Annotated in this window: 58 protein-coding genes (2 of these 58 running past the window's edge); 37 read left to right on the top strand and 21 right to left on the bottom strand. The window is 65.4% G+C overall.

What is annotated here, in order from left to right; translation table 11 throughout:
- Positions 1–176, top strand: the 3' end of a protein-coding gene (gene metX / locus H7J73_RS14800) for a homoserine O-acetyltransferase MetX (protein WP_264068207.1). Its footprint begins 946 nt before the window's first position; the window shows 176 of its 1,122 coding nt (coding positions 947–1,122); the start codon falls outside the window, past its left edge; the stop codon is at positions 174–176.
- Positions 173–907, top strand: coding sequence for a class I SAM-dependent methyltransferase (locus tag H7J73_RS14805; protein ID WP_264068208.1), 735 nt, complete (start codon positions 173–175; stop codon positions 905–907). Before metX ends, H7J73_RS14805 begins: the two co-directional genes overlap by 4 nt.
- Positions 908–926: 19 nt before the next feature.
- Here the strand turns inward: H7J73_RS14805 and H7J73_RS14810 are convergent, their stop codons facing one another.
- The 4 genes from H7J73_RS14810 to H7J73_RS14825 form a co-directional block, all read right to left on the bottom strand.
- The gene (locus H7J73_RS14810) at positions 927–1,955 is read right to left on the bottom strand and encodes a PE-PPE domain-containing protein (RefSeq protein WP_264068209.1); all 1,029 of its coding nucleotides are present in this window, start codon (positions 1,953–1,955) and stop codon (positions 927–929) included.
- A 9-nt stretch (positions 1,956–1,964) separates the two neighbouring features.
- The gene (locus tag H7J73_RS14815) at positions 1,965–2,240 is read right to left on the bottom strand and encodes a hypothetical protein (protein WP_264068210.1); all 276 of its coding nucleotides are present in this window, start codon (positions 2,238–2,240) and stop codon (positions 1,965–1,967) included.
- Positions 2,241–2,364: 124 nt separating this feature from the next.
- Positions 2,365–2,646: a DUF3017 domain-containing protein gene (locus H7J73_RS14820; protein ID WP_264068211.1), complete on the bottom strand. Its 282-nt coding sequence runs from the start codon at positions 2,644–2,646 to the stop codon at positions 2,365–2,367.
- Positions 2,643–3,491, bottom strand: a complete 849-nt coding sequence (locus H7J73_RS14825) for a bifunctional methylenetetrahydrofolate dehydrogenase/methenyltetrahydrofolate cyclohydrolase (protein WP_264068212.1) — start codon at positions 3,489–3,491, stop codon at positions 2,643–2,645. The genes H7J73_RS14820 and H7J73_RS14825 overlap by 4 nt, the downstream gene beginning before the upstream one ends.
- A 94-nt stretch (positions 3,492–3,585) precedes the next feature.
- Between H7J73_RS14825 and H7J73_RS14830 the strand changes: the two genes are divergently transcribed.
- Together H7J73_RS14830 and H7J73_RS14835 are read left to right on the top strand one after the other, a co-directional pair.
- Positions 3,586–4,743, top strand: coding sequence for an NADH:flavin oxidoreductase (locus H7J73_RS14830; RefSeq protein WP_264068213.1), 1,158 nt, complete (start codon positions 3,586–3,588; stop codon positions 4,741–4,743).
- 68 nt (positions 4,744–4,811) lie between these two features.
- Positions 4,812–7,484, top strand: a complete 2,673-nt coding sequence (locus H7J73_RS14835) for an FHA domain-containing protein (RefSeq protein WP_264068214.1) — start codon at positions 4,812–4,814, stop codon at positions 7,482–7,484.
- Between the two features lie 52 nt (positions 7,485–7,536).
- On the opposite strand, the gene H7J73_RS14840 is transcribed toward H7J73_RS14835, so the two are convergent.
- Genes H7J73_RS14840 through H7J73_RS14860 form a run of 5 tightly spaced genes read right to left on the bottom strand, consistent with a single transcriptional unit; the run spans position 7,537 to position 12,408 of the window.
- Positions 7,537–8,088, bottom strand: coding sequence for a pentapeptide repeat-containing protein (locus H7J73_RS14840; protein ID WP_264068215.1), 552 nt, complete (start codon positions 8,086–8,088; stop codon positions 7,537–7,539).
- A gap of 6 nt (positions 8,089–8,094) precedes the next feature.
- Positions 8,095–8,673: a GTP-binding protein gene (locus H7J73_RS14845; RefSeq protein ID WP_264068216.1), complete on the bottom strand. Its 579-nt coding sequence runs from the start codon at positions 8,671–8,673 to the stop codon at positions 8,095–8,097.
- The gene (locus H7J73_RS14850) at positions 8,654–9,028 is read right to left on the bottom strand and encodes a DUF742 domain-containing protein (protein WP_264068217.1); all 375 of its coding nucleotides are present in this window, start codon (positions 9,026–9,028) and stop codon (positions 8,654–8,656) included. Before H7J73_RS14850 ends, H7J73_RS14845 begins: the two co-directional genes overlap by 20 nt.
- 6 nt (positions 9,029–9,034) lie before the next feature.
- Positions 9,035–9,451, bottom strand: a complete 417-nt coding sequence (locus H7J73_RS14855; RefSeq protein ID WP_264068218.1) for a roadblock/LC7 domain-containing protein — start codon at positions 9,449–9,451, stop codon at positions 9,035–9,037.
- Positions 9,448–12,408, bottom strand: a complete 2,961-nt coding sequence (locus H7J73_RS14860; RefSeq protein WP_264068219.1) for a sensor histidine kinase — start codon at positions 12,406–12,408, stop codon at positions 9,448–9,450. The genes H7J73_RS14855 and H7J73_RS14860 overlap by 4 nt, the downstream gene beginning before the upstream one ends.
- 262 nt (positions 12,409–12,670) lie before the next feature.
- On the opposite strand from H7J73_RS14860, the gene H7J73_RS14865 reads away from it, so the two are divergent.
- Positions 12,671–13,135, top strand: coding sequence for a tRNA (cytidine(34)-2'-O)-methyltransferase (locus H7J73_RS14865; protein ID WP_264068220.1), 465 nt, complete (start codon positions 12,671–12,673; stop codon positions 13,133–13,135).
- A 9-nt stretch (positions 13,136–13,144) separates the two neighbouring features.
- Here H7J73_RS14865 and H7J73_RS14870 read toward each other — a convergent pair whose 3' ends face one another.
- A complete protein-coding gene (locus H7J73_RS14870; RefSeq protein WP_264068221.1) occupies positions 13,145–13,789 on the bottom strand; it encodes a nitroreductase family protein in 645 nt (214 codons plus the stop codon).
- A gap of 23 nt (positions 13,790–13,812) precedes the next feature.
- On the opposite strand from H7J73_RS14870, the gene H7J73_RS14875 reads away from it, so the two are divergent.
- Positions 13,813–14,220, top strand: coding sequence for a TIGR03667 family PPOX class F420-dependent oxidoreductase (locus H7J73_RS14875; RefSeq protein ID WP_264068222.1), 408 nt, complete (start codon positions 13,813–13,815; stop codon positions 14,218–14,220).
- A gap of 12 nt (positions 14,221–14,232) precedes the next feature.
- Here the strand turns inward: H7J73_RS14875 and H7J73_RS14880 are convergent, their stop codons facing one another.
- On the bottom strand, positions 14,233–17,532 hold the full coding sequence (locus H7J73_RS14880; protein WP_264068223.1) for an error-prone DNA polymerase: 3,300 nt from the start codon (positions 17,530–17,532) through the stop codon (positions 14,233–14,235).
- A gap of 64 nt (positions 17,533–17,596) precedes the next feature.
- Between H7J73_RS14880 and H7J73_RS14885 the strand changes: the two genes are divergently transcribed.
- Positions 17,597–18,361 carry an SDR family NAD(P)-dependent oxidoreductase gene (locus H7J73_RS14885; RefSeq protein WP_264068224.1) on the top strand — a complete coding sequence of 255 codons (765 nt, stop codon included), beginning with the start codon at positions 17,597–17,599 and terminating at the stop codon, positions 18,359–18,361.
- Between the two features lie 36 nt (positions 18,362–18,397).
- Here the strand turns inward: H7J73_RS14885 and H7J73_RS33700 are convergent, their stop codons facing one another.
- Entirely contained in the window at positions 18,398–19,363 is a 966-nt protein-coding gene (locus H7J73_RS33700; protein ID WP_264068225.1) for a GlxA family transcriptional regulator, read from the bottom strand.
- Positions 19,364–19,461: 98 nt separating this feature from the next.
- Between H7J73_RS33700 and H7J73_RS14895 the strand changes: the two genes are divergently transcribed.
- From H7J73_RS14895 to H7J73_RS14910, 4 genes are all read left to right on the top strand, one after another.
- Complete coding sequence (locus H7J73_RS14895; protein ID WP_264068226.1) at positions 19,462–20,193, top strand: HD domain-containing protein; 732 nt, start codon at positions 19,462–19,464, stop codon at positions 20,191–20,193.
- Complete coding sequence (locus H7J73_RS14900; protein WP_264068227.1) at positions 20,190–20,921, top strand: MBL fold metallo-hydrolase; 732 nt, start codon at positions 20,190–20,192, stop codon at positions 20,919–20,921. The genes H7J73_RS14895 and H7J73_RS14900 overlap by 4 nt, the downstream gene beginning before the upstream one ends.
- 205 nt (positions 20,922–21,126) lie before the next feature.
- Positions 21,127–22,056 (top strand): serine hydrolase, encoded by a 930-nt coding sequence (locus H7J73_RS14905; protein ID WP_264068228.1) that lies wholly within the window; start codon positions 21,127–21,129, stop codon positions 22,054–22,056.
- A gap of 120 nt (positions 22,057–22,176) precedes the next feature.
- On the top strand, positions 22,177–22,986 hold the full coding sequence (locus H7J73_RS14910) for a DUF1906 domain-containing protein (RefSeq protein ID WP_264068229.1): 810 nt from the start codon (positions 22,177–22,179) through the stop codon (positions 22,984–22,986).
- An 840-nt stretch (positions 22,987–23,826) separates the two neighbouring features.
- Here the strand turns inward: H7J73_RS14910 and H7J73_RS14915 are convergent.
- Both H7J73_RS14915 and H7J73_RS14920 read right to left on the bottom strand, forming a co-directional pair.
- Positions 23,827–24,234, bottom strand: a complete 408-nt coding sequence (locus H7J73_RS14915) for a hypothetical protein (RefSeq protein WP_264068230.1) — start codon at positions 24,232–24,234, stop codon at positions 23,827–23,829.
- A gap of 190 nt (positions 24,235–24,424) precedes the next feature.
- Positions 24,425–24,580, bottom strand: a complete 156-nt coding sequence (locus H7J73_RS14920) for a DUF6131 family protein (RefSeq protein WP_264068231.1) — start codon at positions 24,578–24,580, stop codon at positions 24,425–24,427.
- Positions 24,581–24,782: 202 nt separating this feature from the next.
- On the opposite strand from H7J73_RS14920, the gene H7J73_RS14925 reads away from it, so the two are divergent.
- On the top strand, positions 24,783–25,517 hold the full coding sequence (locus tag H7J73_RS14925) for a TetR/AcrR family transcriptional regulator (protein ID WP_264068232.1): 735 nt from the start codon (positions 24,783–24,785) through the stop codon (positions 25,515–25,517).
- Between the two features lie 85 nt (positions 25,518–25,602).
- Complete coding sequence (locus H7J73_RS14930; RefSeq protein WP_435405498.1) at positions 25,603–25,845, top strand: hypothetical protein; 243 nt, start codon at positions 25,603–25,605, stop codon at positions 25,843–25,845.
- A 384-nt stretch (positions 25,846–26,229) separates the two neighbouring features.
- Here the strand turns inward: H7J73_RS14930 and H7J73_RS14935 are convergent, their stop codons facing one another.
- A complete protein-coding gene (locus H7J73_RS14935) occupies positions 26,230–26,907 on the bottom strand; it encodes a nitroreductase (protein WP_264068234.1) in 678 nt (225 codons plus the stop codon).
- A gap of 151 nt (positions 26,908–27,058) precedes the next feature.
- On the opposite strand from H7J73_RS14935, the gene H7J73_RS14940 reads away from it, so the two are divergent.
- From H7J73_RS14940 to H7J73_RS14955, 4 genes are all read left to right on the top strand, one after another.
- Complete coding sequence (locus H7J73_RS14940) at positions 27,059–27,940, top strand: helix-turn-helix domain-containing protein (RefSeq protein ID WP_264068235.1); 882 nt, start codon at positions 27,059–27,061, stop codon at positions 27,938–27,940.
- A 288-nt stretch (positions 27,941–28,228) separates the two neighbouring features.
- A complete protein-coding gene (locus H7J73_RS14945) occupies positions 28,229–28,486 on the top strand; it encodes a hypothetical protein (protein ID WP_264068236.1) in 258 nt (85 codons plus the stop codon).
- Between the two features lie 156 nt (positions 28,487–28,642).
- Positions 28,643–28,972, top strand: coding sequence for a DUF732 domain-containing protein (locus H7J73_RS14950; protein WP_264068237.1), 330 nt, complete (start codon positions 28,643–28,645; stop codon positions 28,970–28,972).
- Between the two features lie 503 nt (positions 28,973–29,475).
- Positions 29,476–30,612, top strand: a complete 1,137-nt coding sequence (locus tag H7J73_RS14955) for a glycoside hydrolase 5 family protein (RefSeq protein ID WP_264068530.1) — start codon at positions 29,476–29,478, stop codon at positions 30,610–30,612.
- Between the two features lie 68 nt (positions 30,613–30,680).
- Here H7J73_RS14955 and H7J73_RS14960 read toward each other — a convergent pair whose 3' ends face one another.
- Entirely contained in the window at positions 30,681–31,694 is a 1,014-nt protein-coding gene (locus H7J73_RS14960) for a VWA domain-containing protein (protein ID WP_264068238.1), read from the bottom strand.
- Positions 31,695–32,103: 409 nt separating this feature from the next.
- Here H7J73_RS14960 and H7J73_RS14965 point away from each other — a divergent pair, with 409 nt between their 5' ends.
- Complete coding sequence (locus tag H7J73_RS14965) at positions 32,104–32,250, top strand: hypothetical protein (protein ID WP_264068239.1); 147 nt, start codon at positions 32,104–32,106, stop codon at positions 32,248–32,250.
- Positions 32,251–32,399: 149 nt separating this feature from the next.
- On the opposite strand, the gene H7J73_RS14970 is transcribed toward H7J73_RS14965, so the two are convergent.
- On the bottom strand, positions 32,400–33,848 hold the full coding sequence (locus H7J73_RS14970) for an LCP family protein (protein ID WP_264068240.1): 1,449 nt from the start codon (positions 33,846–33,848) through the stop codon (positions 32,400–32,402).
- A gap of 231 nt (positions 33,849–34,079) precedes the next feature.
- Here H7J73_RS14970 and H7J73_RS14975 point away from each other — a divergent pair, with 231 nt between their 5' ends.
- Positions 34,080–34,436: an ArsR/SmtB family transcription factor gene (locus tag H7J73_RS14975; protein ID WP_264068242.1), complete on the top strand. Its 357-nt coding sequence runs from the start codon at positions 34,080–34,082 to the stop codon at positions 34,434–34,436.
- A gap of 261 nt (positions 34,437–34,697) precedes the next feature.
- Positions 34,698–35,681 carry an Acg family FMN-binding oxidoreductase gene (locus H7J73_RS14980; protein ID WP_264068244.1) on the top strand — a complete coding sequence of 328 codons (984 nt, stop codon included), beginning with the start codon at positions 34,698–34,700 and terminating at the stop codon, positions 35,679–35,681.
- Between the two features lie 16 nt (positions 35,682–35,697).
- On the opposite strand, the gene H7J73_RS14985 is transcribed toward H7J73_RS14980, so the two are convergent.
- Positions 35,698–36,585, bottom strand: a complete 888-nt coding sequence (locus H7J73_RS14985) for a universal stress protein (protein ID WP_264068245.1) — start codon at positions 36,583–36,585, stop codon at positions 35,698–35,700.
- 129 nt (positions 36,586–36,714) lie between these two features.
- Complete coding sequence (locus H7J73_RS14990) at positions 36,715–37,584, bottom strand: MaoC/PaaZ C-terminal domain-containing protein (RefSeq protein ID WP_264068246.1); 870 nt, start codon at positions 37,582–37,584, stop codon at positions 36,715–36,717.
- 52 nt (positions 37,585–37,636) lie between these two features.
- Here H7J73_RS14990 and H7J73_RS14995 point away from each other — a divergent pair, with 52 nt between their 5' ends.
- From H7J73_RS14995 to H7J73_RS15010, 4 genes are read left to right on the top strand one after another with little or no spacing between them, the layout of a single operon-like run.
- The gene (locus H7J73_RS14995; protein WP_264068248.1) at positions 37,637–38,521 is read left to right on the top strand and encodes an acyl-CoA thioesterase; all 885 of its coding nucleotides are present in this window, start codon (positions 37,637–37,639) and stop codon (positions 38,519–38,521) included.
- On the top strand, positions 38,522–39,235 hold the full coding sequence (locus tag H7J73_RS15000) for a histidine phosphatase family protein (RefSeq protein WP_264068249.1): 714 nt from the start codon (positions 38,522–38,524) through the stop codon (positions 39,233–39,235).
- 53 nt (positions 39,236–39,288) lie between these two features.
- Positions 39,289–41,319, top strand: a complete 2,031-nt coding sequence (locus H7J73_RS15005) for an SDR family oxidoreductase (RefSeq protein WP_264068250.1) — start codon at positions 39,289–39,291, stop codon at positions 41,317–41,319.
- A gap of 39 nt (positions 41,320–41,358) precedes the next feature.
- Complete coding sequence (locus H7J73_RS15010; RefSeq protein ID WP_264068251.1) at positions 41,359–42,447, top strand: nucleoside hydrolase; 1,089 nt, start codon at positions 41,359–41,361, stop codon at positions 42,445–42,447.
- 13 nt (positions 42,448–42,460) lie between these two features.
- On the opposite strand, the gene H7J73_RS15015 is transcribed toward H7J73_RS15010, so the two are convergent.
- Complete coding sequence (locus tag H7J73_RS15015) at positions 42,461–44,074, bottom strand: DNA polymerase Y family protein (protein ID WP_264068531.1); 1,614 nt, start codon at positions 44,072–44,074, stop codon at positions 42,461–42,463.
- A gap of 31 nt (positions 44,075–44,105) precedes the next feature.
- Positions 44,106–44,798 (bottom strand): DnaE2-dependent mutagenesis accessory factor ImuA', encoded by a 693-nt coding sequence (gene imuA', locus H7J73_RS15020; RefSeq protein WP_264068532.1) that lies wholly within the window; start codon positions 44,796–44,798, stop codon positions 44,106–44,108.
- A gap of 259 nt (positions 44,799–45,057) precedes the next feature.
- On the opposite strand from imuA', the gene H7J73_RS15025 reads away from it, so the two are divergent.
- The 13 genes from H7J73_RS15025 to H7J73_RS15085 all read left to right on the top strand — a co-directional run.
- Entirely contained in the window at positions 45,058–46,086 is a 1,029-nt protein-coding gene (locus H7J73_RS15025; RefSeq protein ID WP_264068252.1) for an alpha/beta hydrolase, read from the top strand.
- Complete coding sequence (locus tag H7J73_RS15030) at positions 46,074–46,919, top strand: SDR family NAD(P)-dependent oxidoreductase (protein WP_264068253.1); 846 nt, start codon at positions 46,074–46,076, stop codon at positions 46,917–46,919. Before H7J73_RS15025 ends, H7J73_RS15030 begins: the two co-directional genes overlap by 13 nt.
- A gap of 20 nt (positions 46,920–46,939) precedes the next feature.
- On the top strand, positions 46,940–47,860 hold the full coding sequence (locus H7J73_RS15035) for a ferritin-like domain-containing protein (RefSeq protein WP_264068254.1): 921 nt from the start codon (positions 46,940–46,942) through the stop codon (positions 47,858–47,860).
- A gap of 1 nt (position 47,861) precedes the next feature.
- Positions 47,862–49,367 carry a flavin-containing monooxygenase gene (locus H7J73_RS15040; RefSeq protein ID WP_264068255.1) on the top strand — a complete coding sequence of 502 codons (1,506 nt, stop codon included), beginning with the start codon at positions 47,862–47,864 and terminating at the stop codon, positions 49,365–49,367.
- Between the two features lie 24 nt (positions 49,368–49,391).
- A complete protein-coding gene (locus H7J73_RS15045; protein ID WP_264068256.1) occupies positions 49,392–50,321 on the top strand; it encodes a MerR family transcriptional regulator in 930 nt (309 codons plus the stop codon).
- Between the two features lie 300 nt (positions 50,322–50,621).
- Complete coding sequence (locus H7J73_RS15050; RefSeq protein ID WP_264068257.1) at positions 50,622–51,503, top strand: ABC transporter permease; 882 nt, start codon at positions 50,622–50,624, stop codon at positions 51,501–51,503.
- Entirely contained in the window at positions 51,500–52,282 is a 783-nt protein-coding gene (locus H7J73_RS15055; RefSeq protein ID WP_264068258.1) for an ABC transporter permease, read from the top strand. Before H7J73_RS15050 ends, H7J73_RS15055 begins: the two co-directional genes overlap by 4 nt.
- Positions 52,283–52,324: 42 nt before the next feature.
- On the top strand, positions 52,325–53,374 hold the full coding sequence (locus H7J73_RS15060; RefSeq protein ID WP_264068259.1) for an ABC transporter substrate-binding protein: 1,050 nt from the start codon (positions 52,325–52,327) through the stop codon (positions 53,372–53,374).
- Complete coding sequence (locus H7J73_RS15065; RefSeq protein WP_264068260.1) at positions 53,374–54,444, top strand: ABC transporter ATP-binding protein; 1,071 nt, start codon at positions 53,374–53,376, stop codon at positions 54,442–54,444. The genes H7J73_RS15060 and H7J73_RS15065 overlap by 1 nt, the downstream gene beginning before the upstream one ends.
- A 47-nt stretch (positions 54,445–54,491) precedes the next feature.
- Positions 54,492–55,292, top strand: coding sequence for a carbon-nitrogen hydrolase family protein (locus H7J73_RS15070; protein WP_264068261.1), 801 nt, complete (start codon positions 54,492–54,494; stop codon positions 55,290–55,292).
- Position 55,293: 1 nt separating this feature from the next.
- Positions 55,294–55,965 carry an RraA family protein gene (locus H7J73_RS15075; protein WP_264068262.1) on the top strand — a complete coding sequence of 224 codons (672 nt, stop codon included), beginning with the start codon at positions 55,294–55,296 and terminating at the stop codon, positions 55,963–55,965.
- A 28-nt stretch (positions 55,966–55,993) separates the two neighbouring features.
- On the top strand, positions 55,994–56,728 hold the full coding sequence (locus tag H7J73_RS15080) for a 3-keto-5-aminohexanoate cleavage protein (protein ID WP_264068263.1): 735 nt from the start codon (positions 55,994–55,996) through the stop codon (positions 56,726–56,728).
- A gap of 43 nt (positions 56,729–56,771) precedes the next feature.
- A protein-coding gene (locus H7J73_RS15085) for an Lrp/AsnC family transcriptional regulator (protein WP_264068264.1) crosses the window boundary here: on the top strand, positions 56,772–57,202 show its 5' portion. 49 nt of this gene lie beyond the right edge of the window; only the first 431 of its 480 coding nucleotides appear in the window; its start codon is at positions 56,772–56,774; its stop codon lies beyond the right edge, outside the window.

Consider the following 57,202-nt stretch of genomic DNA (forward strand, 5'->3'; position numbering starts at 1 on the left):
GCATCACCTCCGACCGGCTGTATCCCCTGCGACTGCAGCAGGAACTGGCCGATCTGCTGCCGGGCTGTCCGGGCCTCAATGTGGTGGAGTCGATCTACGGGCACGACGGATTCCTCGTCGAGTCAGATGCGGTCGGCGTGCTGATCCGACAGACGCTTGAGCTGGCGGCGCGGTGACCCGGTCCCGGCAAGAGCAGTCACTGTCGTTCGGCTCGGAGGCCTCGGCCTATGAGCGCGGCAGGCCGTCCTACCCGCCGGAGGCCATCGACTGGCTGCTGCCACCGGATGCCCGCACCGTGCTCGATCTGGGCGCCGGTACCGGCAAACTGACGGCACGCCTGGTCGAGCGCGGGCTCGACGTCATCGCCGTCGATCCGATCGCGGAGATGCTCGAAGTGCTCAGCACTTCATTGCCAGACACGCCCGCGCTACTGGGTACCGCAGAAGAGATCCCCCTGGCGGACAACAGTGTCGACGCGGTCCTGGTGGGTCAGGCCTGGCACTGGGTGGATCCCGAACGCGCGATACCCGAGGTGACCAGGGTGCTGCGCCCGGGCGGGCGGCTCGGCCTGGTGTGGAACAACCGCGACGAACGGTCGGGCTGGGTCAGGGACCTCGGCCGCATCATCGGCCGCGAGGTCGATCCGTTCACCTACGAGGTGACGCTGCCCGACTCGTTCACCGGAGCTGGACGACATCTGGTCGAATGGACCAATTACCTTACGCCGCAAGCACTTATCGACTTGGTGGCATCGCGCAGCTACTGCATCACCTCGCCGGCTGAAGTACGGGACAGAACCCTGGAACGCGTGCGGGAACTGCTGAACACCCATCCCGCCCTGGCTTCCTCGACCGGCCTGGCACTGCCGTATGTGACGGTCTGCGTCCGCGCCGACGTCGCGAGGTAGTCGCGGTCGATCGCCGACCTCAGCTGGCCTGACGGTGCCCGGCGTGGCTGCCCGAAGTCGAGCGGGTCCCGCTCGGTGCCGCTGCCGTGGCAGCGCCCGTCTCGGCGGCCGGCTTCACGACTTTACGTTTGACCCTGGCCTGCGCAATCTGATCGATCGGCTGCGCCGGCGCCGCAACAGCGACCGAAGTGGTTGCAGCGGTTGGAATATCCGAGGTGGTGGTCGACTGACCCGGTCCACGGTACGGCGCCAACGGGACGGGTGTGGTGTTGCCGAGATTCGATACTGCGTTGTGCAGCCCCAGGTCGACGGCGGCCACCAGGTCCGTGGCCAGCGTGATGGGATTGATGGGGGGAATCAGTGCGGCCGGGCTGGGGTCGCCGTAATTGGTTCGGTCGTAACCGGTTTCGATGAGAACCTGCAACGCCGGCTGGGTCAGGTCGACCAATGGGGTGACCAGCAGGCTGGTGCCGGTAGCCGCACCGAGAGCCTCGAGCGGACGCAGTAGGGGCAGACCGGTCGCCGGAATGGTGATGTAGGTGGTGTCACCGAACTGCTGTTGGTTGGCCGGATCGGCCTCCGCCGCCAGCAGCGAGGCCGTCGTGTAGCCGTACGGGAGAGGATTGGGCTGCTTACCGTTGGGCGCCATTTCCAGTTGGTGCACGTAGATGACGCCGGCGAGTGCGTTCAGATCGGCGAGCAGGTTAACCGGATACTTGGGGAAGTCGGCGACACCGTCGTACTGGTAGGCGAGGTCGGTGGTGGCGATCCCGGTGTCGGTCGGTGTCGGCAGGCCAAACGTGATGTTCAGAAACGGCACGGTGCCGACCGCCGACAAGCGCTCGATCACACCTCCGTTGGGGCGTTGCGGGTTGCCGACGAGGACGAAGTAGTACTGGCTCTTGTCGGCAACGTTGGCCAGGAGACTCTTCTCCTGACTGGATACCGACGAGCCCTGGGAGAAGCCGAAGACGACGAGTTGCCCCGACGGGTTGGCGGTCACCTCGTTCACCACGGTGCTGGTCAGATCCGAAACGCCCTTGGCCACCGACACGTTTCACTGGTCGGTGCCGATCAACGGCCACAACGATGCGGGGTAGGTGATCGGCTCCGGTGTGCAGACGGCTTGGCACGAGGGGGCATTCGGTGTGGCGTAGTAGTTGACCGCGTTGGCCATGAAATCAGCCACCGCCGCAGGGTCGGGCGTACCCGTGCCCGGCACCACGAGGACCGTCGCCGCGAGTGTGCGAGGTGCCACCACCGTCGACGTCACGCCGAGCAGAATGGCAGCAATCACCGCAAACAGCGTTAGCGCACGGTCTCTGCAGGTCATGGTCGCCCTTCCTCGAAGGTGGCTGCCGGCAGCAACGTACCCAAGGCAAGTGCCGATGACCCGAACATTCCGAAAAATATCGTCGCCGACAATTTGGCGACCTGCCACCGGAATGGGCGTCTTGCTAGCTAGTTCCCAGCGGATCGATGGTCCAGGCGGTGTAGATGACCACCGCGCCCACCGTGGCGGTCGTCATGAAATCGACGCCGCGACTCCGAACCGCGAGTAGGCCTGCCCTGTCGTCGGACAGCACCAGCCGCAGCACCGCTGCGACCCCGACACCGATCCCGATGAGCAGCGAACCCCGCCGCCAGAAACTGGCCGCCACCAACACGAATGCGATCACGAAGACCAGTCCCACCACCAGGATGGGCCACTGCGCGCGCACCGCGGACGGCACGTTCACAGGCCGCTTTCCACCCGTTCGACCACATTCGTGAGCAGAAACGCCCGGGTCAGCGGCCCGACGCCACCCGGGTTCGGCGAGACGTGCCCGGCGACGTCCCACACTCCCGGGTGCACGTCACCGGTCAGCTTGCCGTCGACCCGGCTGACACCGACGTCGACGACCGCGGCACCGGGCCGGACCATGTCGGCGGTCACCATGTGCGGCACCCCGACGGCCGCGACGATGATGTCGGCCTCTCTGGTCAGCGCGGGCAGATCACGAGTCCCGGTGTGGCACAACGTGACCGTGGCATTCTCCGAGCGCCGGGTGAGCAGCAGTCCCAGTGGGCGTCCGACGGTGACGCCGCGTCCGATCACCACGACGTGCGCGCCGGCGATCTCGACCTCGTAGCGCCGGAGCAGGTGCACGATGCCCCGCGGCGTACACGGCAGCGGAGCCGTCTTGCCGAGCACCAGCCTGCCGAGGTTGGTGGGGTGCAGGCCGTCGGCGTCCTTGTCAGGGTCGACGCGTTCCAGGGCGGCGTTCTCGTCGAGGTGGCGCGGCAGCGGCAGCTGCACGATGTAGCCGGTGCACTCGGGGTTGGCGTTGAGCTCGTCGATGGTCTCATCGAGGGCGGCCGCACTGATATCGGCGGGCAGATCGCGGCGGATCGAGTTGATCCCGACCTTGGCGCAGTCGGCGTGCTTACCGCGCACGTAGGCCTGCGAGCCGGGGTCGTCGCCGACGAGGATCGTGCCCAGTCCCGGCGTGCGCCCCTGTGCGGTCAGCGCAGCGACCCGCTCCTTGAGATCGACGAAAATCTCGTCGCGCGTGGCCTTGCCGTCCAGCGTGATTGCACCCACGTCGGACATTCTGTCATCGCCCGTCCGCTCTGCGCGCAAGCGCTCGTCGCCACCGCCATTGACACCCGTCGGGGCGGCGTGTTGGGCTGCGCGAATGAACAGCCCTCCAGATGTGTTCAGTCCGGCCCGTCTCGGGCCGCTGACCCTGCGCAATCGGATCATCAAAGCCGCCACCTTCGAGGCGGCCACGCCCGAGTCGCTGGTCACCGACGACCTGATCAACTATCACCGTCGACCCGCCGCCGGCGGGCTCGGGATGACCACCGTCGCCTACCTCGCCGTCTCCCCGGGCGGCCGCACACAACGCAAGGTGATCTGGATGCGACCGGAGGCGGTCCCCGGGTTGCGGCGCCTGACTGACGCGATCCACGCCGAAGGGGCAGCCATCAGCGCCCAGATCGCGCACGCCGGCCCGGTCGCCGACGCCCGCTCCAACGGCACCGAGGCACTCGCTCCGATGACGCACAAGAACTTTCGGGCGGCCACAGCGGACGATATCGCCGACGTGATCGAAGCCCACGCCACCGCGGCGCGGTACGCCATCGACTCCGGGTTCGACGCGGTGGAGATCCACCTGGGGCACAACTATTTCTGCAGCGCGTTCCTCAGCCCGCTGCTCAATCGCCGCGATGACGAGTTCGGCGGCTCGCTGACCAACCGCGCCAGGGTGGCGCGCAGCGTCGTGCAGGCCGTGCGCCGGGTGGTCGACGATCATGGCGGCGGCCGCGTCGCCGTGACCGCCAAACTCAACATGGCAGACGGCATCGACGGCGGCATCACCGTCGAGGAGTCGCTGCAGACCGCCACCTGGCTGCAGGAGGACGGCGGGCTCGACGCGATCGAGCTCACCGCGGGCAGCTCGCTGGTCAACCCGATGTACATGTTCCGCGGCGGCGCGCCGGGCAAGGACGTCCCGGCCCTACTGCCAAAAGCGATGGCCGGCATCATGCGCGAATACCCGTACCACGACACGTACCTGCTCGACGATGCCCGGTTGTTCCGCGCCGAGCTGACGATGCCGCTGATCCTGCTGGGCGGTATCACCAAGCGCGAATCGATGGATCTGGCGATGGCCGAAGGATTCGACTTCGTCGCCATGGGACGCGCATTACTGGCCGAACCGGACCTGCTCAACCGGATCCGGGCGGACGGCGACGCACACACCGTGACGTCGGTATGTACCCACACCAATGACTGCATGATGACGATCTACAGCCACACCCATTGCGTGCTGACCGGCGCACCTGACTAATTAATCGCAGCCAAAACGCGCGACGGCTGGGCGCACCCGGCGGCCCACTACCGTTAGAGTTGCATTCGATGAGCCGACCAGCCGCACCCGCGTTGACCGTTCGGTACGAGGGGTCTCAGCGCACTTTCGCAGCAGGCCACGATGTCGTCGTCGGACGCGATCTGCGCGCCGACGTCCGTATCGCCCACCCCCTGATTTCCCGCGCCCACCTGGTGTTGCGCTTCGATCAGGGCCGTTGGATGGCGATCGACAACGGCTCGCTGAACGGGATGTTCGTCAACAACCGACGGGTGTCCGCCGTCGATATCACCGACGGCACGGTCATCAACATCGGTAACCCCGACGGCCCGCAGATCGACTTCGACCTGGGCCATCACAGCGGCAACATCGGCCGGCCCCCGCCAACCGCGTCGGTGCCCGTCGCGGGGCGCACCGGGTATCCGTCGACGCAGCAGCCCGTCTACCCCACGGCCGGCGGTTCATGGAATCCGGCGTCGATTCAAGGTCAGCACACGACTCCGCCGCCGACGCCTCGACCGCAGAACACCTACCCGCCGACCGCCCATCCACCGACCTACCCGACGTCGACGCGGCCGTCGCCCGGCTATCCGCCCAGCACGTCGCAGCCGATCCCGCCGCCTCCGAAACAGCCCCCGGCCACGGGCAACATGCCCACCCAGATGGGTCCGATGGCCATCCCGGCCGCCCAGAAATCCGGCGGCGACGGCAACCTGGCGACCAGCATGCTCAAGATCCTGCGGCCGGGCCGGGCACCCGACGCGCCGGTGGGATCGACCAAGATCGGTCGCGCCACCGACAATGACATCGTCATCCCCGACGTGCTGGCGTCGCGCCATCACGCCACGTTGATCCCGTCGCCGGGTGGCACGGAGATCCTCGACAACCGCAGCATCAACGGCACCTTCGTCAACGGTTCCCGCGTCGACTCGGCGATCCTCAAAGACGGCGACGTCGTCACGATCGGCAACATCGACCTCATCTTCACCGGCGGGACGCTGGCCCGCCGCAATGAGTCCGATGTCGCCACCCGCACCGGTGGCCTCGAGGTCCGCAGCTTGACCTGGACCATCGAGGGCAACAAGACGCTGCTGGACAACATCTCGATCGACGCGCGGCCCGGCACCTTGACCGCCGTCATCGGGCCGTCCGGTGCGGGCAAGTCGACATTTGCCCGCCAGGTCGCCGGTCTGACCCATCCCACCAGCGGCACCATCACGTTCGAAGGCCACGACGTACACGCCGAGTACGCCTCGCTGCGGTCCAGGATCGGCATGGTGCCGCAGGACGATGTGGTGCACGGCCAGCTCACCGTCCGGCAGGCGTTGATGTACGCCGCCGAACTGCGCCTGCCGCCGGATACCACCAAGGCCGACCGCGAACAGGTCGTCATGCAGGTTCTCGAAGAACTCGAGATGACCAAGCATCTCGACACCCGGGTGGACAAGCTCTCCGGCGGCCAGCGCAAACGCGCATCAGTGGCCCTGGAACTGCTGACCGGTCCTTCGCTGCTGATCCTCGACGAGCCCACCTCGGGTCTCGACCCCGCGCTGGATCGCCAGGTCATGACGATGCTGCGGCAGCTGGCTGACGCCGGACGCGTCGTGCTGGTGGTGACCCACTCCCTGACCTACCTCGACGTGTGCGATCAGGTGTTGCTGCTCGCGCCGGGCGGCAAGACCGCGTTCTACGGACCGCCCAGTCAGATCGGGCCGCGGCTGGGCACCACCAACTGGGCCGACATCTTCAGCACGGTGGCCGGCGACCCCGACGAGGCCAGTCGCCGCTACCTGGCCACCGCCCCACCGATCCCACCCGAGCCGCCGTCCAAACAGGCCGTAGACCTGGGTAAACCCGCCAAGACCAGCCTCAAGCGGCAGCTCTTCACGATCGCCCGCCGCCAGGTCAGGCTTATCGTGTCCGACCGGGGCTATTCGGCGTTCCTGCTGTTCCTGCCGTTCATCATGGGCGTGCTGTCGTTGTCGGTCCCCGGCGGCGGCAAGGACGGCGCCAGCGTCGGATTCGGTCTGCCGATTCCGGCGATCCAAGGCGGTGCCGCACCCAACGAACCGGGTCAGATCCTGGTGATGCTCAACGTCGGCGCCATTTTCATGGGCACGGCGCTGACCATCCGAGCGTTGATCGGCGAAAAGACGATCTTCCTGCGGGAACAGGCCGTCGGACTCTCGACTACGGCCTACCTGCTCGCCAAGATCGCGGTGTTCACTGCCTTCGCCATCGTCCAATCGCTGATCGTCACCACCATCACCGTCGTAGGCAAGGGCTGGGGTGATGGCGCCGTCGACCACGGAGCTTTCCTGAGCAGCCGAACCCTCGAGTTGTTCATCGACATCGCCGCAACGTGTGTGGCAGCGGCCATGACCGGACTCGCGCTCTCGGCGCTGGCCAAGTCCGCCGAGCAGATCATGCCGCTACTCGTCGTCGCGATCATGTCGCAGCTGGTGTTCTCCGGCGGCCTGATCCCGGTGACGGGCCGGGTGGTGCTCGACCAGTTGTCGTGGGTGACACCGGCGCGCTGGGGCTTCGCCAGCTCCGCGTCAACGGTCGACCTGACTCGACTGGTACCGCCGCCGCTGCTGCCCGATGATCCGCACTGGAAGCACACGTCGTCTGCCTGGCTGATCGACATGGGCATATTGGTAGCGCTCTGCATCTTCTACACCGGTTTCGTGCGCTGGAAGATCCGACTCCCCCGCGGTTAGGGATTTCGGCGTGCTCGCTTGCGGTCAGCGCGAGCGAACACGCCCAAACCACTCACTCCCCGTGGACGTCGAGCCCGTGTGCGGCCGCGAACGCCAACCCCTGCGAGATGTCGATCCGCGCGCCGCGCAGCTTCGCGCTCACCCACAGCGACGGGTCCACCCGCGCCCCGCGTAGGTCTGCTTCCTCGAGCCGGGTCCCGACCGTGCGCGCGCCCGCGAGGTCGGCGCCGCGCAGTATTGCCTTGCGCAGGTCGGCCTCGACCAGCGACGCCTCTCGCAACCGGCAACCGGACAGGTCCAGCGCGCGCAGATCGGCGCCGCCGAGGACCGCCAGGGTGAAGTCCACCTCGTCGAACTTCGCCGGCCGCATCCGGCTGTTGGTGAAGACCGAGCCCATCATGCTGCAGTTGCGGAAAGTGCTGTGCCACAGCGTGGCCCGCTCGAAATTGCAGTTCCGGAACGCGCTGCCGAGGTGCACCGACTCGGAGAAGTTGACCCCGCTGAAATCGCAGCCGTCGAACACGACGCGCTCGGTATGCAGGCCGCTGAAATCTTCGTCGTGGAATTCGCGCGCGACGAACTCCTGGTCAACCCAGTTGTCCACCGGCGATCAGCCTGCAGCAGACAGGGTCTCCAGCGCATACTCGCTCACCGCGATCAGCGCCTGCTTCGCCGAGTTGCGATCGCGCGCGTCGACGGCGATCACCGGCACATGATCGGCCAGGGTGAGTGCCTTGCGCACCTCGTCGGCGGGGAACCGCTGCGCGTCGTCGAACTCGTTGACCGCGACGACGAACGGGATCTTGCGGTCCTCGAAGAAGTCGACCGCCGCGAAGCTGTCCTGTAGGCGGCGGGTGTCGACCAGAACGATCGCACCGATGGCGCCGTGCACAAGGTCATCCCACATGAACCAGAACCGACGTTGCCCCGGGGTACCGAACAGGTACAGCACCAGGTCTTCGTCAAGAGTGATGCGCCCGAAATCCATCGCGACCGTGGTGGTCGACTTCGCCGGGGTGGCGTCGAGTCCGTCGACGCCTGCGGACGCATTGGTGACCATCGCTTCGGTACGCAGCGGCATGATCTCCGACACCGCGCCGACGAAGGTGGTCTTTCCGGCACCGAACCCGCCCGCGATGACAATCTTGGTCGACGCGGCATCACGTCTCTCAGAGTGCGCGTAGGCCACGGAGTGTCCTTCCTATGAGTTCGCGTCGTTCGTCGTGGGTGGAGTTCTCGGTCAATGTTGCCTGCACTTGAAGGTAACCCGACGTGACCAGATCGCCGACGAGGACACGGGCCACTCCGAGGGGAACATCCAGCCGGGCCGAGATCTCCGCCACAGACGGACTCTTGATGCACAGCTGGATGATCTTGCCTCGCAGGTCGTTGGGCGGCCACTGGTGAAACAGACCGGACTGCAGTGTCTGTATCGGGGCCTCAAGCGGTAGGTCGACGCTGGTGCCGGTCCGCCCGGCGGTCAATGTATACGGTCGGACCAGGTTCGCCTCATGGCCGGGTGCCGGACGTTCTGGTCTGTCCATGGCGGGTTACGACGTGGAGGCGGCGCGGCGCCTGGTCGACTGCACGACGCCACTGACCCGTTCGACCAGCAGGGCCATCTCGTAGCCAACCTGCCCGATATCGCACGACTTCGACGCCAGTGTCGCCAGCTGCGAGCCATCGCCGACCTGCATGATCAGGACATAGCCGTGATCCATTTCCACGACCGATTGCAACACGCGGCCCCCGTCGAAAAGCTGTGCGGCACCTGCGGAGAGGCTGGCAAGTCCGGACGTCACGGCAGCGAGTTGGTCCGCCCGCTCGGGCGGCAGGTGTTCACTGGCCGCTATCAGCAGGCCGTCCACCGATACGAGTACGGCGTGCGCAACACCGGGGATGTCGCGCGCGAACTTCGACACCAGCCAAGCATGCGGATTCTCCTGCGACGAACCTGGCGCGCTCATTCGTGATCGAGTCCTTGAGTTGTGTTCCGTGCGTGCGACCGTCCCGCGCGCACACCCCCGAAGTGGTTGCTGATCGAGGCGCGGATCGCGTCGGGGTCGCGTTCGGGAGCCTCAGGTTCCGCCGTCTCCGACAGGTCTGAGCCGGGGTGGACACCGCCGTTCGATGCTACTCCGCTCTCCTTGTCGGGCCGTTCCGAGCGGGTGTCGCCAGCTGCGACGTTAGCTGTTCCACCGGGGATGAGCCGAGCCCCTGGATCCCGCACCGGCAGCCCCTGCTCGGTGTGCGATACGACGGCTTTGTTCTGCGCGTCTTCGGCGGCCGCCCAACCGTTGTCCCACACCGATTTCCATTCCTGCGGCTGGGCGTCGATCTCATCGGGGTCGACCAGCCACTCGTTGACCATGTTCTGGTAGATCCAGTCCGGCCCGGAACTGGTCGAGTGGGGTGCCGACATTTCTGCGGCCAGGCGGTTCATATCGCTGATATCGATCGAGATTGTGTCGACGAGCTCGTCGGGCTCGTAGACCGGCTGCGGTTGCGGCTCAGGCTCAGGCTCTGAGTGCTGCGGCTGCGTCGGTGCGGAGACGGCCTGCGCGCCGGCGGCCTTCTCCTCGGCGGCCTCCCGACGTGCGCGTCGGCGCGACGCGAAGAATCCGGAGGTGTTGACCGGTGCCGGCGCTTCGGGTGCCGCCGGGGTCTCGTCGGCTGGCGACTCCTCGGCGGCCTCGTCTGCGTCCATCCACCACGGCACGGGCAGCGGTCGCTTGGCCGGTCGGTCCGGCTCCTGGAACGGGCTCTCGGCCGGCAGGCCGGTGATACCGCTGGAGCCGGGACTGCGGCGCGGCAGCATCGTCACCGACGCCTCCGGGACTGCGGCAGGTGCGTCTTCCTCCCGCGCCGCAACCTCGGGCCGCACCTCCTCGAACAGCGAGATGGGTGCCTCGGCGACAGGTTCGGTTTCGACAGGTTCGGCCTCGGTGGACTCGACAAACTCGGGTGCTGGGGCAGACGTCGTCGCACCCTCCCACAGCACCGGCGGCACATAGAGCTGCGCAGTGGTGCCCGAGCCGCTGGCCGGAGCGAGCAACCGGACATACATGTTGTGCTGACGTGCCAGCCTCCCGACCACGAACAGACCCATGTGCCTGGTGTTGTCGGGGCTGACCTCTCCGCCGGCATTGAGCCGCATATTGGCGATCCGCAGATCGGCCTCGGTCATCCCGAGTCCGGCGTCGTCGATATCGATGAGCATGCCGCCGTCGCTGGTGTGCACCGCCGTCACCCTGACCTGCTCGGTGGGCGGCGAATATCGCAGCGCGTTGTCGATCAGTTCGGCCAGCAGATGGACGGCGTCCCCGGCGGCGGATCCGATCAGGGCCGCGTCGGGCACCGCACCCATCTCGACCCGCTGGTAATCCTCGACCTCGGAGGACGCGGCGTTGATCAGTGACGCCAGGGGCACCGCGTCGGCCTGTTCGCGGGAAACCCGCGCCCCCGCCAGCACCAGCAGGTTCGCCCCGTTTCGCCGCATCCGGGTGGCGAGGTGGTCGAGGCGGAAGAGGCTGTCGAGACGGTCCGGGTCCTCCTCGTTTTTCTCCAGCCGGTCGATGAGCGAGAGTTGTTGGTCCACAAGGGATTTGTTGCGCCGCGACATCGTCTCGAACATGTCGTTGACCATTACCCGCAGCCGCGCCTCGTCGCCGGCGAGTAGCAACGCCTGGGTATGCAGTTCGTCGACCGCATGGGCCACCTGACCGATTTCTTCGGTGGTGTGGATGGGCAGCGGGTCCGGTTCACGTTCGTCGCCGGCCTTGACGCGCTCGATCTCCGAAGCCAGGTCCTGGTGCGCGATCTTCAATGCGCCGTCGCGCAGCCTGCGCAACGGCCGGACCAGTGACCGGGAGATCACGAAGACGATGACCAACACGATCAGGAAGGCGGCGAGGATGGCGATGGCGTCGCGGATGGCGTTGTTGCGCTGATGAGCCGCCTCGGCATCGACCGTGCTGGTGATCGACGAGGTGGTACTGCCGATCAGGTCCTGGGCGATCTGATCAGTGGTCTGGATCGACGCCAGCAGCTGCGGGTTGCCCACCAGTTGTGCGGTGGGATCGGACAGGACCGCCTGCCGCTGCACCAACTCCGAGCGCAACGTGGCGGCTTTTTCCGACGCCCCGCCGAGCAGCTGGCTCATTCCGGTCACCGTCGACGGCTCGGTCCCGGCCAGGCCGATCATCCGCAACCGCAGAGCGGCCTCGGGCAGGTCACCACCGCGTTCGACGAGCATGCGTTGCATGGCCATCTGGCCGCGGGCCCCGACCGCCCGGGACAGGCCTTCAGCCTGCAGCCGCAGCGTCTCGTCGTCGACACGCACGGAGCCGGTGATCGCGGTCTCTGCGGTCAGCAACAACGGCGCGAAAATGGTCACCTGTTGCAGTAGGTCGACCTGTTTCTGGTCGACCTTGTCCATCAGATCGGTGCCGTAGTTGAGCAGCGTCGTCACGGCCAGTCGCACATCTGACTGCGGGTCGGTGTTGTCCAGGCGCTGCTGCAGCTCGCTCTTGCGGGCGGTGTAATCGGCGACAGCTTTCGCGCTGTCGCCGCCGGAAGCATCGGTGACCAGCGCATTCTCCAGCGCCGCAAGGTAGTCGTTGATATCGGGGATCAGTTTGGCGCGGTCCGCGGCGACACTGAGTGTGCGGGCATAGCCAATGCTGCTGTAGATGCGAACGCCGCCGAAAGTCGCGGCCAGCAGCAGCGGCACCAGGGCGATCGCGATGACTTTCCAGCGGACCGGCCAGTTGGCCACCGACAACCGCCGCGGGCGCTTCACCGGCGCGGACGCCGGATAGTTCTGAACCGCCGGCGCAGCCGTACCCGTGGGCTGGTCAAAACCCGCGGGTGGATCGAACGCCGGCGAGTTGTCGGACGCCGGCTGCTTATCGAACAAAGTCACAGGGCCAGGCCTGGTGTGGCTGCCCTGGACCAGAATGCTGCGCTGCTAGTTTGTGTTGTCGTCTCGTTCATAAGACTTCCTGCTCATGTGACCCGTCGACGATACGGCCGGGCGCAATTCGCCTGGCAATCCGAGCAGTATGACAGTCCCTGACGAGGGGTTCCACAGTTGTTACTGAACAGATAGATCTCCTGATCCTGCGGACAGGCCCGTCAGCCGACCGTTAGCAAAGTCTGACCGCCGGTGCTGACATCATCGGTGCATGTTCCGCCTGATGTTCTACTCACCACGAATCGCACCCAACACGGGCAATGCCATCCGGATGGTCGCCGCCACCGGCGCAGAGTTGCATCTGGTCGAACCGCTCGGCTTTGACCTGTCTGAGCCCAAATTGCGACGGGCCGGACTGGACTACCACGATCTGGCGTCGGTGACGGTCCATTCGTCGCTGGCCGCCGCGTGGGAGGCCTTGGCGCCGCAGCGGGTGTTCGCATTCACCGCGCACGCCAGTACCCCGTTCACCGATATCGGCTACCAATCCGGCGATGTGTTGATGTTCGGTCCTGAGCCGACCGGACTGGACGCCGAAACCCTGGCTGATCCCCATATCACCGAGCGGTTGCGCATCCCGATGCTCGCCGGCCGGCGCTCGCTGAACCTGTCGAACGCCGCGGCGGTCGTCGTTTATGAGGCGTGGCGCCAAAACGGATTCGCCGGCGGAGTGTGAGGGCCGGCGCTACCAGGTGTCCCAGTGGGTGACCTGGTCGGCGGGCAGTCGCTTGGCGAGCTTGAAATCGGTGCCCTTGGTGTAGGCGATCGGGAAGAGCCCGGCCTGGCGGTAGTTGTCGTACGGGATGCCGAGGAGCTCGGCGACCTTCTGCTCGCCGCCGTTGCCGAGGTGCAGCGTGGTCCAGCAGGACCCGAGGCCACGTGACCGTAGCGCCAAGTTGAAACTCCAGACGGCAGGTAACAGCGATCCCCAGAATCCCGCGCTCATCGCATTGGCCAGCTTGACGCTGCCTTCCAGGCACGGCACCAGGAGCACGGGAGCCTCGTGCATGTGCTCGGCGAGGTATTTCGCGGAGTCGGTGACGGCTCCCATTCGCTCGCCGCGGGTGTCGCCTTCGGCGTATTCGGGCTTGGGCATGTCGAGGTATTCGGTAGCGTTCGCGAGATAGATATCGCGGATGGCTTTCTTCTTCTCCGCGTCCTCGATGAACACCCACTGCCAGCCCTGCGCGTTGGATCCGGTTGGCGCCTGCAGTGCCAGTTCGAGGCATTCCGTGATCAGCTCGCGGGGTACCGGCTTCTCGAAGTCGAGACGCTTGCGCACGGAACGGGTGGTGGTCAGGACTTCGTCGACGCTGAGGTTGAGGGCCATCTTTGGAGACTACATTCGGGCACATGACTGCCGAACTGACACAAGAAGTTTCCAGCCGACTGACCGACGCCCAGTACGGCTGGCTGACCACGGTGGCGAAATCCGGCCAGCCCGTGCCGAAGTTGATCTGGTTCTACTTCGACGGCTCGGAGGTGTTCATCTATTCGATGCCCGGCGCCGCGAAGGTCGTCCACATCGGCCGGCACCCGCAGGTGAGTCTGAACCTGGATTCCGACGGCAGCGGGGGCGGTGTCATCGTGATCGGCGGGACCGCCACGGTGGACGCCACCGGAGTCGATTGCCGTGATGACGAGCCCTACTGGGCGAAGTTCGGCGCGCTGTCGGACAAGTTCGGCCTGACCGAGACGATGGGCAGCTACAGCACACGGCTCAAGATCACCATCGACAAGGTGTGGACCACGCCGGTGTAGGCCGGCTCGACGTCATCGGAAATCGCGGGAGCGCGACCTCACCTTCATATTGATCGGGCTCATCCGGTCGGCGATCACGGTGACCGCGCCGGTGGCGTTCTGCACGATGCCACGGATCACCAGCGCCGACGCGGTCTGCGCCAACTTGCGGTGCCGACCCCAGACCCCGGGTGAGCACAAGATGTTCACCAAACCGGTCTCGTCTTCGAGGCCAAGGAAAGTCACCCCCTGCGCGGTCGCCGGACGCTGTCGATGGGTCACTGCGCCGGCCACCAGGATTCGCGTGCCGTCGGGCACGGACAGCAGCTTCTCGGCGGGCACCACCCCCAACGCATCGAGGTCTGCCCGCAGGAACTGTGTCGGAAAACTGTCGGGTGAGACGCCCGTAGCCCACACGTCGGCGGCCGCGAGTTCTACCTCACTCATCCCCGGCAGCGATGGGGTGTGTGACGACGTGCCCACCCCGGGCAGCCGGTCAGGACGTTCGGTGGCGGCCGCACCGGCTGCCCACAGCGCTTCGCGACGGGTGATTCCGAAGCACCCCAGTGCGCCCGCGGTGGCCAGCGCCTCGGCCTGCGGCACGCTGAGCTGCACGCGCCCGGTAAGATTCAGCAGGGAAGTGAACGGGCCGTGCGCTTTTCGTTCGTCGACAATCTTCTGCGCGAGCTCGGTGCCGATAGTGCGGACCTCCCCCAACCCGAGGCGCACCTCGGTGCCCTCGTTCTCGAGCGTGGCGTGGGCCAGGCTGGCGTTGGCGTCGGGGCCGTGCACCACCACCCCGTGGCGGCGGGCATCCGCAACCAGTGACTGTGGCGAGTAGAAGCCCATCGGTTGAGCACGTAGCAGCGCCGCGCAGAATGCAGCCGGGTGGTGCAACTTCAGCCACGACGAATAGAACACCAGCGACGCGAAAGACAGCGAGTGGCTTTCCGGGAAACCGAAATTGGCGAACGCCGCCAACTTCTCGTAGATGCGGTCGGCGACCTCGCCGGTGATGCCGTGCGATTCCCGCATACCGTCGTAGAACCGGTCCCGCAGCCGGCGCATCTTCTCGGTGGAGCGTTTGGAGCCCATCGCCCGACGCAGCTGATCGGCCTCCGACGCGGAGAAACCCGCGCAGTCGACCGCGAGCTGCATCAATTGCTCCTGAAACAGTGGCACACCCAGCGTTTTTCGTAGAGCCGGCTTCATCGACGGGTGGTCGTAAACCACCGGTTCATGACCGTTGCGCCTACTGATGTAGGGGTGCACCGACCCGCCTTGGATCGGCCCCGGACGGATCAGCGCCACCTCGACCACCAGGTCGTAGAACACCCGCGGCTTGAGCCGCGGCAGGGTGGACATCTGCGCCCGTGACTCGACCTGAAACACCCCGACGGAATCGGCGCGCTGCAGCATCTCGTAGACCGCAGGCTCGGACAGGTCGAGGGCGGCCAGGTCCACCTCGATCCCGTTGTGCTCGGCCAGCAGATCGATGGCGTAATGCAGTGCCGAGAGCATACCGAGTCCGAGCATATCGAACTTCACCAAACCGATTGCCGCACAATCATCTTTGTCCCACTGCAGGACGCTGCGGTTCTCCATCCGCGCCCATTCCACCGGACACACGTCGGCGATCGGCCGGTCACAGATGACCATGCCGCCCGAATGGATGCCCATATGCCGCGGCAGGTTCTTGATCTGCATCGCCAGGTCGATCACCGGCTCGGGGATGCCGTCGACGTCAGGCGAATCGGCCAGTCCGTTCCAGCGGCTGATCTGTTTACTCCAGGCATCCTGCTGGCCCTGCGAAAAGCCAAGGGCGCGAGCCATATCGCGGACCGAGCTGCGGCCCCGATACGTGATCACGTTGGCCACCTGTGCGGCATAGTCACGCCCGTAACGCTCGTAGACGTATTGGATGGCCTGCTCACGTAGATCCGACTCGATGTCGATATCGATATCTGGGGGGCCGTCCCGGGCGGGTGAGAGGAACCGTTCGAAGAGCAGCTCGTTGGCCACCGGGTCGACATGGGTCACGCCGAGCGCGTAGCAGACCGCCGAATTGGCCGCCGATCCCCTGCCCTGGCAGAGGATGTTGCTATCCCGGCAGAACTGGGTGATGTCGTGGACCACCAGGAAGTAACCGGGGAACTTCAACTGCGCGATGACGGCCAGTTCCCGCTCGATCTGCGCATAGGCCTTCGGCGCGGCATCGCGGGGGCCGTACCGGCGTGCGGCGCCGGCCATGGCCAGCTCGCGTAGCCAACTGTCCTCGGTGTGCCCGAGCGGAACCTTGAATGGCGGCAGCTGGGGCGCGATGAGCTGGAGGCCGAAGGCGCACTGCTCCCCCAATTCGGCGGCCGCCCTGACGACCTCGGGCCGGTGGGCGAACAACCGGGCCATTTCGTCACCGGAGCGCAGGTGGGCACCGCCCAGCGGAGCCAGCCAGCCGGCCCCCTCGTCGAGGGACTGCCTGGCCCGGATCGCCCCCATCGCCATCGCAAGGCGACCGCGCGTCGGTTCGGCGAAATGCGCGCCGGTGGTGGCGACGACCCCGAGCCCGAACCGGGGCGCCAGTTGGGCCAACACGGCATTGCGTTCGTCGTCGAGCGGGTGACCGTGGGTGGTGAGCTCGACACTGACCCGGTCGGCGCCGAACCGGTCCACCAGATCGGCCAGCGCCGCCTCGGCGGCCTCTGGACCTCCCGTCGTAAGTGCTTGACGTACATGCCCTTTGCGGCATCCGGTCAAGATATGCCAGTGCCCACCCGCAGCTTCGGTGAGTGCGTCGAAGTCATAGCGCGGTTTACCTTTCTCCCCGCCGGCCAGGTGGGCGGCAGCCAGCTGACGCGACAGCCGTCGATACCCTTCGGGACCGCGAGCCAGCACCAGCAGATGCGGCCCCGGCGGATCGGGCTCTTCGGTGCGCGCGACATTGCCCAGCGACAGCTCTGCACCGAAGACGGTACGGATGTCGAGTTCCCTTGCAGCTTCGGCGAAGCGGACCACACCGTAGAGACCGTCATGGTCGGTCAACGCGATGGCACGCAGGTCCAGGCGCTGCGCCTCCTCGACGAGTTCCTCCGGCGTGCTTGCCCCGTCGAGGAAGCTGTACGCCGAGTGGGTGTGCAATTCGGCGTACGGGGCCGCCGAGCGCTGCAGCCGCCGGGGGCGCTGTGGTTGTTCATAGGCCGTCCGCTTACCAGACCAGGCCGGGCTGTCCCCGCCGTCGACCGTCGGCTCACCCAAGGGCATGCCGGCGCGGCGCGGTTTGCTGTTGAGCACCCGCTCCATCTCGGCCCACGTCGGCGGTCCGTTACCCCAGCCCATTCGATCAGTTTATAGAACATACGTTCGATAGACCAGCGGGGCGATGGTGTGCTCATGATGTCCCATGACACAGCGACTCGAGGGCGCGACGGCCCTTGTCACGGGGGCGAGCAGCGGTATCGGTGAGGCCACCGCGCTGGCCTTGGCGGCCGAGGGTGCCACGGTGGCCGTCCTGGCCCGCAGGCGCGACCGACTCACCGAACTGGCGACCCGCATCTCCGCGGCCGGCGGATCTGCCCTGGTGATCGAGGCCGACATCACCGATTCGGCCGCCGCGGCCGCCGCCGTCGAGCAGGTGGCGGGCGCACTCGGCCGGCTCGACATCGTGGTGAACAACGCCGGCCTGATGCGGGTCGGACCCGCCGCACAGGCGTCCCCTGACGACTGGGACCAGATGCTCGCCGTCAATGTCGCGGGACTTCTCTACATCACTCGAGCCAGCCTGCCGCATCTGATCGCCGCCGCCGCGGATTCGCCCCGCGGGGTGGCCGATGTCGTCAACATCAGCTCGACCGCCGGACGGGTGGCCCGACCGAACGCGGCCGTCTACTCGCTGACCAAATTCGGCGTCGGCGCCTTCGCCGAATCGGTGCGCCAGGAGGTACTCGACAAGCGGGTGCGGGTCAGCCTCATCGAGCCCGGCACCGTCGCCACCGAGATCACCGACGGGCTCCCCGCGGCCGCCCGGGCCGCTATCGACCGGCAGACCGCCGGGATGCAGAAGCTGCAACCGGCCGATATCGCCGACGCGATCACCTACGTCGTGACCCGCCCTCGCCACGTCGCGATCAACGAAGTCCTGATCAGGGCCGCCGACCAGACCTGGTGACGTCACCGTGCCGCGGCCGGCCGCGCCGGCTTTCGGTCATGATTGACGGCCGACATAACCCGTGCGGTATTTGTGCGGCGGAATGCCGACGCTGCGCACGAAGTGAAAGCGAAACGAGGCCGGCGAAGCGAATCCGGATTGCTCCGCGATCCTGTCCACCGGTAGGCGGGTTGTCTCGAGCAACCGGCGCGCACGGTCGATGCGAATCTGCAGCAGCAGCTGCAGCGGTGTCGTACCGAGACGTTCCTGAAAATGCCGGTTGAGGCTGCGCACACTCATCGAGGCGTGTCTGGCGATGCTGCCGAGGTTCAGCGGTTCAAGCGCATTCTCCTCCATCCACTCGATAATCGCCTGCAGTGAATTATCCTCCGGCCGTACGGATTCGATGTACGGGGCTTGGCCGCCGTCGCGCCAGCTCGGCAACACAAGTCGGCGCGCGGTCCGGTTTGCCAGGTCAGGGCCGGCGTCCTGCCGAAGTAGATGCAGGCACAGGTCAAGGCCTGCCGCAACGCCGGCGGAGGTCAAAATCTGACCGTCTTCGACGAACATCGCGTCGGCATCGACCTCGACGTCGGGGTAGCGTCGCGCCAGCGCACTGGCCCACTGCCAGTGCGTCGTAACCCTTTTCCCGTCCAGCAAGCCGCTTGCGGCTAGCGTGAAAGCCCCAACACAGATGGATCCGATGCGGGCGCCTGCGTTGTACGCCGCCCGCAGAACGTCGATCACGTCCTGGTTGGGTGGCACCAGGAAGTCTTGCTTCCCCGGCACGATGACGACGTCCGCGTCCACCGCCTCGTCGAGCCCGAACGGCGTCCGGATCTCGACGACGCCCCACGCGAGTGTGGTGGCGACAGCCTGGCCGGCGGTACAGATTCGAACGTCGTAGCGCGGGTCATCGGAAGTGTTCTCGGCCAACGCCGAGTTGGCCATCCCGAACACCTGCCCAGGAATCATCAGCTCGAATCCCAGTATCTGCTCATATCCGAGCACGGCGACCTTCACTGGCCAGATTCTAGCAAGATATGGCTATTTGGCCACTATCTGTATCGACCACGCGACCGCACAGTTGAGTAACACCACCTACTGACGAAGGGCCCGCAATGACCATCCCCGACATCGCCTCCGCTGAGCGGTTCGGATTACCCGATTCCCCGGTCGCGGTCGCGGCTCGTCAACTGGCCAACAACGTATGCCCCGAGTTCGTGTACAACCACGCGGTCCGCAGCTATCTGTTCGCGCGGGAGTTATCGGCGGCCGACCAGACTCCCGACGACGGCGACGACGAGTTGCTTTTCCTCACCTGCGTCTTGCACGATCTCGGCGCCACCGAGTACGCGAACACCGACGAACGGTTCGAGGTGGATGGCGCGGATGCGGCGGCACGCTTTCTCCAGATGAACGGCGTCGACGCGGCGCGGGTCGAGATCGCCTGGACGGCGATCGCACTACGCACCAGCGTCGGGCTGGCCCACCGGTTCGGCCCTCTCGCCGCCGTGGCGCAAATGGGTATCGGGACCGACATCGTCGGCACTCACAAACAGCTGCTGCCAAAAGGATTCGCCGATCGCGTGCACGCCGCCTGGCCCCGCCACGATCTGGGTTACGCCCTTGCCGCAGTCGTCGCCGAACAGGCACAGCGGAATCCCGCCAAAGCACCGCCGATGAGTTTTCCTGCGCATCTTCACCAGCTGATGTACCGAGTCGAGTCGCCAACGACATGGTTTGACGTCGTAGACGACGACGGCTGGAACGATCGCCCTATCGCGGTGGGCAGCGGTGTTCGGTCCGCCGGCCACACACACAATTCGACCCTGCAGAAAGCCAGCCGATGAAAACCAAGATCGTCAAGATTCCGGTCCTCGGCGACCACCTCGTCAACACCTACTTACTGATCGGGCGCCGTCCCATCCTCGTCGACTGCGGCATGCCCAGTAGCGGCGATCGCATCTGGAACGGCGTCACTGCCGCCGGTGTAGACCCCACGGATCTGGAGATGATCATCGTCACCCATGGTCACGTCGATCACTTCGGTGCCGCCGCCGAGCTTGCGGCCCGCACCGGCGCTCCGGTCGCGGCGCACGCCGCCGACCTCCCAACCTATCTGGCTGGACACTCCGACCGTGCCCAGCGCCAGCCGATTGGCGTCTTCGGACATGTCTTCAGCCGGACTCCTCCACCGAACGAAGTGACTCGACCTCTGCACCCCGATCGTGTGCTGACCGGCGAGTACCGCCTGGACGGGCACGGCATCGACGCCCGCATCATCCACACGCCCGGCCACACCCCGGGATCGGTATCGGTCCTGCTTGACCAGGGCGACCTGATCGCCGGCGACATGCTCACCGGCGGCTTTCTCGGGCTACTGCAGTACCGCCCCTCCAATCCGCCCTTTCACGACGACCCGCAGCAAGCGCTCGACAGCCTGCAGGCGGCACTGGATCTGGGACCGCACACCTTGCACCTCGGGCACGGCGGCCCGATGGAGGCACCCCGCGTGCAGCGGTGGCTGGATGGTCAACTGGCCCAGCCAACCCACAGCAAGGAAAGGGCATCCAGCTGATCCGGCCTGTGGCAGCGTAATCTGTTGCGGGCGAACATAGTCCGTGCACTCGCTCCCCGACACGACTGCGGTGGCGTTGTCAGGATGAAATTCTGAGCCTCAGTTCACCCCCCTCTCCTCCTACCCAGCCGATTAAGCTGGGTCGACCGGCGGGCGCAACGCTGTCCCCGCTTCCCATGGTTCCGGACCTGCCCGAAGGAGACTTATGCGCCGGCGGCTGCCGAACTGGGCGACGGCAAGCACGGCAATCGCCTGTGTAGCACTGCTCGCAACCGGTTGTGAGGCACAGGTCTGGGGTACGCCGCCGGCCACTGAAAACAACCCGCAGGGATCCGTCGCCACCCCGCTTGCCCCGTCTTCTGCGCTGCCCGAAGCCGGCCCCGCCCTGCCTGCGACATCACTGGACGGACTTGACGCTCGCCTCCGGCAAGCCACCGCCGACGCGGCCGAGTCCGGGGCCGTCATCGAGGCCGTAGTGCTGGACCGCAGCACCGGCCAGATCGTTTCCAATGGAGCCGGCCAGCCCTTCCCGATCGCGTCTGTGGTCAAGCTGTTCATCGCCGACGACCTGCTACTACAGGAGTCGCAGGGTAAGACGGCACTCTCCGATACCGACCGCAGCTCACTCGACCTCATGCTGCGCTCCTCCGATGACAGCGCGGCTCAGATGTTCTGGGACCGCAGCGGACAAGACGCCATCATCGCGCGCGTCGTAGCTCGGTACGGATTGACCGGCACGACCGCTCCCTCCAACGGGCACTGGGACGTCACGCAAAGCACTGCAAGCGATCTCGTCCGCTACTACGACATGCTGTTGGCCGGCACCGGCGGACTGCCGCCGGAACAGGTCAACGTCATCATCGGCGACCTCGCGCAATCCACACCGACCGGAACCGACGGGTACCCGCAGCGGTTCGGCATCCCCGACGGGCTCTACGCCGAACCCGTTGCGGTCAAGCAGGGCTGGTTCTGCTGCTGGAACGGCGCCGACCAGCTGCACGTGTCCACCGGCGTCATCGGATCCGAACACCGATACGTGATGGCGATCAGCTCCTTGGAAGCCGATGACGCCGCCGCCGCCCGCGACACCGTCACCCAGGCCGTCAAGACGATGTTCCCGGGCGGAACGATCTGAGCACCTGAGCCACGTGAAGCCGTGGAATCGCATTTCGGCTCCGCGTCACCTGGATCGCGAACCGGACACGACCAGGCGACGTTGCGCCGTTAACAGCAGTCCCATTGTTAACATCGCCCCGTGCAGGATTCGCCGGGGGCTAGCAGCCTGCGACCATGGCGTCAGGTGACCCGACGCGACGCACTGCGCTACGTCGCAGCTGCGTCGGCACTGGCCGGGATGGGCGCCGCAGCAGCAGGTGCCGGCGCGCCCGCGGCGTCGGCCGCCGCCCCCACCCTGATCGACTTCGCTATGCGTCAGATTCCGGCCGAGGATATCCGCGCCGCAGGCCACGCCGGGGTGATCAACTACGTCTCGACGTCGCGCCCTGGCTCGTCCTTCGGCGCCAAGCCGATCACACTGCCCTACGCGCAGTCACTGACCGCCGCCGGACTGGTGATCGTCAGCAACTTCCAGTACGGCAAGCCGGGCGGGACCGCACCGTCGGACTTCACCCGCGGGTATGCCGGAGGCGTCGCCGACGCTCGTACCGCCTGGCAGTTGCATACCGCCGCAGGCGGCGGCCAGAGTGCACCAATTTTCTTCACCATCGACGAGGACATCGACCGCGATACGTGGAACCGCGTCGCACTGCAGTGGTTTCGCGGCATCAACTCGGTGATCGGAGTGCAGCGTACCGGCATCTACGCCGGTATCAATCCGTGCCAGTGGGCCGGAGCCGACGGCGTTCTGGGGAGATCGAGCACGCCTGGGCGCTGGTGGGCCTGGCAAACCAAAGCCTGGTCGGGCACCCAGGTGCACCCGGCCGCCGTGCTCTATCAGCGCGTGGTGAGCACCGCGTCGAATCCGGGCCCGGTGGTCGGTGGGATCGAAGTCGACGTCAACGACGTCCTCGCTCAAGATTGCGGCCAGTGGAACCTCCATCCTTAGCGCTGAGATAGGTACTCGGACTCGCGCAAAAGCCAAGCGATGCTTGGCGACTCGTCGATCTTCCAGCCCCGGGTAAGCGCATCGTCGAGCCGTGCCGTCGATCCCGTGTGGGCAACTGCCTGTAACCGAGAAAAACGGAAGCCAGCCAGTTAGCCCGAGAAGGGCGTAGATTGAATTTCAGCGTTCCCCGGTCCCTCGACCCCGGCCCCCGGTGCGGCTTGATGCTGACCAAGCTCAGGGGGCCGTCTCCATGCACAAACCACGATCGCACCGTGCGGATTCTGAAAGTCGTTGCCCAGGAACGACTTCACCGCAGCTCAGCGCCAAAGCGCCGCCCAGTCACCGCGCAGTCCCAGCTGCGCATGTCCGGCCGGCCGCCCTTCGAGCCTGTCCACGAGGGGCCCTCGAACCTTCAGGTCACGGAGCCGATCCTGCACGCGGTGACTACGTCTGCATTCGCTACACAGAGCACGTTGTGGAGGTGTGCGTACAAGGCGTCCTTGACATGGTCACCTCACCAGCTTTGAACGGGTATCTCGACACAGCGCTTCGCGGCCGGCCGAGAGCGGTGACAGTCGACCTCACACACGTCGAATTTCTTTAGGCTGCAGGCCTAGAAGTACTTGCTGACGCGCACCGAGCCGCTGGTACCGCCACCTGGCTCGCGGTCATCGCGGCTACCCGAGCGGTTCGACGCCCCATCGAGATCACGGGAATGGCTGACATGCTGCACCTGTACCCGACTGTGTCGGCTGCACACGCCGCGCTGACGGCGCCGCCCTGCGGGACCTGACACCGACTTCTCGATGAGCGCGAGCAAGCCCGACAGTGGTGCCGTGCCTACTTGGCAGCAGTCAGCGGTCCTGGGGTTTCCGTGCGGTCATCAGCCCCGGACGCCTGGGTGGCCGGGTCCATCGTGTCGGCACGCGCCCACTCACTGTCGAGGTGGTCTCGGGATGTCGAGGCTTCGTTGCGGTGGATTGCGGCTTGCTGTTGCAGGCCCGCGGCTTGCGCGGCTTTGACGTCGGCTTCGGCTTGCGCTGCTCGTGCCCTGGCGGCGGTCTCGTCAGCGAGCGCTTCTTGCTGCCCGACTTCGGGCGATTCCTCCCGGACAGCATCTCTGATCTTGTCGGCAACGACGTGCCGATGTTGGTTGCGCTTGTTGCGCCCCACCCAGGCGATCAGCGCGATGAGAACAACGGCAGCGATGGCAATGATGGCGATCAAAATGAGTGTACTGGTAGCCATTTCGGCTCCTTAGGGTTGTTGAATGACGCGGCCGAGAACTGGGTTGGACCATCTTCGTCGCGTTGGTGAAATAGCCGCACTGCTACGCAGCGCCTGCGCCAACGATCAGCCGTCCGACCACCACCAGCGTGACTATCCGGATCATCTCGCTCTCGTTCGAATCCGGTGAGACGAGTTGTGCAGTGCCACTTCAGTAGTAATGCCTTCGACCGCCGACGGCGCGGCCCATGGATCCCAAGACCCACAGCACTGCGCCGATGACGACGAGGATGATTCCGATGGTCCACAGGATCGAGATTTTGAGTACGAATCCGGCGATGAGCAGGATGATTCCCAGCACGATCATGAGCTAGTCCTGATTTCTTTGAGCATGAAGAACGTGGTGATCGGGGACCACTAACCAGCTGCCGACGATGCGCGGCGCCATAGTTTCTGGGGCTAGACGTCAAGTAGATGCCTGTTTACGCTGTGTGTCAACACCGTAGACACACAGCGAGAGAGGCAGAGCGAGTGGAGCGCGCCGCACAATGCCGGAAAGGGGTACGGCGATGACGCGAGAGCGAACCGACGCGAACACCCACGGCAAGAAACCGGCCTCGCCGTCCGGGCCACCCGGCCAGATCACTCGCCCGCTCGTCATGCAGACCGCACTGGCGATCGTCGACCGCGACGGCGTGGAAGCCCTCTCCATGCGCAAGCTCAGCGACGCACTGAACCGCGATACGACGGTGCTCTACCGCCACGTCCCCAGTAAGGCCGCGGTGCTCGACGGTGTCGCGGAACTGGTGCTGAGCCAGCTTGCAGTGGACACCACTGATCCCGATTGGGCCGGCCAATTGCGCACCGTCGCCCACCACTTCCGCCTGCTCGCCCTCGAACACCCAAATGTGTTGCCGCTGCTGGTCATTCGTCCGTTGGCCACCCCGCTCGGGCTGCGGCCACCAGGCACGCTGCGGCCCCTTGAAGACATCCTCGCCCTGCTCGCCGCCGCTGGGTTCACCGGAGACGATGCGCTGCACATCTACCGAGTGCTCTTCGCCTACCTGCACGGTCACATCCTCGGCGAACTCCAGCAAGTCATCGAGCGGCCCGAGGAAACCGACCACGTTCTGCAACTCGGCCTACATCGGTTGCCACTGAGCGAATTCCCCCGACTGCGCGCGGTGGCACCTGCATTCGCCTCTTACGACGGCGGCACCGAACTCGATCGAGGCCTCGATCTTCTACTCACCGGACTCACCACGACCCTGACCAGTCCCGACGGATCACCCCGCAACGGCTGAGTCACGCCAGCCGCGCCGCCGCCGGAATACATAGGGAATCGAATCAGTTGCCACGTGTATGCAGTGCGGACGCTTACTGAGGTGGATGACACCCGTGGCCATCGCAGCCGCCTGCATCGTCGCGCCCACACTGGGCTTCCCGTCCAGCGACGTATCGACGGTGGCCGACGGCTGCTACAACGGAGCCACTGTGCTCGATCCCTATGGAAGTAGCTGCACACTGCCCGGTCCGGTCGGCAAAGTTCGCGGCTCGGCGCCTGACGCCAACGCGATCATCGCGTGTCGGCACCACCCAGGGTGCCTGGCCGTCTATGTCAACGGACCCTAGTCCCCTTCGAACCACGTGCAGGCGGGCCGACCGCTTCCGGAGCTCGGGACACGGCGGGCCGGCGCCTTTCGCAGACGTATTGCCGAATGGCACTGAGTACCAAGTCCTCTGGGCAGCAGATTCGCCAAGGCGGGACTTTCGCCGCTGGCGCCCGACTACCCGACTTTTGACGACGGCCTCGAACAGGCCCTGGTGGCCGACGCCATCGCGACCAGCGCTCTTAACGGCCACTGGGTTTCGGTCGCTCGTCCTGATTCCGACTAGTGCTCTGGCGGCGCCCGAACCGGTGTGAGTACGGCGCCGTCCTTACTCTGAACCGGCCCGTGGGTGGGATGTCGTCGAGCAGACTGTGCTGGCGCAACCCGAACGACGACCGCGGAGCCGTCACCAATGGAAGGTGACGGTCTCGTCGACGCTCGCCTTCTCCGTGCGGTATCGGTTGGTGGTGGCGTCCAGATCCGGGTAGCCGAAGGAGATCCCGAACAACATCTTTTGGGACGGATGGATGCCGAGAAGATCGCGGATCGTGTCGGCGTAGAAACCCAACATCGTCTGCGGCACTCCGCTAAGGCCGTGCGCCGTAAGTGAGAGTAGGAACGTCTGGGCGTACATGCCGACATCGGCGGCGACGCGGACACCGTCGTACAGGGTCGGCATGAACAGCAGAGCGCCGTGGGGGGCGCCGAAGAATTCGAGGTTGCGCAGCATTGCCCGCTGCCGCAAGTCATGTGCATCGCGCGCAATTTCCAGGGTCTGAAAGTACGCCGCGGCCTGCGCCGTCTGCCGGTCGCGATAGACCCCGGTCAATTCGTCATAGCCCCACGGAAAGTCGGGGGTGGTGCGCTGGCCGGCTTCGGCCGACAGCATGGCTTCACTCAACGCGTCGCGTGTCGCGCCTGAGACGATGTGAACGTTCCACGGCTGGATGTTCGCGTTTGAAGGTGCATGACGCGCGTCCTCGGTCACCGCACGGATCAACGATTCTGGTACCGGGGTCGGCAGGAAGTTGCGCAGGGAGCGGCGGTCGCGGACGACATCACCGAACAGTTTGGCTGAGGACATTTTTCCGTTTCTTCTCCTGAGGACACCGCTGTTGCCGGGGGTACCGGGTGCATTCATGCTTGCTGGGATACCGGTTGTTCGGCAGTGCCCTGCCGATCCGGGGAGTGGCAGGACCCCCCTTGCGGACGGGGCAAGTGCCTACCCTGGTGCTGTGGCCGACAAGCAGAATCATCTCGGTGAGTATCTGCGCGCCCGGAGGAGCCTCGTCACACCCGATCAGGCGGGCATCCCCCAGCACCGCGGACGCAGGGTGGCCGGGCTGCGGCGTGAGGAGGTCGCCTTGCTCGCCGGCATCAGCGCTGACTACTACCTGAGGTTGGAGCGAGGTCGCGACCGTAACCCGTCAGTGCAGGTGCTCCAATCGCTTGCCCGCGTTCTGCAGCTCGACGACGAGAATTTGTCCTACCTACTGGACCTGGCGACGGAGAAGCCTCGAAGAAAACCGCGGTCCCGCAAGGAGACCGTGCCCAGCGGGATCGTGAAGCTGTTGCCGACACTGGCCCAGCCTGCTTTCGTCGAGGGACGCTACTTCGACATCCTGGCCGGTAACGCCGCGGCCACCGCGCTGTCGCCTCGACTTGTGCTGGGACGCAACCAGATGCTCGACATATTCCTCGATCCCGCCGAAATCGCGTTGTACCCCGACTGGGACGGCATCACCGCGTGCTTGATCGCCAACTTGCGACACTCGATCGGCTCAGACATCGAGGACGCACGCTTTATCGAGTTGGTCGGCGAGCTGTCGCTGGCCAGCCCGCGGTTCCGGTCGGTGTGGTCGCGCCACGACGTGAGACCACCGCAGGGGGCGCCGACTCGGTTCGAGCATCCTCAGGTTGGCGAGCTTCAGCTCAACCGCGAACGCCTCGCTATCGGCGGGACGGACGGCGTCCACCTGATCGTCTACCACGCCGATGCAGGCTCGTCCGATGCGGACAAGCTCGCCCTGCTCATCGCATCGGCGCTGCCGTCGGCTGGGCAACTCGACAAGCTCCACCCGATGGATGCGCGAGGAGCGCCACCATCCGATCGATGATCGCGGCGCATCCCGGCCGGCTTGGCGCTGATATTTCCCGATGCGTGTTCCTCAGTCCGGTGCGCGCTGTCCGAATGGGACAGAAGCGGCGCGGCCGCCCTGGCGGTGCCGAAGCAACGTGAGGTGGCCGGTGATATTAGAGAGCCGCGAGTACTGATGAACACCGTGCGCAGTATCAGCCCGACCGTCCACCTGAATTCACGACATCGAGCCGCGGGAACACTCCCGCAAAAGGGATCGTTCCGCTAGTTTCTCGTAGTGTTCGCTATCCCGATTGAGGAGTACGACATGGCTCTGTCTAAGCCCCGGATGTTTGTCATCGGAACCCTTGGCGCATTGGTCTTCACCGGAATTGGTGTGGGGACCGGCGTCGCCATCGCCGATCAGCCGCACATGGAGAACGCACTTCATGATTTGCAGACCGCCCAGTCGCAACTGCAGGTCGCCGAGCCGGATAAGGGTGGCCATCGCGATAACGCCATCAATTTGGTCAACCAAGCGATCAACGAGGTCAACCTCGGTATCCAGTTCGCCAACGGCCAATAGCCGAACCCGGCGACTCTGGTCGCTGCCGGGGCGGTGGCCAGCGTTGACATGCCGGCGGCCCGCTCGCGTCATCACGGCGTGACCGCGTCATCACGGCGTGACCGCGGAAAAGCGCCGATACCTGCGCACGCGGTCGAACGTCGCTATTGTGCCGATGTGAAGCTGTCGTCAGTTATGGCCGGGTGTGTCCTGGCCTTGGGTGCTGCTGCTCCAATGGCCCACGCTGACAGCGACGACGATGCTTACATTGCAGCCATTCAGTCGGTGGGTACCCCTACCGACAGTCCCGCGACGAACACCGCATACGGCAAGGGACTGTGTGCCCGGCTCCCCGAGGTTGGTTTCGATGCGCTGGTGGCGGCGGTGCACCACGATAATTTGTCGGCCAGCATCACCATGCACCAGTCCGCACTGATCATCGGCGCGGCCATATCGAATTACTGCATCGTCGAAGTCGACATGCTGCCGAAAAGCCTTGCTTACTAGGTGAACTGAAGGCACAGAATTCTGCGACAGCCTGGCCCCCGATGGAAAATCCGTTGTTCAGCCTTTCCGAGCCTCACGGCGCAGGTCGTCCCGTCAGCCGCCACGCCCAGCACTATCTCACCGCGGCCGGAACGGCCCGCCCACGGCCTCTGCGTCAAACCTACTGACAATGTCGCGTGCACCAACACGGCGCTGTATCCGGCCATATTGACCCGCGCGTCAGGAACGATCACCGACGCTATGGGTGGGCTATGCACTCGCCCTGAATTTGGTCACGAAGTGAAATCCTTTGGGTGTCAACCCGTATCGGCGCCTTTATCGATCGCTGCAGTGTCGGTAAGACAAAGATAGGGAAGATCGATCCGCATCACCCGGGGCGCGTGCGTGGCCGGTCTTCCTGACGTCGACGTCAAATAGCAACTCGAATGTCGAAGGAAGGCATGGCGATACGCAGCGCCGCGGATGACCACGGAAATGACAGTGGAGGTGACGAGGGCTGTTATCTGCCACGGCGAAGTGCCCTCAAGCTCCCGCTGTTATTGGCAGCAGGAGCAGCACTGACGGCGGTTCCGCGCGCCTCCGCCGCGCCGTCCCGCTGGTCAGCCGAGCGTGCCAACGCCTGGTACCAGCAGCAAGGCTGGCTGGTCGGCGCCAACTACATCCCATCCAACGCCATCAACCAGCTAGAGATGTTCGGACCCACTACCTACGACCCGAAGCGTATCGACGCCGAGTTGCGCCTTGCCCAGCAGATCGGATTCAACTCCATCAGGGTGTTCCTGCACGATCTGTTGTGGGCGCAGGATCACGCCGGCTTCCAAGCCCGTCTCGCGCAGTTTGTCACCATTGCGGCGAGCCGCGGTATCAAACCCCTGTTCGTCCTGTTCGACTCGTGCTGGAATCCGCATCCGGCGTTGGGGCCTCAGACCGCCCCGTGGCCGGGGGTGCACAACTCAGGCTGGGTGCAGAGTCCGGGCGCGGATCGCATTGACGATCCCAGCTATGCGCCCGTGCTGCATGACTACGTCACCGGAGTGATCAGCCAATTTCGTTCCGATGACCGCGTTCTGGGCTGGGACGTGTGGAACGAGCCGGACAATCCGGCTCGCGAATACCGCAAGTTCGAACGTAAAGACAAGCAGCAGGTGGTAGCAGCGCTGCTTCCACAGGTCTTCGAGTGGGCGAGGTCCGTCGACCCGGCCCAGCCACTGACTAGCGGTGTCTGGCAGGAAGACGCCGACCTCACATCAGGCGGCGGCACCATCAGCAGTACCCAACTCAACAGTTCCGACGTGATCACCTTCCACAGTTACGCCCCACCGGCCGACTTCGAAACACGGATCGGCGCGCTCGCCGCCCTGGGCCGGCCGATCCTGTGCACCGAGTACCTGGCGCGGACAAAGGGCAGCACCGTCGAGGGCATCCTGCCGATCGCCAAGCGACACAACGTGGCGGCCTACAACTGGGGCTTCGTCGCGGGGAGAACGCAGACCTACTTGCCATGGGATTCCTGGGACCATCCCTACACCGCTGCCCCGAAGTTGTGGTTCAGCGACCTTCTGCAACCCGACGGCAGCCCCTACCGCAACAGCGAGATCCAGACGATCCAGCAACTCGCCGGTAGGGGCGGCGCCGCCTAGCCCAGCGACCACAACCGCGCAGGGCCATGCGGCAGGCCCAGTAAGCCGATCGAGTCAGGGACTGACGATCACACCGGAACTCGGCGGTTGGTCACAATCGAAGCGAAGATGGCAGCCACCATTACCAAGGCCCCGAGTCGTATCCAGGTGTCGCTGGCGTCGCCATGGATAGTCTCGTAGCCGATCTGCTGCTGAAGGCTGGAGTAGACGCGCTTCAACTCGTCGAGACTGCCGGCGTGCATTGCCTCACCACCGGAGATCTCGGTAATCCGCTGTAGCGTCACGTCGTCGACAGGGACGGCTACCTGAACACCGTCGATCTGCACGGTCCCGTCCGGGGTACCGAACGAGATCGTGGAGATGGACACCCCTTGCTCTTTGGCGGCACGGGCCGCGGTGTAAGCGCCCCGGGGCGCGTCCGGATCCGGTGGCACGTTCTCTGCCCCGTCGGACTCCAGCACGATGTGCGCGGGAACCGGGGTGTCGCCGCCGCCCGTTACAGCGCTGAAGCTGGCGATGGCTTGCAATGCCGTGAAGAGTCCTTCTCCTGTCGCCGTGCGCTCCTCGGCGTGTAGCGAGTCGATCGCCGACTTCATGGCGGAGCGGTCGGTCGTCGGGGCCAGCAGCATCGTCGCCGTACCGCCGAATGAAACCAACCCCATGCTTATCCCTGGCGTCAGCTCGTCAGTGAACTGTTTACCAGCCTCCTTGGCGGCGATCAGTCGAGTCGGCTTGACATCGGTCGAGACCATCGATTCGGACACATCGATAACCAACATCACCACCGCACGGTGGAGCGGATTTCGCACGTTGTGGGTCGGTCCCGCCAGTGCGACCGTCAACATGACCAGTGAGAGCACCAACAGAATCGCCGGCAGGTGGCGCCACCGAGCGGCGCGTTGTACCGGCGCGATGCTGGCCAGCAGCTCCATATTGGTAAAGCGCAACGCCCGACGTCGACGCCGAGAGAACTGCACGAGAACGTAGAACGCGACCAGCGCCAACACGACGACCAGATAGAGAAAGAGTCCCGTGTGCACGAAGCCCGAGATCGCCAATGGACCCAGCAGCGGCACGTTCATCTGGCGGGTGGCCGTCGGTTGATCGTCAATGCGAATGCTGCGGCGGCCCCGATATCGATGGAAAACGTCGACATGGCTAGCCCCAATACGAACATCGACGGACGCTCGAAGCATGTCGGCGCGATCGGCACGGTGCCCGGCATCGTCAGCAAGGCAGGGTCACCGTCTTCATCACGCGGTCTCCTGTCGTACGGATTGCGAGATCTGGACGTAGTATACACTTGCGCAAGTGTTTGATTATCTAACGTGACACGCCATCAACTTGCGAGGTGCTCGATATGAAAGCTCCCAAGCCGCGGCAGGCGACGATATGGCAGCATGTCGCGTCTCGACAACCGATGACCAACAATCAATTGTCACAGCGCCAGAAGTGCTGGGTGCCAGCCTGATTCCGCACGGTGGAGGCGCAGTGGCCATCTTGATTGCCGGCATGGTCTGCGCGGTGATTGCCGCAACAGCAGCTTTGGAGATGCACCGCAACATGGTCGCGTGGATGGTCGCCACCTTCGTCGGCACGGTGTTGTTGCTCGCCGCGGCAATCGACCTGATGACGTAATCGGTTCCGCTCAAATACCTTGTAGCTCATGCTAATTAGCCGACCCCCCGTCAAGGACGAGTTCGTCGCCGGCCGGTGGGCGCTCGGTGATCGCCACCTTTCACACGAGACCTCATTCGGATCTGAACTCCTCGTAGAGTGACAGCCGACTAATCCACGCAGGGGATAGTCGTGCCGTCGAGTGGTTTACCCTGATCCGGGCTGCCGACCGAAGGGTCCGCGGAATCGGAGTTGGCGTCACCGATTTGATGGAGCGCGTCGACCGGCTGGTCGAATGCAGGTGGCAGCACGAAGTCGTGACCAAGGGTGACAACCACGTGGCCGGCCTGTAGCGCGGGGTCTGCGCGCGGTTCCGCAGCTATTCCCAGCAAGCTCGCGGCCGCGGCGGCGTCCGCATCAGCTCCAGCACCGAAAGTAACTGATGTGTCGGTGGATTCACCCGCAATGGGATTACGTACGTCTCCTGCGGCGTACCCGCGTTGAGTCAGGAACTCCGAGACCGAACCCGCCAATCCGGCCGTGTCCCCGGCATTTATCACGTCAATCTTGCTCGACTGTGGCGGGCGGGCGGGCGGCCCTCCGTTGAACGCAGCCGCCACCTGCGCCTTGATCGCCACAGGGTCGACGATGTTGACGTCCTCGTCGTTGACGGTGTCATAACGGACTACCGGCAGGGTTTGAAATTGGACATCCCGACTATCGATGGCTCCGATGCGGCTGAACCGGTCCTGATCCCAGCCGGTCGACAGGACGACATCCTTCTGGACGATGGCGATCAGACTGTTGAGCTTGGTGAAATCAACGAGTGAGTCGGCGGACCGCAGTTGCCGCATCACCGAGACGAGGAATGCCTGCTGGCGGTGAGTTCGATCGAGATCACCGTTGTCCAGGCCGTGCCGTTGCCGGACGAATGCCAATGCCTGTGCAGCATCTAATGTTTGGGGGCCCGCAGGAAAGTCCGCACCCGAGTACTCGTCCTGCACCGGATTGTTCAAACACACCTGGATCGAGCCCAACGCAGAGGCCAAATCATAGAAACCGGCGAGGTTGACCTCGGCAAAATTGTCGATCGGTTGGCCCGTCAGGTCACGCACCGCCCGCAGGGTCGCCGCCCGGCCGGCCTCGCGTCCTTTGCTTTCCAAGATCGCCTGATCACCGACCCCTTCGTCAACCAGCGTCTGCTCAGCGGCCGCCTTGGCCAGCCCGTACGCCTCTTTGATCTTGATGTGGTCGTAACCCTCGATGCCGTCAGCAGCCACGTAGTCGTCGCGCGGAATAGAAAAGGCGGTCACATGATTGTCGGAACTGATATGCGCGAGGATCAAGGTGTTGGTGTTGTAGCCGCCCGCATCCGAGTCACCTGCGTGGAGCTGATCCAAGATGGCCTGCGATAAGTCGTTGCCCTGTTGATCCTTCCGCGAGTCCAACCCGATAAGAAGAATGTTCATCTCGCCGGGCGCGGACCGCGGGGAGTCGATACCCAAGGCATGCGAGATCGTGATGCCGGCCAGGGCGTGATGCGAGCTCCACCACAACATCCCGATCAGCGCAACCACCAACGCTGACGTGGTCGCCATCCCGAACCGCACGATTCGCATTGCCATTTCCTCGAATTCGCCTAGCCGTGCCGGAGTTCAACAGCTTTGTGAAAGCACTTCCGCCCGAAAGGAGAGGCGCCGCTCGCGTCATGTCGACGTCCACCTCCCCAATCTCGCCTTCTGACAGATTTCCAGACAGTGCCACCAGTAAATCCGAACGTGGAACAACAGTCAAACACTTGCGCAAGTGTTTTCGGTCAGTCAACATTGCTTCGCACGGAAGGGAGCCCTGTGAACAAGCAGCCGCCGGCATCGCCGGCCGCGTTGATATCACCCGAGAAGCTCTACGACACCGCCAACCTGTTCGGGTTGCTGTCGGCGACCGCGCGGCTACACATAGTCTGGTTACTCGCGGACGGCGAGCACGACGTCGGAACCCTGGCCGAGGCTACTGGCCACAGTATGGCTACCGTCAGTCAGCATCTCAGTAAGCTCAAGCTCGCCGGCGTGGTGCGTGCCCGCCGGGACGGTAGGCGTCAGGTTTATCTCGTCGAGGACGCCCAGGTTGTCAATCTCGTTCGAACGGCGTTCGGCGAGCACCGCCAAGATCTGACTGAACCCGCGCGCAGACTGGGCAACGCGCGCTGACACCCGCCCATCGTGACAACAATCCGGCAATTCCGCACTGCTGGTGAAGGACTGATGGCGGACGGCGAATCCCGAAGTCCGCTGTGACTTCCCCGGAACCACCAGGCGCCGCAGTGCACGATGGCATTGCACGATGGCATTCCACGAGGCCGCCGCTTCAACAAAGACTGCCCTACGTCCCCGCCATCGGGGACCAACGGCACTGGTAGCGACACCTGCGCTCAGAGACGATGAGGATGAGCGACGGAAGCGGTGGTGGAGATGCCTCAACACTTGGTGGAGACCGATGTCATCAGGAGCGCGATCGGCCTGGCCTCACGGGCGCCGTCGCTGCACAACACCCAACCTTGGCAATGGGTCACCGACGGTGTCGAGTTGCAGCTGTACCTCGCGCGCGGACGCATCGTGCGGCACACCGACGCCGCCGGCCGGGAGGCGCTGATCAGCTGCGGCGCCATGCTCGATCACGTCCGGGTGGCGATGGCCGCGGCGGGTCGGCGCACAACCGTCGAACGGTTCCCCAACCCGGACAACCCCGAACACCTCGCCACGCTGACCTTCAGTCCGCTGGACTATCCAGCCGATTCCGTGCAGCTCATCGCCGACGCGATCGTGCTCAGACGCACCGACCGACTGCCATTTCACGCCCCCGTCGACTTCGGGCGCGTCGAATCAGTGCTGCGGCGAGCGCTTGCCACCACCAGGGTGCGCCTCGACGTGCTGGTCGACAAGGAACGGCAGGACCTTGTCGAGGCATCGCGCGTCAGCGAGGCCGCCCGGCGGTTCGACACCAACTATGGCGCCGATCTCGATTGGTGGACAGCGCCTTTCGGGTTGGATTCTGGGATTCCACGCACCGCACTACCGTCGGTACCCGAAGCGGATCGGGTGAACATCAACCGGCATTTCCCGGTCGGCCCGTCCGGGGACCGGCGAGCGGCGATCACCCACGATGAGTCCACTGTGCTTGTCCTCTCGACACCGGACGACTCCCGCGCCGCCGCCCTGGAGTGCGGTGAGGCACTGTCGCAGGTGCTCCTCGAATGTACGTTGGCCGGCCTGGCCACCTGCACGATCACCCATCTGACCGAAGACCCGTCAGCGCGCAAGGTGCTGGCCGGCCTGATCAGGCACGCCGGCGTGCCGCAACTGCTGATCCGGGTCGGGCGAGTGCCCACCCTGGAGCAGGGCGCACCGGTCACACCACGCAGGACTGTCGACGACATTCTGTGGGTTCGGTTCTGACCCTTGACAATCGGTCCTAGGGCAGGTCCTGGTCGCTGAACTGTTCCCTCGGCACCACAACCATCGGAACTTCCAGAACTCGCAGCATTTTCGCGGCCGTCGAGCCCAGGAACAACCGCCGTGGCGCACCCAGCCGACTGGAACCGACCATGATGATATCGCCGTCGTGCCAATCCAGTTTGTTGACCGCGGCCTCGACCGTTGGCCCGTCGACGATAGTGGCTTCCACCGGGAATCCTTCCGGCAAGCCATCTTTGGCCGAATTTAGGGTCTCGTTGGCGTGTCTGATGGCACGTTCGTGCACCGATTCGTTGTCACCGCGTAGTGATCCGTACATCGGGTCGAGAGCCACCAGCGATACTAGCCGCAGCGGGGTACCCGCGGCCGCGCTGGCCCTTACTGCCGTCTCCAGCAACAGGTCAGCACCTTTGCGTCGGCCCAGCGCGCAGGTGACCTCACGCACCCGGTCGACCTTCGAATACCGGGTACCGCGCGGAGCGAGCGCCAGCGGCACCGGCGCGGAGTACAACAGGTCGGAGGTGACCGAGCCGATCGTGTAGCGGCCCATCAGTCCATCGTGGGCCGCCCCGACGACGATGGCGTCGGCTTCCAGGCGCGCGGCCTGCTGGATCAGCCCCTCGGCAAAGGACTCGTTGAAGCTGATGTGGGTGTCGACCTCGATATCCTCGGGCACGGTCGCCGCCGCGTCGTCGAGCCACTTCTGCGCCCGCTGGAACAGGATCTGCTCGTATCCGCCGACGGTGACGAGATCGGGCAGGAGCCGATCGGTCGGGAGCACGATGCACAGATCGATACGCGCCTCCAGCGTCCGGGCCAGCCGGACCGCGAGGGTCAGTCCGTCGTCACCACTCGGGGTGGCCAGGTAGCCAACTATGAGCCTCATCGGCGATAACCACCTTTTCCCGAACCGCGTTATACGGATGTGTCTGCGGACATCCTGTCAACGCGCGCGACCGTGCACCGGCAGTTCGCGGAAATCAACCAGCCGCAATCGAATCCGTGGCACACACAGCTACTCCGAGAAGGTCGCGACACCGTCTTCGAGGACAAGCCGCGCCCCAGAGCCGTCGGGCGCCGCAGCCTCGGTGGTGAACACTGCGTGGCCGGGCTCCGTCCGCCAGATCGACGTGGTCAGGGTTTCCCCGGGAAACACCGGCGAGGTGAAGCGCGCTTTGATCCCGGTGACGCGCGAGGCGTCACCCTGCCCCAGGTCGGCAACCAGCGCGCGTCCCGCGAAACCATAGGTGCACAGGCCGCGCATGATCGGTTTGGGGAAGCCCGCCAGAGTCTGGGCAAACCATGGATCGCTGTGCAATGGATTGCGGTCACCGGAGAGCCGGTAGATCAGTGGCTGATCCTCCCGGGTCGGCATGATGGTCCGGGAATCGGCGGTGCGGTCGGGGATTTCAGGAGCTGTCGCGCGCTCGCCCTGGACGCCACCGAAACCGCCGGCCTTGCGGATGACGAAGGTCGAGAGTGTCTCGGCCACCAGCTCAGAGGTCACCGAGTCGGTGCCGGTGGCACGGAGCACGATGATGGCGTTCTTGCCCTCGCCCTTGTCCTGGATGTCGGCGACTTCCGAGGCGACGCTCAGCGACCCGGTCGCCGACAGCGGTTTGTGCAGGATGATCTCCTGCGAACCGTGCAGCAGCAGACCGAAATTGAAGTCACCCACCTTCGCGAGCGCCGGGAATCCCATACAGGCGATGACGGCGTAGGTCGGCAGCACCTGCTGAGGGATGTCGTGGCTGTTCTCCGTGGTGAAGGCCAGATCCGCGGTGCCACAACCCACGCCAAGGGCGTAAAGCATGGTGTCGCGATCGGTCCAGGAGAAGGTGTGTGGGTCAACCGTGGCGCCGACGGCGGTGGGATCGATGGGCATGACCTCGATAATTGCAGACCCGGTTCAGCAGACGAAGACTGACCATGGCTACATGAACGTCGTGGCTGAGACGTTGACCGACATCCTGGAGTTGTTCACGATCGAGGACGTCGGGGGTGGCTCGTTCCTCGGACGGCAACCAGACGGTCGTGATCGGGTTCGGGTGTACGGCGGTCAGGTCGTCGCCCAGGCGATGATGGCGGCAGCGCGCAGCGCGCCGACGCGGCAGATCCACAGCCTGCACGTCGCGTTCCTACGGCCCGGTAATCCGGCGAGTCCACTGCAGTATGACGTGACCACGCTGCGAGAAGGGCGGACCTTCTCCACCCGCCGGGTGTCCACCAGCCAGGCCGGCGTGCTGATCATGGAAGCGATGATCTCGTTCATCGAAAAGATCGACGGCGACGACTATCAGCACCCGATGCCCGACGTCCCGGCCCCGGAGACGCTGATCCCGATCGCCGATGCGTTGAAGCCGTACGCCGACGAGGAGTACAGCACTTTGGTGCGCAATCAGGCGTTCGAGATGCGCTATGTCGACCTGCCGCCACGGATCTCGGTCGACGGGCAACCGCCCGCGGTAGCGGTCTGCCGACTGTGGCTGCGCGCCGACGGCGAGGTACCTGCCGAGGTGCGCGACGATCCGTTGCTGGCGAACTGCCTGCTGGCCTACGTCAGTGACTGGTCGATCCTCGACCCGGTGCAGATCGGCGTCGGCAAAACCTGGCAAACCCTGGATGCGATGGCGTCGCTGGATCACGCCATGTGGTTTCACCGGCCGGTCGATTTTTCTGACTGGCTGCTCTATGACCAGCAGTCCCCCAGTGCAATCGGGGGCCGAGGTCTGGGTTGTGGCGCGATCTACAACCGCACGGGCGCACTGGTCTGTACGGTGACCCAGGAGGGATATCTGGGCAGGCTGAAAAGACGGAGCTAGATGCCACACGTATCGCGAAGAGTGTTCGGCAAAGCCGCTGCGGCAGCAACTGTGGCGATGGTGGTCGCCGCGTGCGGTTCGACGCCGGCCGCTCCCCCGTCGATCACGGTGACGTTCATCCGTCACGCCGAGTCCGAGGCCAATGCCGCCGGTGTCATCAACACCGTGGTGCCCGGCCCCGGCCTCACCCCCGAGGGCGGACAGCAAGCGCAGAAGGTCGCAAATGATCTGCGCGGCAAGAACTATGACGGCGTCTTCGCTTCGGCGATGGTTCGCACCCAGGAGACTGCGGCTCCCCTGGCGAAGGACCTCGGCAAGCAGGTGCAGGTGCTGCCGGGGCTCAACGAGATCTCCGCGGGCCGGTTCGAGGGAGAGTCGGGCGCTGGCGCCATGGCCGCGTACTTTGTCGCGCCGTCGGCGTGGCTCAAGGGCGACCGCAACGCGGCGATTCCCGAGTCGATCAACGGTAACCAGTTCAACAACGACTTCACCGCGGCGGTGCAGAAGATCTACGACAGCGGCGACAAGAATCCCGTCGCCTTCTCCCATGGCGCGGCGATCATGGTGTGGACGGCCATGAACGTCACGAACCCCAAGGACAGCCTGCTGACCACACATCCGCTCCCCAACGTCGGTCGGGTGGTGATCCGCGGAAACCCCACGACCGGCTGGACGCTGGTCAGCTGGGACGGTCTGGATCAGACCGGAAGCTAGCGCGTCGGTCCGAGTTGTTGACGTTTGCCCGGCGACGGGTCACGATGACTCGCATGAATTATGTCGTTACCGGCGGTACCGGGTTTATCGGCAGCCGTGTCATCACCCAGATCCTGGCGACCGAACCCGACGCAGTGGTCTGGGTGCTAGTCCGGCCCGCCTCGCTGGGACGCTTCGAAAACCTGTCAGCCCGGTGGGGTGAGCGCGCCAAAGCGCTGGTCGGCGACCTGACGGCGGCAAATCTCGGGTTGTCCGCGGAAGCGGTCGCAGAGTTGGACTCCGTCGAGGCCGTGGTGCACTGCGCCGCGATCTACGACATCACCGCCGGTGAAGCGGAGCAGCGGGCCGCCAATGTGGACGGCACCCGCGCCGTGATCGGGCTGGCGAAAAACCTTGCCGCGACGCTGCACCACGTGTCGTCGATCGCGGTGGCGGGCACCTTTCCCGGTGAGTACAGCGAGAACGACTTCGACGTCGCGCAGGAATTGCCGACGCCTTATCACCAGACGAAATTCGAGGCCGAGCAGCTGGTGCGGTCCACCCCAGGGCTGCGCTATCGGGTGTACCGGCCCGCCGTGGTGGTGGGCGACTCGCGGACCGGTGAGATGGACAAGGTCGACGGGCCCTACTACTTCTTCGGGGTGCTGGCCCGGTTGGCGGTGCTGCCGAAGTTCACGCCCATCGTGCTACCGGATTCCGGCCGGACCAATATCGTGCCGGTCGACTATGTCGCCGATGCCCTGGTCGCTCTGCTGCATGTCCAGGGACGCGACGGCCAGACGTTCCATCTGACCTCGCCGGAGTCGATCGGTCTGCGCGAGATCTACCGCGCGGTGGCACCCACCGCCGGGTTGCCGCCGCTGCGGGCCACCCTGCCGAAGGCGGTGGCCGCGCCGTTCCTGGCGGCCCAGGGGCGGGCGAAGGTGTGGCGCAACATGGCCGTCACTCAGCTCGGCATTCCTGCCGAGATCCTCGACGTCGTCGACCTGGCTCCGACGTTCAGCACCGAAAACACCCGAGATGCACTGCACGGCAGCGGGATCGAGATTCCCGAATTCGCGTCGTATGCTCCCGCACTGTGGCGATACTGGGCGCAGTACCTTGACCCGGATCGCGCCAGGCGGGTCGATAAGGACGATCCGCTGGCCGGACGGCACGTCATCATCACCGGCGCCTCCAGCGGGATCGGCCGGGCCTCGGCGATCGCGGTCGCCGCGCGCGGTGCGACGGTGTTCGCGCTGGCCCGCAGCGCCGACGCGCTCGACGATCTGGTGGGCGAGATTCGCGCCGACGGCGGTCAGGCGTACGCCTTCACCTGTGATGTCACCGATTCAGCGTCGGTTGACCATACGGTGAAGGACATCCTCGGCCGATTCGGGCACGTCGACTATCTGGTCAACAACGCGGGCCGGTCGATCCGCCGGTCGGTGGATGCGTCCACCGACCGGTTACACGATTACGAGCGCGTCATGGCGGTGAACTATTTCGGTGCGGTCCGGATGGTGTTGGCGCTGCTGCCACACTGGCGAGATCGCCGATTCGGTCATGTGGTCAACGTGTCCAGCGCCGGCGTGCAGTCCACCTCCCCGCGCTATTCGGCGTATCTGCCGAGCAAGGCCGCCCTCGACGCCTTCGCCGAGGTGGTGTCCACCGAAACACTCTCGGATCACATCACTTTCACCACGATTCATATGCCGTTGGTCCGCACGCCGATGATCGCTCCGTCGCAGCGATTGAATCCGATCCCGGCGATCAGTCCCGAGCATGCGGCGGCGATGGTGGTGCGCGGCCTGGTGGACAAGCCGATCCGGATCGACACCCCGCTAGGCACCTTGTCGGACGCCGGACGGTATCTGACCCCGAAGTTGTCACGGCGCGTACTGCATCAGGTGTATCTCGGGTATCCGGATTCGGCGGCCGCTCGCGGGGTGGGCGGGAGCCAGCCCAGCGTAGTGACTCCGGAGCGCGCCGAGCGCGCCAGACGGCCGAAGCCACCGACCCGCGCCGCGCGGGCTGTGCGCGGCTTGCGGGTGCCGCGACCGCTGAAGACGGTGGTGCGACGCGTGCCCGGCGTGCACTGGTAGCCCGCGCCCTGGCCACGAAGGTGGCGGTAGTGTTGCGGAATGACAAGTGCGGCAGGCCCATCCGCAGCGCCGCCGCTTCCGGTGTTCGCCGACGTCGACACGGGCGTAGACGATACTTTTGCCCTGGCCTATCTACTGGCCAGCGATGACGCCGAACTCGTCGGCATCGCCTCCACCGGCGGCAACGTGCCGGTGGAGCAGGTGTGCCGCAACAACCTGGGCCTGCTAGAGCTGTTGGAGGTCTCCGACGTGCCGGTGTCCTGCGGCTCTCCCCAACCGTTGAGCGCGCCGCTGCGCACAGCCGAGGACACCCATGGGCCGACCGGACTCGGCTACGCCGAACTACCGGCGACCGATCGAGTGCCGACAGCCCACGACTCAGCCGAGGCGTGGATATTGGCTGCGCACGCATATTCCGGTGAGCTGGTCGGATTGGTCACCGGCCCGCTGACCAATCTGGCGCTGGCCTTGCGCGCCGAACCTGCCCTGCCGACAATGGTGCGCCGACTGGTCATCATGGGCGGATCATTCGACTACCGCGGCAACACCACACCGGTATCGGAGTGGAACATCGCCGTGGACCCGGAGGCTGCCGCCGAGGTTTTCGCCGCTTGGGGTAACGCCGGACTGCGTCCAGACACCCATGAGTTGCCCATCGTGTGCGGCTTGAACCTGACCGAGAGCATCGTGCTGACTCCGAAGATCCTGGCACGACTGGCGTCGGCGGCGGACTCCCACAGCATGACGATGAGCGTGCTCGATGAACGCGGCTACCGTTCCGCAGCGGCCAACCCCCTGATCCGGGTCCTCGAAGATGCGATGCGGTTCTATTTCGAGTTTCACTTCGACCAGGGCGAAGGATATCTGGCACACCTACATGACCCGTTTGCCGCGGCCGTCGCGTTGGACCCGGGGCTGGTGACAACCCGGACCACTACCGTCGATGTGGAACTGGACGGCACCCTGACCAGAGGTATGACGATCGCCGACTGGAATGGGCACTGGGGGCGCCCACCCAACGCGTCGATCGCCGTCGCCGGAGCAGCCGGCGCCACGGCGCCGTTGCCGACGGTGTTCTTCGACCGATTCATCGAACGGGTCGCCCCGTTCGCCCGTCGCTTCGGGTAACAGCTTTTATCGGCTATTCATAGACCCCCTCCACGTACCATCGGCTGCGCCGGTAGCACAGCAGGAGCGCCGGTCCGGATTCGCTTGCCGCGGAACCACTTTCCAGCAACACCTGGACCCGAGCAGTGCGTCCGGCCTGCTCTGCCTTCGGATCCCACCACCGTTCGTCTACCGACCACGGCCCTGCCCACCAGCGCAACCGACCCGCGAAGACGAGATCGACACCGGAACGGGATGGTCCGCCGTTGCGACGGGCGGGACTACCCGGATCCGCCGGGGTGTCCAGCTGCGCGGGTTCCGCCGAGAACAGGCCACGGCCGGTCACCCGGACCGGATTGCCCTGCACATCAAGCAGTTCCACCGGATCGTCGAGCAGCACCGTCGGCGACGGCTCCGGTAACCGTCCCGGCCACGGTTGGCTGGGGTCGGCACGCGGTGTGAGTTCGTCCCCCAAGGGCACCCAGGTGATGCGTTCGGCGGGCCCGCGACCACCACTGAGCACCGGTATCTGCACAGCTTCGGGGCCAAGAAGCCCCTGCACCCGGATCAGTGCACGCCTGGCCCGCAGCCGGTCATCGTCACCGGCGCCACCCCACAGCGGTAGTTGCAGTGCACCCGCGGAGACCACCTCGACCGGCTGCAACCGCAGTGAGGTGATGGGGGCCGTCGGCCGATCACCGGCATGGCGCCTGTTCAGCCAGCCGTCCAATTGCCAGCGGACCCGATCGGCGGTGGCATCCTCGGTCAACGGTTCGGCACACCGCCACACCCGGCTCAGCTGTTCGCCGTTGGCGGTGACGGCGTGAATGGCCAGCCGAGTGCACCCGACACCGCCCGCCTCCAGAGTCCGGTGCAACTGACCGGCCAGCGACCGACCAGCGAAGGCAGCGGCGTCGATCCGGTCGATCGGCGGATCGCAATCCATGACGGCGTCGAGCTCAGGGAGTGGTTCCCGGCCAGAAGGGCCCCGCATCGGTTCGGCCCGCGCCAGCCGGTGCGCCACCAACGCGTCCGCACCAAACCGCGACACAACATCCGCCCGAGTCAGCGCAGCGAACTGGCCGATGGTACGAATTCCCATGCGCCACAAGAGATCTACCAGATCGTCGCGGCCAGGCGCCGAGAGACTGGGCTCGGTGGCGAGCTGCCGAATCGACAGCGCGGACAAGAACACCGCATCCTCGCCCGGTTCGATGACCCGACCTGCCCTGGCCGCGAAAACGGCCGTAGGCAGTTGATCGGCGATCCCCACCTGACATTCGGCCTGAGCCGCCGCCACCGCGTCGACCAATTTTTCCGCAGCAGCGTGTTCGGATCCGAAATAGCGCGCCGCTCCGCGCACCGACAGCACCAACAGCCCGGGCCGCAGCACCTCGGCACGCGGCACCAAGTCATCCACCGTGACCGTCACCCTTTCGAAGAAGCGGGCATCACGGCTGGGATCGGCGGCCACGACGTGCAGATCCGGACAGCGCGCCTGCGATTCGCGCCTGCGCAGCCCACGGCGCACGCCGGCCGACCGCGCCGCCGACGAACAGGCGATCACCCGATTCGCCAGTGTCACCGCGACCGGCGCGGTCGCCGGTAAACCGACCGCAGCTGCGGCGGCCACCGCAGGCCAGTCCATGCACCAGATCGCCAACACCCGTGAGGACACGTCAACCCACCCGCGCCCTCGTCCGTGCCCCAGGCCCGACCATCCGTCCCCTGGCCCGCATCGCCAACCGAACCCGACTGATCCGACCGACACCGGGCACCGAACCACCTGACATCTCGTAACCACAGACCCTGGCGTCCAGCCGGATCGGTGCACCCTGCCAGTCGCCGCCCGTGACCAGCAGGGTGCACCCCTTATGGTGTGCGCGGGCCGTCACCGCCCTGGCCCGACTCGGCGGCACAATACGGCCGCCCAGCCCGAGCACCACCAGGTCCATCCCGTCCATCAACACCGCGGCAACCTCCACCGGATCGGTCCCTGGATCCGGGATCATCGCGAGCCGGCTCAGGTCAGCCCCCATCTCCGCAGCAGCCAGTAGCCCAGCACCCGCATGGCCGATCAGTGCCACATGTCCACCGGCAGCAGTCACCGCGGCCGCCATGCTCAGCGGAAGCGACCGTGCTCCGGTCAGCACCGCCACCGACCCCCTCGGCAATCCGGCCGGCAGCAGTTCGACCAGCGATTCGGGGATCGGCAGCAAACTATTGGAGCTGGGCAGGAGATCAGTACTGCTACTCTGACCGCGGCGCCCCGCCCCCACTTTCCCGGAGACGGCCGCCATCTTGCTACGCAGCTGTTGCAGCTGCTCAGCGCGGTCATTCCGCGCTTGATCAGGAGCAAGTGCCGCCGTCATCGCCCGCCTTTCAGCACGGTCCATATTCGCTGTGTTCGAATATATGTTCGATACGGCGAGTAAACACCCACCCACCGACAGCGTCAAGCGGCCAGAGACGCCAGATACCGACGGTGCAGATGAGGCTCACGTGCCGATATCAACGCCCGAACTGCCGTCCGAACAATATTGACTTTGACCAATGGTGTCATTGACAAATGTCACTATTTACCGTTGTATTCGAGTACTCCGAACGGAGCCAGGAAAACGGAGGTCATCGATGACAGCGTTTCCGTCGAGGCCGACGCCGACGCGGTTGCCGACGGTCCAGACCGGCCCCGAGCCTCGCGGCTCGGTCCGGTCCCGGATCACGGCGGAGATCAGCGCCAGAACGCTGCGTCAGATCAGCGCGGTACTGCCACCGGAACGGGCCTGGGGCCTGTGGGCATCGCGCCAGATCGTCGCCAACATCATGAACACCTTCGGCCCGAGAATGGCGGGAACCGTCGTCGAACCGGTCGACGAAACCCTGCCCGACGGCCGCCGCGTCGTCGGTGAATGGGTCCGCGCCGCCGGTGTCGCCGGCGTCGGCGACACCGGCTCGGCCATCTACTTCCTGCACGGCAGCGGATATGCGCTGTGCTCGCCGCGGACCCACCGACGGCTGACCTCTTGGCTGTCGGCACTCACCGCACTGCCGGTGTTCTGCATCGACTACCGGTTGGCGCCCAGGCACCGCTTCCCCACCGCCGCCGATGACACCCACGCCGGCTGGGACTGGCTGCGCACCGTCTGCGCCCTACCGCCGCAACGCATCGTCGTCGCCGGCGACTCCGCAGGTGGACACCTCGCCGTAGATCTGTTGCTGCACAACCCCACCACCCCTCGACCGGCGGCGCTGGTGCTGTTCTCACCGCTGATCGATCTGACGTTCACCCTGGCACGCGATCAGGAACAGCTACGGCGTGACCCAGCGATCAGAGCTGCCGACGCCGCTCGACTGGTCCAGTTGTACTGCGGCGACGCCGATCCGACTCATCCGCGGCTCACCCACCTCCTCGCGGCAGCAGCCACACCGTTGCCCCGCACCCTGATCCAGGCCGGCGGCGCCGAGATGCTCGTCGCGGATGCCCGCCACCTGGCCGCCAGCATCAACGCCGGCGGCGGTGAGTGCGAACTGCAGATCTGGCCCGACCAAGTGCACGTCTTCCAGGCGTTGCCGCGGTTGACACCAGAAGCCGCAGCGGCAATGCGTCACGCCGCCGGCTTCATCACCGATTCCCTGGAGGCCACCAGATGTTCGGAATGACCAAGCGCAGCCAGGACGGCGATGCGGTGATCACCGGCGCGGGCAGCGGAATCGGGGCCGCCTTCGCGCTCGAACTCGCCGATCGCGGAAACCGCGTCATCTGCAGCGATATCGACGAGACCGCAGCGCAACGCACCGTCAGCGCTATCCACGACAACGGTGGGACCGCGATCGCCACGCGCTGCGACGTCACACAGATCCAGGATGTCAACACCCTTGCCGCCCAGGCTCGATCATGGTTCGACGGACCGCCGACGCTGGTGGTCAACAATGCCGGTGTCGGGGCGGGCGGTCATCCGATCGGCGACATCCCGCTCGAGGACTGGGCCTGGACCCTGGACGTCAACCTGTGGGGCGCTATTCACGGCTGCCATGTCTTCGCCCCGATTCTGCGTGACGCCGGGCCCTCGAACAGGCCAAGTGGCATCATCAACGTCGCGTCCGCCGCCTCCTTCGGCGCCGCACCGGGGATGGCCGCATACAACGTCAGCAAGGCTGCGGTGCTGTCACTGTCGGAGACGCTGGCCGCCGAACTGTCCGGCAGCGGTGTGCACGTCACCGTGCTGTGCCCGACCTTCGTCAAGACCAACATCGTCAACGCCGGCCGGATCACCAGCGGATCCACCGACTTGGCGGACCGGCTGATGCGGTGGACGGGAATCTCGGCAGAGCGCACCGCCCGGATGTGTCTGGACACCTACGACCGCGGTGGCCTGTACTGCATGCCACAACTCGACGCCAGAATCGGCTGGGGAATCAAACGACTCGCCCCGCAGACCTTCACCCGCACAGTCGGTTTGGTCACCCGCATCTCCCACGCTGTCAGTTCGTAACACCCTCACAAGGAGACACAATGGCTATCGACATGGACACCATGCTCGCCAAGATCAAGGATCGGCAGTGGGCGCTGGCCGATATCGACTGGGACGCTCCCGGCGCGGAGACCATCAGCGACGAGTTCCGGCCGAAGCTCAAGGCGTTCATGGCCGATCTGTGCTGGATCGAGAATGTCGGCGCCCGCGGATTCGCCGCGATGGCCAAGAAGGCTCCCACTCCCACGTTGGCCGAGATCTACCGCTATTTCCACGCCGAGGAGCAGCGGCACGCCAATGCCGAACTGGCCCTGATGAAACGCTGGGGCATGCTCGACGACGGGGAAATGCCGGAACCGAATGTCAACATCCGTCTTGCCATCGAATGGCTTGACCGCTACGCCGACGGCATGTCACTGGCCATCCTGGGCACCGTCATCCCGATGCTCGAAGTGGCCCTCGACGGCGCACTGCTGAAGTTCCTGCTCGACGAGGTCGACGACCCTGTCTGCCACCAGGTCTTCGAGAGGATCAACAACGACGAATCCCGGCATATCGCGGTCGATTTCGAGGTGCTGAACATGATCGGTCACGCCACCGCACGCAAGTTGGCGATCGACTTCGTCGGCAACGTCGCTACTCCCGGTGTCATCATCGGCGCACTGATGTACGTCCCACTGCTCAATCGGATGCGCAACAACATCGTCGGGATGGGCCTGGAACCCGAGCGGCTCTACAAGGCCATGATGCGTTTCAAGGAGCTCGGCGGACGCAGTGAATACACCTGGCGGGTGCCGACGTATCAGATCCTCAAGCTGCACGCCCGGATGGTGGTCAACCCGAACAACCCGTATCACTGGGTCGCCAACCCGGCGGTGTGGGCCAGTGACCGCTACCCGAAGGCACTGCTGCGCCCCATCCCGTCGTGGTTCAAGGAACTGACCTACAAGCCGGCGGCCTGACATGCCGATCCACGACACTCTCATCATCGGTGCCGGCTTCACCGGCCTCGGTGCCGCCATCAAACTCAAACAAGCCGGCGTCGACGACATCGTGATCGTCGAACGCAGTGACCGGGTCGGCGGAACCTGGCGCGACAACACCTATCCCGGGATCGCCTGCGACATCCCATCGCTGCTGTACTCGTTCTCGTTCGTCAAGAACCCGACGTGGTCACGCGCCTACCCCACCGGCAGCGAGATCTGCGCGCACATCGAGGATCTGACCGACCAGTTCGGGCTGCGTCAGCTCATCCGGTTCGACACCGAGATCACCGGACTGACCTTCATCGAGAGCACCGGCGTCTGGACGGCGACCACCAAGGGTCGCAAGCGGTTCCAGGCCCGCACGGTGGTGCTGGCGTCGGGCCCGCTGGCCGATCACAAGTTCCCGGAGATCCGCGGGATCGACAGCTATGCAGGCCACAAGATCCACAGCGCCGCCTGGGACCACGACTACGATTTCGCCGGCAAACGCGTCGCGGTGATCGGGACCGGTGCCAGCGCCGTCCAGATCGTGCCCGAACTGGTCAAGACCGCCGAGTTCGTCAAGGTCTTTCAGCGCACCCCGGGCTGGGTCCTCCCCCGGCTGGACCCCACAATGCCCGCGGCCGTCCAATCGCTCTTCGCGAAAGTCCCTGCCACTCAGGAGTTTGCGCGCCAAGTTCTGTTCTGGGGACACGAGGCCAGCGCGACCGCGCTGGTCTGGAAATCCCCGCTGTCATCGGTGGTCGCCCGCATCGGAAAAGCCCACCTACGCCGGGCCGTAGCCGACCCGTGGCTGCGCCGCCAACTCACGCCGGATTTCACCCCCGGCTGCAAGCGGATGCTGGTCTCCAGCGACTATTACCCTGCGCTGCAACGGGATAACTGCAAACTCATCGACTGGCCGATCGCCACGCTGAGCCCGGTAGGCATCCGCACCAGCGACGGCATCGAGCACCACTTCGATGCCATCGTATTCGCCACCGGCTACGACGTGCATCTGTCCGGGCCGCCGTTTCCGGTCACCGGACTGGGCGGCCGATCGCTGCAGCAGGACTGGTCCGGGCATGCGCAGGCCTACAAGAGCGCCAGCGCGCACGGCTACCCGAATCTGTTCTTCATGTGCGGACCGAACTCCGGCCCGGGCCACAACTCTCTGCTGGTTTTCGTCGAAGGCCAACTGGACTACCTGGTCGCGGGCGTCACCACGATTCTCGACAACGATCTGCGGTGCCTCGATGTCCGCGAGGACATTCAGCGCGCCTACAACCAACAGATCCAGCGTCGGCTGTCCCGCACCACCTGGATGTCGGGTTGCAACAGCTGGTATCTGACCGCGGACGGTTTCAACGCGTCGATGTACCCGGGCTTCGCCACCCAGTATCTTCGACAGATGCGGGAATTCCGGTACGAGGACTACACAGCCGTCGAACGCGAGGCGGGACGACGCACGACGCCCGTCAGCCGCACTGCCACCCTGGCCTGACCCGGCGACCGACAAGTTCCCGAGATGGCATCCGCCAAGGAGCCCCGCCCACCGGTCGGCCCGATCGCCAGCATCCTGGCGAACCTGCGTCGTGCGCCGCGACGTGTGCGTCGGGGTTCACAGGAGGTCATCGAGAACGCGGTGTCCCAGCTGTTCGACGTCGCGGTCCGCGCACCGCAGGCCGAGGCGGCGGCCGCCTCGGGCGAATACCGCATCGACGACCTGGCGCGGTTGGCCGGTACCACTACTCGCAACGTCCGCGTCTACCGCGACCGCGGGCTGCTGCATCCACCATTGCGGGTCGGCCGGATCGCGCTGTTCAACGACACCCATCTCACCCGGCTGCGCCTGATCACCTCGATGCTCGACCGCGGCTACAACATCTCCCACGTGCACGAGATGCTCAGCGCGTGGGAGCAAGGCAAGGATCTCAGTGCCGTGCTGGGTCTGGAATCGGCGATCGTCGGCACCTGGGCGACAGAGAAACCCGCGACCATGGCGCATGCCGAGGCCACGCAGCTGATCGACGATCCGGTCGCGTTCGAGCGATTGGTCGCCTCCGGCCTGATCCAGATCGATGACGACGAGGGCACCGCGACCGTCCTCCGCCCCACGCTGATCGAGGCGTTCAACGAAATTCGCACCTACGGCGTGGGAATCGGCACCCTGATCGATATCCATGAGCAGGTGTTCCCGTTGATCGACCAGATCAGCGGAATTCTGGTGCGCGCGGGCGCTGAGCACGTACTCGACAAGATCAAACCCGGCGAGTCACTGCCGGGTGATACCGAGATCGCCGAGCTGATCACCATGCTGGTCCGGTTCCGCACCCAGGCTGTCGCGGCGGTGACGGCGACGCTGGCCCAGTCGATCGAATCGACTATCGAGTCGCTGGTGAGCCAGTTGTTGGCCGATTTCATTGAGCAGCGGGATGATTCGGGCGCTGACGAGTAGACCCACGCGCGCGTGCCGACCATTCGTACGATTTGCCTCGGCACCACAGTTTCTGCCGGTCGACGCGGGCCGCGTCTCGCGGTGGTTACCCTGCCACACACTTCCGACGACGCCTGATCATCGGATTTCGACAACCCAGCGATAGAGAACGGCCGAATCGCACCCACACGTGGAAACCGGCCTGCGAAATGCGTATCGATGCAACACGTCATCCACTGATCTCGTAGTCACAACCGCTACTGACGGCGGCGAACGGCACCACAATGGTGAACAACCAACCGCCAGAGAGTGAATCCAAGGATGACGACAACACATGCGCCTCGGGCCGACAGGCGCCAAGCGCTGACGGCATGGGCGCTGCTCGCACCAGGGCTGCTGGTGGTCGTGGCGCTCGCCGTCGTCCCGTTGGTGCTCGTCGCGCGCAACAGCGTTGCGTCGGCCGATCAGTACGGCCGCGTCAGCGGCGGCTTCACACTCGACAACTTCATGCGGCTGACCGACCCGGTATACGCGAAGACGCTGGGCTACAGCCTCGGGATGGCGGCGCTCAACACCGTCTTCTGCCTGGTGGTCGGATACCTGGTCTCGTATTACATCGTGTCGCAGCCGGCGGGCCGCCAACCGTTGTTGCTGCTGCTCATCATCGTGCCCTTCTGGACCGACTTCCTGGTGCGAACTTTCGCGTGGATCACGTTGCTCGGATCGGGCGGCCCGGTCTTCGGGCTGGTCAAGTTGCTGGGCGGTGACGGCGGTTCGCTGATACCCAGCCAGACCGCGGTTCTGCTGGCGCTGCTCTACGCGTTCCTGCCCACCGCGGTGTTCCCGATCTACGCGTCGATGCGCGGCATCGATCCCGCACTGCGCGAGGCAGCCGCCGACCTCGGTTGCGGCTGGTGGCGTACCCACGCCCGCGTCATCGCCCCACTCACCTCGCCCGGCATCGTGGCGGCGGCCCTGCTGATCTTCGTCCCGACGCTCGGCGTGTTCGTCATCCCCGTGCTGCTCGGCGGTGGCAAGAACCTGCTCGTCGGCAACCTGATCGTCACGCTCTACACCGAGTTCCGCAATCAGCCCATGGGCGCGGCACTTTCGATGGTGGTCCTCGTCCTCATGCTCTGTTCGATCGCCATCGCGGCCCTGATCTTGAAGTACCGGAACAGGGGGACGCGATGGAGCGCGTGACCGCATGGATCGCCAAGGCTGCGATCGTATTCCTCTACGTGCCCATCCTGACCGTCGTGGTGTACTCGTTCAACGCGTCGTCGACCGCCAGCAAGTGGTCGGGCTTCAGCCTGAAGTGGTACGGCGAAGTCTTCGCCGACCGTGCCCTGCTGCGCACGCTGCAAACGAGCCTCAACGTGGGAGTCGTCGCCGCGGCAGTAGCGACGGTGGTGGGCTGCCTGACGGCCTTCGGACTCATCCGTTACCGCGTGAAGGGCCGGACCGCCTTCCTCGGTGCCATCCTGCTCCCACTGATACTTCCCGAAATCGTCTTGGGCGCAGCTCTTCTCACCGTCTACAGCAGCGTGCAACTACCGCTCGGCGTACCGACGATCGTGTTGGGCCACATCGTGATATCACTGCCACTCACCACGCTCATCCTGATGGGAGCGATTGGCGCGCTTGATGACTCGCTACCCGAGGCAGCGGCCGATCTCGGCTGCACGCCGTGGCAGACCTTCGCCCGTGTGCAGTTCCCGCTGCTGCGATCAGCAATACTCGCCGCCTTCCTGTTGGCATTCACGACGTCCTTCTCCAACATCGTGATATCGACCTTCACCAGCGGTGTCGGTTCCACCACCATGCCGCTGCGCATCTACAGCCTGCTCAAAACCGGTATCACGCCGGAGATCAACGCCCTCGGCGCGATGCTCATCCTCGCCACCGTGCTCCTGATCTTCGCCGTCGGACTCCGGCAGATGCGAAGCATCCTCGTCGGGAACGGCACCTCGGATTCCTAACGGTCACACGAAAGGCACACAGTGAAGACATCGATCACGAGCATGAAGCGCGTTGCGGCCCTCGCGCTCGCCGCCGCGTCGGCCGCCGCCCTCACCGCATGTTCGGGCGGGGGGTCGGACGACGCGAACCAGCTCAACATCTACGCGTGGGCCGGTGAGGTGCCGGACGCCGTCGTCGCGGCGTTCGAGAAGGAAACCGGTATCTCGGTCACGATCGACACTTTCGACAGCAACGAGACGATGATCTCCAAGCTGGCCGCGGGCAATGCGGGCTACGACATCGTCGAGCCCAGCCAGTACGCGGTGCAGCAACTGGTCGGCCAGGACCTCATCGAGGAAGTCGACTACTCCAAGGTGCAGGGCATGAACAACGTCTCGACCAAGTTCGTGAACCCGGCCTTCGATCCGGAGAACAAGCATGCGGTGCCATGGATTTGGGGTACGACGGGCCTGCTGTACAACGAGGCCTGCACCAAGGCTCCGTTGACGAGCTGGAACTCGTTGTTCGATCCGGCATATCGCGGCAAGATTTACATGCTCGACAACATGCTCGCCAGCTACATCGTCGGACTTCAGTCGACGGGATCGAGCGCGACGTCGACCAACGAGGCCGATATCGCCAAGGCGACCGACAAGTTGATTCAGCAGAAGCCGCTCCTGGCGGGTTACAACTCGACGAACTACTACGACCTGGTTGCCTCGGGTGACGCCTGCGCCTCCCTGGCCTGGGGCGGCGCGTCGGTCGGCAAGGTCGTCGCCGAGAACCCCGACGTCAAGTACGTCCTCCCCGTCGAGGGCGGCACCCTGTGGGTCGACAACTTCTCCATCGCCAAGGGGGCCCCGCACTCCGACGCCGCCTACAAATGGCTGAACTTCGTACTCAAGCCCGAGACCGGCGCGATGGCCACCAACGAGGGTTCCGTGGCGACGACGAACGAGGCGGCCAAGAAACTGATCGCCGATCCGAAGATTCTGCAGAACCCCGCGATCTTCGCGCCCGAGGACCAGCTGGCCAAGGCCGAGTTCATCGTGGACCCGGGTGAGGCGATGAAGTACTACCAGGACGGCTGGACCCGCGTGAAGGCCTCCTGATGAGCGCACCGGCAATCCGGCTCTCCGGTGTCACCAAGTCCTTCGGTGACACGACGGCAGTACAGCCCACGGATCTCGAGATCGGCCAGAACGAGTTCTTCTCGATCCTTGGCCCCTCGGGATGCGGCAAGACGACCTTGATGCGGATGATCGCCGGCTTCGAGACGCCGACCTCAGGCACGATCGAACTCGCGGGGGTCTCGGTCACCGGCGTGCCGACCCGCAAGCGCGACCTCAACATGGTCTTCCAGAGCTACGCACTGTTTCCCCACCTGTCGGTGGCCGACAATGTCGCCTTCGAACTCCAGGTGAAACGCGTCGGGAAGGCAGAGGTCACCGATCGGGTCACCAAGGCGCTGAAGCTCGTTCGACTCGAGGCGCTGGCCAACCGCAAGCCGGCACAGCTGTCGGGCGGTCAGCGTCAGCGGGTCGCGCTGGCGCGCGCGATCGTGGGACGGCCGACCGTCATCCTGCTCGACGAGCCACTCGGCGCACTGGACCAACAACTCCGCAAGGAGATGCAGGTCGAGCTGAAGCGGTTGCAGCGAGAAGTGCACACCACCTTCGTCTACGTCACCCACGACCAGGAGGAGGCGCTGACCATGAGCGACCGCATCGCGGTGATGTCGGCTGGACGGATCCTCCAAATCGGTTCGCCCACCGAGATCTACGAACGACCGACGTCGCGTTTCGTCGCCTCGTTCATCGGCAGCTGCAACGTCGTCGAGGGTGCCCGCGTCGGTGGGGACGTCGTCGTGCCCGCGGTCGGTACCGTACCCGCAACGACCGTCGGCGACGTCGCCGACGGTGCCGCGGTGGGGTTGGCCGTGCGTCCGGAACGGATCTCGATCACCACCACCAAACCCGAGGGCTTCGCCGTCGAGGGGGCACTGACCGAGTCGATCTACACCGGCGATGAATGGCGCTTCGGCGTGAGCACCTCTCCCGCAGCACATCTGGTGGCATCTGTCCCGAGCGCCCAACTCACCCCCGAGCTGGCGACCGTGCAGCCCGGCGGCACCGTCTGGCTCAGCTGGAGGGCCGAAGACGCCAGAGCCCTGGCCGTATGAATTCCAGAACACCACAGCCACAACGAAGTACCCAGGAAGGAGCGGTCATGCGCGTCGCCATTGCGCAGTTCGGCCCAACCACCGACGTCGACGGAAACCTCGCCGCGATCGATCGCCTGACGGCGCAGGCCGCCGCCGAAGGCGCCGGCCTCATCGTGTTCCCTGAGGAAGCGATGATGACGGTCGACGGACTGGACAAACCGTTGTCCGAGGTCGTGGACGCGACGTGGCCACGGTTCGAGACGTTCATCGCCAAACTTGCTGCCACGCATGGCATTGCGGTGATCGCTGGCGGCTACGAGCCCAACGGGACGACACGGCCCAACAACACCCTCATCGCAGTGACTCCCGAAGGCGGTGTCGCCGCCCGATACCGGAAGCTGCACCTGTACGACGCCTTCGCCTACCAGGAGTCGAAGTATGTGACGCCCGGGCCGGTGCTGCCACCAGTGGTGGAACTCGCCGGACTGCGGGTCGGCCTGGTGAACTGCTACGACCTCCGCTTCCCGGAGCTGGCACGCCATCTCATCTCCGAAGGCGCGGACCTCATCTCGATTTCCGCGGCCTGGCTCGCGGGGCCCCGCAAAGCCGATCACTGGGAGACGCTCGTGCGCGCTCGCGCGATTGAGAACACCGTCTGGGTGGCGGCGGCGGGCAGCATCGCCGAGAACTGCATCGGTGACTCTCTGCTCGTCGACCCGCTCGGCATCGTGAAGGCGTCACTCGGTGAAGAACGCGAAGCCATCGCCGTCGTCGACGTCTCGGCGGCACGCACGCAAGCAGTCCGGCTCACCTTGCCGGCACTCGACAATCGCCGGGTCGCACTGGCGATGACAGTAAGGGATTGACATGCCGATCACTCTCAACCCCGGGCCGTCGCAGGTGGACGGCGCGCTGCTGGACAAGCTCGAACGCGTCTCGTTTCCGACACTCGGGCACTACCTCGAGGAGGGATTCGTCGACCCCGCTCTGGTACGGCTCGCCGGATCCGGCCGCGTCGTGGGCCGGGCGGTGACCGTTCGCACCACGGCGACGGACTCGACGATGCTGCACCATGCCGTCGGCTACCTGGAGCCTGGTGACGTGCTGGTGATCGACACCGGCGGCGACCGGCGCCATGCCCCGGTAGGGCTCGTCATCGCCGCCGCGGCGGCGGCGCGCGGGGCGCGCGGGATCGTCGTCGACGGCGTTGTCACCGACATCGACGAGATCGCCGAAATCGGCATTCCGGTACACGCGTACGGGCTCAGCATGCTGACCACGAAACTGCAGGGCATCGACGCCGGCGGACATCACGTCGGCGTGGTGGTGGGTGGGGTCTCGATTGCACCCGGAGACGTCGTGCTCGCCGATGCCAATGGCGTCTTCGCAGCTGGCGCAAGCGTTCTCGCGGCGATCATCGACATCGCGCTGCAAGACGACGCCGAAGAGCCCGAACTCATCGAGAGGGTCCGTGCTGGCGCGCGGCTCGGCGACGAGACCGGTGCGACGACGACGATCATGTCACTTCCCGGCGCCTGACGGCGCCGCACGACGAGGAGTTGGTTTCATGTTCCTGAAGGCTGCGGTCAACGGTGGGCGCACTCGCAGCGAGGCCCCCACGGTTCCTCTGACGCCCGAGGAGATCGCGCTCGAAGCCGCGAAATCCGTCGCCCTGGGCGCTGCCGTGGTGCACGCTCACGCGCGCACGGCCGACGGTGGTCAGAGCATCCATCCCGACGACGTTGCAGCGATGGTGCGGGCCGTCCGCGCGGCCGACCCGTCGATCATCATCGGGACCACAACCGGTCTGTGGACGTGCAGTGGACACGAGGAGCGTATGCGCTTCGTGTCCGGGTGGCCCGACGGCGCGCTGCCCGATTTCGCCTCGGTCGCGTTCTCCGAGGAGGGCGCCGCCGAAGCTGCCCAGTTGGTACTGTCGCGCGGCATCGTCCTGGAGAGCGCGGTGTGGTCGATGGACGACGTCCCCAGCCTGCTCGAGTCACCGACGCTGCACGACAACGTACGGATCCTCATCGAACCCGAGACCGAGGACGCGCAGCAGGCGGTCGCCGAGTGTCGCGAGATCGCCGGGGTGCTGCGGGCCGCGGGCACGACCTGCTCGATCCTGTACCACGGCTTCGACCAGACCGCGTGGCCCGTGCTCCGCGCAGCCGTCGAGGACGGCGTAGAGGCCCGGATCGGGTTGGAAGACGTGATCTGCGGCTCGGACGGCAGTCCTGCGGACAACGAGGCGATGATCGTCGAGGCATTTACGATCGCCGCGAACCTCCCTGCCCGGTGACCGACGCCCGGCGCTAAGCTCGTCGCGAGGCGGTGATGGTTCCATGTTCGACGACACCGACCGTGCCATCATCGCGATGCTCGGCCGTGACGGCCGCCGGACCTTCACCTCGATGGCCGCCGAACTCGAGGTCAGCGAAGCGACCGTGCGTGGTCGGGTCGCGAAACTGCAAGAGCTGCAAGCACTGCGGATCGTCGCGTTGTGCAATCCGATTACGCTGGGCCACCAGTCGTTGCGGCTGATGATCGAGGTGCGCGACCACACGCCTCGCTCCGTGGCGGTGGCGCTCACGTCGATGCCGCCGATCAATCACGTGGCGCTCTGTACGGGTTCCCGCGACGTCTACGCCGAAGGCACGTGCCGCGACATCAGCCAGGTCCGCGTACTGCTCGACGACGTCCGTCGCATCCCCGGCGTGGCCACCATCGACCTGTACCTACTCACCGAGTTGTTCAAGGACTATTCGTGGGTCGG

The organism is Mycolicibacterium komossense (genome assembly GCF_025822605.1).
Taxonomy (GTDB): Bacteria; Actinomycetota; Actinomycetes; order Mycobacteriales; family Mycobacteriaceae; genus Mycobacterium; species Mycobacterium komossense.

Bases quoted from the DNA above. Each gene is read 5' to 3' on its own strand.
- H7J73_RS14815 (WP_264068210.1), bottom strand. From the start codon at position 2,240: ATGACCTGCAGAGACCGTGCGCTAACGCTGTTTGCGGTGATTGCTGCC.
- H7J73_RS14830 (WP_264068213.1), top strand. From the start codon at position 3,586: ATGAACAGCCCTCCAGATGTGTTCAGTCCGGCCCGTCTCGGGCCGCTG.
- H7J73_RS14835 (WP_264068214.1), top strand. From the start codon at position 4,812: ATGAGCCGACCAGCCGCACCCGCGTTGACCGTTCGGTACGAGGGGTCT.
- H7J73_RS14850 (WP_264068217.1), bottom strand. From the start codon at position 9,028: ATGGACAGACCAGAACGTCCGGCACCCGGCCATGAGGCGAACCTGGTC.
- H7J73_RS14855 (WP_264068218.1), bottom strand. From the start codon at position 9,451: ATGAGCGCGCCAGGTTCGTCGCAGGAGAATCCGCATGCTTGGCTGGTG.
- H7J73_RS14865 (WP_264068220.1), top strand. From the start codon at position 12,671: ATGTTCCGCCTGATGTTCTACTCACCACGAATCGCACCCAACACGGGC.
- H7J73_RS14870 (WP_264068221.1), bottom strand. From the start codon at position 13,789: ATGGCCCTCAACCTCAGCGTCGACGAAGTCCTGACCACCACCCGTTCC.
- H7J73_RS14875 (WP_264068222.1), top strand. From the start codon at position 13,813: ATGACTGCCGAACTGACACAAGAAGTTTCCAGCCGACTGACCGACGCC.
- H7J73_RS14880 (WP_264068223.1), bottom strand. From the start codon at position 17,532: ATGGGCTGGGGTAACGGACCGCCGACGTGGGCCGAGATGGAGCGGGTG.
- H7J73_RS14885 (WP_264068224.1), top strand. From the start codon at position 17,597: ATGACACAGCGACTCGAGGGCGCGACGGCCCTTGTCACGGGGGCGAGC.
- H7J73_RS14895 (WP_264068226.1), top strand. From the start codon at position 19,462: ATGACCATCCCCGACATCGCCTCCGCTGAGCGGTTCGGATTACCCGAT.
- H7J73_RS14900 (WP_264068227.1), top strand. From the start codon at position 20,190: ATGAAAACCAAGATCGTCAAGATTCCGGTCCTCGGCGACCACCTCGTC.
- H7J73_RS14905 (WP_264068228.1), top strand. From the start codon at position 21,127: ATGCGCCGGCGGCTGCCGAACTGGGCGACGGCAAGCACGGCAATCGCC.
- H7J73_RS14915 (WP_264068230.1), bottom strand. From the start codon at position 24,234: ATGGCTACCAGTACACTCATTTTGATCGCCATCATTGCCATCGCTGCC.
- H7J73_RS14920 (WP_264068231.1), bottom strand. From the start codon at position 24,580: ATGATCGTGCTGGGAATCATCCTGCTCATCGCCGGATTCGTACTCAAA.
- H7J73_RS14925 (WP_264068232.1), top strand. From the start codon at position 24,783: ATGACGCGAGAGCGAACCGACGCGAACACCCACGGCAAGAAACCGGCC.
- H7J73_RS14930 (WP_435405498.1), top strand. From the start codon at position 25,603: ATGACACCCGTGGCCATCGCAGCCGCCTGCATCGTCGCGCCCACACTG.
- H7J73_RS14935 (WP_264068234.1), bottom strand. From the start codon at position 26,907: ATGTCCTCAGCCAAACTGTTCGGTGATGTCGTCCGCGACCGCCGCTCC.
- H7J73_RS14945 (WP_264068236.1), top strand. From the start codon at position 28,229: ATGGCTCTGTCTAAGCCCCGGATGTTTGTCATCGGAACCCTTGGCGCA.
- H7J73_RS14960 (WP_264068238.1), bottom strand. From the start codon at position 31,694: ATGAACGTGCCGCTGCTGGGTCCATTGGCGATCTCGGGCTTCGTGCAC.
- H7J73_RS14970 (WP_264068240.1), bottom strand. From the start codon at position 33,848: ATGCGAATCGTGCGGTTCGGGATGGCGACCACGTCAGCGTTGGTGGTT.
- H7J73_RS14980 (WP_264068244.1), top strand. From the start codon at position 34,698: ATGCCTCAACACTTGGTGGAGACCGATGTCATCAGGAGCGCGATCGGC.
- H7J73_RS14985 (WP_264068245.1), bottom strand. From the start codon at position 36,585: ATGAGGCTCATAGTTGGCTACCTGGCCACCCCGAGTGGTGACGACGGA.
- H7J73_RS14990 (WP_264068246.1), bottom strand. From the start codon at position 37,584: ATGCCCATCGATCCCACCGCCGTCGGCGCCACGGTTGACCCACACACC.
- H7J73_RS14995 (WP_264068248.1), top strand. From the start codon at position 37,637: ATGAACGTCGTGGCTGAGACGTTGACCGACATCCTGGAGTTGTTCACG.
- H7J73_RS15000 (WP_264068249.1), top strand. From the start codon at position 38,522: ATGCCACACGTATCGCGAAGAGTGTTCGGCAAAGCCGCTGCGGCAGCA.
- H7J73_RS15005 (WP_264068250.1), top strand. From the start codon at position 39,289: ATGAATTATGTCGTTACCGGCGGTACCGGGTTTATCGGCAGCCGTGTC.
- H7J73_RS15010 (WP_264068251.1), top strand. From the start codon at position 41,359: ATGACAAGTGCGGCAGGCCCATCCGCAGCGCCGCCGCTTCCGGTGTTC.
- H7J73_RS15015 (WP_264068531.1), bottom strand. From the start codon at position 44,074: ATGGACTGGCCTGCGGTGGCCGCCGCAGCTGCGGTCGGTTTACCGGCG.
- imuA' (WP_264068532.1), bottom strand. From the start codon at position 44,798: ATGACGGCGGCACTTGCTCCTGATCAAGCGCGGAATGACCGCGCTGAG.
- H7J73_RS15025 (WP_264068252.1), top strand. From the start codon at position 45,058: ATGACAGCGTTTCCGTCGAGGCCGACGCCGACGCGGTTGCCGACGGTC.
- H7J73_RS15030 (WP_264068253.1), top strand. From the start codon at position 46,074: ATGTTCGGAATGACCAAGCGCAGCCAGGACGGCGATGCGGTGATCACC.
- H7J73_RS15035 (WP_264068254.1), top strand. From the start codon at position 46,940: ATGGCTATCGACATGGACACCATGCTCGCCAAGATCAAGGATCGGCAG.
- H7J73_RS15040 (WP_264068255.1), top strand. From the start codon at position 47,862: ATGCCGATCCACGACACTCTCATCATCGGTGCCGGCTTCACCGGCCTC.
- H7J73_RS15045 (WP_264068256.1), top strand. From the start codon at position 49,392: ATGGCATCCGCCAAGGAGCCCCGCCCACCGGTCGGCCCGATCGCCAGC.
- H7J73_RS15050 (WP_264068257.1), top strand. From the start codon at position 50,622: ATGACGACAACACATGCGCCTCGGGCCGACAGGCGCCAAGCGCTGACG.
- H7J73_RS15060 (WP_264068259.1), top strand. From the start codon at position 52,325: ATGAAGCGCGTTGCGGCCCTCGCGCTCGCCGCCGCGTCGGCCGCCGCC.
- H7J73_RS15065 (WP_264068260.1), top strand. From the start codon at position 53,374: ATGAGCGCACCGGCAATCCGGCTCTCCGGTGTCACCAAGTCCTTCGGT.
- H7J73_RS15070 (WP_264068261.1), top strand. From the start codon at position 54,492: ATGCGCGTCGCCATTGCGCAGTTCGGCCCAACCACCGACGTCGACGGA.
- H7J73_RS15075 (WP_264068262.1), top strand. From the start codon at position 55,294: ATGCCGATCACTCTCAACCCCGGGCCGTCGCAGGTGGACGGCGCGCTG.
- H7J73_RS15080 (WP_264068263.1), top strand. From the start codon at position 55,994: ATGTTCCTGAAGGCTGCGGTCAACGGTGGGCGCACTCGCAGCGAGGCC.